Annotated in this window: 40 protein-coding genes; 19 read left to right on the forward strand and 21 right to left on the reverse strand. The window is 56.5% G+C overall.

Annotation, left to right across the window (positions count from 1 at the left end; genetic code table 11):
* Positions 1 to 219: 219 nt before the first annotated feature.
* From EDC14_RS22665 to EDC14_RS22690, 6 genes are all read left to right on the forward strand, one after another.
* Positions 220 to 1,536 (forward strand): extracellular solute-binding protein, encoded by a 1,317-nt coding sequence (locus tag EDC14_RS22665; protein WP_132016713.1) that lies wholly within the window; start codon positions 220 to 222, stop codon positions 1,534 to 1,536.
* Positions 1,537 to 1,787: 251 nt separating this feature from the next.
* Positions 1,788 to 2,702 carry a carbohydrate ABC transporter permease gene (locus EDC14_RS22670; protein ID WP_132016715.1) on the forward strand — a complete coding sequence of 305 codons (915 nt, stop codon included), beginning with the start codon at positions 1,788 to 1,790 and terminating at the stop codon, positions 2,700 to 2,702.
* 95 nt (positions 2,703 to 2,797) lie between these two features.
* The gene (locus tag EDC14_RS22675) at positions 2,798 to 3,574 is read left to right on the forward strand and encodes a carbohydrate ABC transporter permease (RefSeq protein ID WP_243663084.1); all 777 of its coding nucleotides are present in this window, start codon (positions 2,798 to 2,800) and stop codon (positions 3,572 to 3,574) included.
* A gap of 24 nt (positions 3,575 to 3,598) precedes the next feature.
* Positions 3,599 to 5,092: a sulfatase family protein gene (locus tag EDC14_RS22680; RefSeq protein ID WP_165908242.1), complete on the forward strand. Its 1,494-nt coding sequence runs from the start codon at positions 3,599 to 3,601 to the stop codon at positions 5,090 to 5,092.
* A 318-nt stretch (positions 5,093 to 5,410) separates the two neighbouring features.
* On the forward strand, positions 5,411 to 6,760 hold the full coding sequence (locus tag EDC14_RS22685) for a glycoside hydrolase family 28 protein (protein WP_132016721.1): 1,350 nt from the start codon (positions 5,411 to 5,413) through the stop codon (positions 6,758 to 6,760).
* A gap of 24 nt (positions 6,761 to 6,784) precedes the next feature.
* Positions 6,785 to 7,453, forward strand: coding sequence for a hypothetical protein (locus EDC14_RS22690; RefSeq protein WP_132016723.1), 669 nt, complete (start codon positions 6,785 to 6,787; stop codon positions 7,451 to 7,453).
* Between the two features lie 198 nt (positions 7,454 to 7,651).
* Here EDC14_RS22690 and EDC14_RS22695 read toward each other — a convergent pair whose 3' ends face one another.
* Together EDC14_RS22695 and EDC14_RS22700 are read right to left on the reverse strand one after the other, a co-directional pair.
* Positions 7,652 to 8,518, reverse strand: a complete 867-nt coding sequence (locus EDC14_RS22695; protein WP_132016725.1) for an alpha/beta hydrolase — start codon at positions 8,516 to 8,518, stop codon at positions 7,652 to 7,654.
* A gap of 938 nt (positions 8,519 to 9,456) precedes the next feature.
* Positions 9,457 to 10,218, reverse strand: coding sequence for a heparan-alpha-glucosaminide N-acetyltransferase (locus tag EDC14_RS22700; RefSeq protein ID WP_132016727.1), 762 nt, complete (start codon positions 10,216 to 10,218; stop codon positions 9,457 to 9,459).
* Between the two features lie 317 nt (positions 10,219 to 10,535).
* On the opposite strand from EDC14_RS22700, the gene EDC14_RS22705 reads away from it, so the two are divergent.
* The gene (locus tag EDC14_RS22705) at positions 10,536 to 11,441 is read left to right on the forward strand and encodes a radical SAM protein (RefSeq protein WP_132016729.1); all 906 of its coding nucleotides are present in this window, start codon (positions 10,536 to 10,538) and stop codon (positions 11,439 to 11,441) included.
* A 24-nt stretch (positions 11,442 to 11,465) separates the two neighbouring features.
* On the opposite strand, the gene EDC14_RS22710 is transcribed toward EDC14_RS22705, so the two are convergent.
* From EDC14_RS22710 to EDC14_RS22740, 7 genes are all read right to left on the reverse strand, one after another.
* Entirely contained in the window at positions 11,466 to 12,623 is a 1,158-nt protein-coding gene (locus EDC14_RS22710) for an ABC transporter permease (protein WP_165908243.1), read from the reverse strand.
* Positions 12,620 to 13,261: an ABC transporter ATP-binding protein gene (locus EDC14_RS22715; RefSeq protein WP_243663085.1), complete on the reverse strand. Its 642-nt coding sequence runs from the start codon at positions 13,259 to 13,261 to the stop codon at positions 12,620 to 12,622. The genes EDC14_RS22710 and EDC14_RS22715 overlap by 4 nt, the downstream gene beginning before the upstream one ends.
* 230 nt (positions 13,262 to 13,491) lie before the next feature.
* The gene (locus EDC14_RS22720; RefSeq protein WP_132016735.1) at positions 13,492 to 14,502 is read right to left on the reverse strand and encodes an HlyD family secretion protein; all 1,011 of its coding nucleotides are present in this window, start codon (positions 14,500 to 14,502) and stop codon (positions 13,492 to 13,494) included.
* On the reverse strand, positions 14,499 to 15,914 hold the full coding sequence (locus EDC14_RS22725) for a TolC family protein (protein WP_132016737.1): 1,416 nt from the start codon (positions 15,912 to 15,914) through the stop codon (positions 14,499 to 14,501). The genes EDC14_RS22720 and EDC14_RS22725 overlap by 4 nt, the downstream gene beginning before the upstream one ends.
* Positions 15,915 to 16,001: 87 nt before the next feature.
* On the reverse strand, positions 16,002 to 16,622 hold the full coding sequence (locus tag EDC14_RS22730; protein WP_132016739.1) for a TetR/AcrR family transcriptional regulator: 621 nt from the start codon (positions 16,620 to 16,622) through the stop codon (positions 16,002 to 16,004).
* 449 nt (positions 16,623 to 17,071) lie between these two features.
* Positions 17,072 to 19,960 carry a PAS domain-containing hybrid sensor histidine kinase/response regulator gene (locus tag EDC14_RS22735; RefSeq protein ID WP_132016741.1) on the reverse strand — a complete coding sequence of 963 codons (2,889 nt, stop codon included), beginning with the start codon at positions 19,958 to 19,960 and terminating at the stop codon, positions 17,072 to 17,074.
* A 207-nt stretch (positions 19,961 to 20,167) separates the two neighbouring features.
* Complete coding sequence (locus tag EDC14_RS22740; protein WP_165908244.1) at positions 20,168 to 21,331, reverse strand: D-alanyl-D-alanine carboxypeptidase family protein; 1,164 nt, start codon at positions 21,329 to 21,331, stop codon at positions 20,168 to 20,170.
* Positions 21,332 to 21,429: 98 nt separating this feature from the next.
* Between EDC14_RS22740 and EDC14_RS26935 the strand changes: the two genes are divergently transcribed.
* The 7 genes from EDC14_RS26935 to EDC14_RS22770 all read left to right on the forward strand — a co-directional run bounded on the left by EDC14_RS26935 (position 21,430) and on the right by EDC14_RS22770 (position 25,899).
* Entirely contained in the window at positions 21,430 to 21,603 is a 174-nt protein-coding gene (locus tag EDC14_RS26935) for a hypothetical protein (RefSeq protein ID WP_165908245.1), read from the forward strand.
* 99 nt (positions 21,604 to 21,702) lie between these two features.
* Entirely contained in the window at positions 21,703 to 22,242 is a 540-nt protein-coding gene (locus EDC14_RS22745; RefSeq protein WP_132016745.1) for a CGNR zinc finger domain-containing protein, read from the forward strand.
* A gap of 289 nt (positions 22,243 to 22,531) precedes the next feature.
* Positions 22,532 to 23,563: an ABC transporter ATP-binding protein gene (locus EDC14_RS22750; protein WP_132016747.1), complete on the forward strand. Its 1,032-nt coding sequence runs from the start codon at positions 22,532 to 22,534 to the stop codon at positions 23,561 to 23,563.
* Positions 23,556 to 24,371: an ABC transporter permease gene (locus EDC14_RS22755; RefSeq protein ID WP_132016749.1), complete on the forward strand. Its 816-nt coding sequence runs from the start codon at positions 23,556 to 23,558 to the stop codon at positions 24,369 to 24,371. The genes EDC14_RS22750 and EDC14_RS22755 overlap by 8 nt, the downstream gene beginning before the upstream one ends.
* On the forward strand, positions 24,355 to 25,188 hold the full coding sequence (locus EDC14_RS22760) for an ABC transporter permease (RefSeq protein WP_132016751.1): 834 nt from the start codon (positions 24,355 to 24,357) through the stop codon (positions 25,186 to 25,188). Before EDC14_RS22755 ends, EDC14_RS22760 begins: the two co-directional genes overlap by 17 nt.
* Before the next feature lie 67 nt (positions 25,189 to 25,255).
* Positions 25,256 to 25,537: a ferritin-like domain-containing protein gene (locus EDC14_RS22765; protein ID WP_243663082.1), complete on the forward strand. Its 282-nt coding sequence runs from the start codon at positions 25,256 to 25,258 to the stop codon at positions 25,535 to 25,537.
* An 11-nt stretch (positions 25,538 to 25,548) separates the two neighbouring features.
* On the forward strand, positions 25,549 to 25,899 hold the full coding sequence (locus tag EDC14_RS22770) for a spore coat protein (RefSeq protein WP_132016753.1): 351 nt from the start codon (positions 25,549 to 25,551) through the stop codon (positions 25,897 to 25,899).
* Between the two features lie 45 nt (positions 25,900 to 25,944).
* Here EDC14_RS22770 and EDC14_RS22775 read toward each other — a convergent pair whose 3' ends face one another.
* Together EDC14_RS22775 and lpxA are read right to left on the reverse strand one after the other, a co-directional pair.
* The gene (locus EDC14_RS22775; RefSeq protein ID WP_132016755.1) at positions 25,945 to 26,655 is read right to left on the reverse strand and encodes a class I SAM-dependent methyltransferase; all 711 of its coding nucleotides are present in this window, start codon (positions 26,653 to 26,655) and stop codon (positions 25,945 to 25,947) included.
* A 96-nt stretch (positions 26,656 to 26,751) separates the two neighbouring features.
* Positions 26,752 to 27,534, reverse strand: a complete 783-nt coding sequence (lpxA, locus tag EDC14_RS22780; RefSeq protein ID WP_132016757.1) for an acyl-ACP--UDP-N-acetylglucosamine O-acyltransferase — start codon at positions 27,532 to 27,534, stop codon at positions 26,752 to 26,754.
* Between the two features lie 509 nt (positions 27,535 to 28,043).
* On the opposite strand from lpxA, the gene EDC14_RS22785 reads away from it, so the two are divergent.
* The 3 genes from EDC14_RS22785 (at position 28,044) to EDC14_RS22795 (ending at position 32,596) form a co-directional block, all read left to right on the forward strand.
* Positions 28,044 to 28,499: a hypothetical protein gene (locus EDC14_RS22785; protein ID WP_132016759.1), complete on the forward strand. Its 456-nt coding sequence runs from the start codon at positions 28,044 to 28,046 to the stop codon at positions 28,497 to 28,499.
* Positions 28,500 to 28,945: 446 nt separating this feature from the next.
* Positions 28,946 to 30,727: an ABC transporter ATP-binding protein gene (locus EDC14_RS22790; protein WP_165908246.1), complete on the forward strand. Its 1,782-nt coding sequence runs from the start codon at positions 28,946 to 28,948 to the stop codon at positions 30,725 to 30,727.
* A 48-nt stretch (positions 30,728 to 30,775) separates the two neighbouring features.
* Complete coding sequence (locus EDC14_RS22795) at positions 30,776 to 32,596, forward strand: ABC transporter ATP-binding protein (RefSeq protein ID WP_165908247.1); 1,821 nt, start codon at positions 30,776 to 30,778, stop codon at positions 32,594 to 32,596.
* Between the two features lie 139 nt (positions 32,597 to 32,735).
* Here EDC14_RS22795 and EDC14_RS22800 read toward each other — a convergent pair whose 3' ends face one another.
* The 3 genes from EDC14_RS22800 to EDC14_RS22810 form a co-directional block, all read right to left on the reverse strand.
* On the reverse strand, positions 32,736 to 33,479 hold the full coding sequence (locus tag EDC14_RS22800; protein ID WP_132016765.1) for a hypothetical protein: 744 nt from the start codon (positions 33,477 to 33,479) through the stop codon (positions 32,736 to 32,738).
* 119 nt (positions 33,480 to 33,598) lie between these two features.
* The gene (locus EDC14_RS22805) at positions 33,599 to 34,996 is read right to left on the reverse strand and encodes a sensor histidine kinase (protein WP_132016767.1); all 1,398 of its coding nucleotides are present in this window, start codon (positions 34,994 to 34,996) and stop codon (positions 33,599 to 33,601) included.
* Entirely contained in the window at positions 34,993 to 35,661 is a 669-nt protein-coding gene (locus EDC14_RS22810) for a response regulator transcription factor (protein ID WP_132016769.1), read from the reverse strand. Before EDC14_RS22810 ends, EDC14_RS22805 begins: the two co-directional genes overlap by 4 nt.
* Positions 35,662 to 36,045: 384 nt before the next feature.
* Between EDC14_RS22810 and EDC14_RS22815 the strand changes: the two genes are divergently transcribed.
* Positions 36,046 to 36,417 carry a hypothetical protein gene (locus tag EDC14_RS22815; protein ID WP_132016771.1) on the forward strand — a complete coding sequence of 124 codons (372 nt, stop codon included), beginning with the start codon at positions 36,046 to 36,048 and terminating at the stop codon, positions 36,415 to 36,417.
* A 494-nt stretch (positions 36,418 to 36,911) separates the two neighbouring features.
* On the opposite strand, the gene EDC14_RS22820 is transcribed toward EDC14_RS22815, so the two are convergent.
* From EDC14_RS22820 to EDC14_RS22845, 7 genes are all read right to left on the reverse strand, one after another.
* The gene (locus EDC14_RS22820) at positions 36,912 to 38,510 is read right to left on the reverse strand and encodes a response regulator (RefSeq protein WP_132016773.1); all 1,599 of its coding nucleotides are present in this window, start codon (positions 38,508 to 38,510) and stop codon (positions 36,912 to 36,914) included.
* Complete coding sequence (locus EDC14_RS22825; RefSeq protein ID WP_165908248.1) at positions 38,482 to 40,344, reverse strand: cache domain-containing sensor histidine kinase; 1,863 nt, start codon at positions 40,342 to 40,344, stop codon at positions 38,482 to 38,484. The genes EDC14_RS22820 and EDC14_RS22825 overlap by 29 nt, the downstream gene beginning before the upstream one ends.
* Positions 40,345 to 40,422: 78 nt before the next feature.
* Positions 40,423 to 41,061 (reverse strand): lactate utilization protein, encoded by a 639-nt coding sequence (locus EDC14_RS22830; RefSeq protein ID WP_132016777.1) that lies wholly within the window; start codon positions 41,059 to 41,061, stop codon positions 40,423 to 40,425.
* Positions 41,062 to 41,172: 111 nt separating this feature from the next.
* Complete coding sequence (locus EDC14_RS22835; RefSeq protein ID WP_165908249.1) at positions 41,173 to 42,318, reverse strand: glycoside hydrolase family 88 protein; 1,146 nt, start codon at positions 42,316 to 42,318, stop codon at positions 41,173 to 41,175.
* Positions 42,319 to 42,344: 26 nt separating this feature from the next.
* The gene (locus tag EDC14_RS27085) at positions 42,345 to 43,169 is read right to left on the reverse strand and encodes a carbohydrate ABC transporter permease (RefSeq protein WP_207930776.1); all 825 of its coding nucleotides are present in this window, start codon (positions 43,167 to 43,169) and stop codon (positions 42,345 to 42,347) included.
* Positions 43,170 to 44,054 (reverse strand): carbohydrate ABC transporter permease, encoded by an 885-nt coding sequence (locus EDC14_RS27090; RefSeq protein WP_207930777.1) that lies wholly within the window; start codon positions 44,052 to 44,054, stop codon positions 43,170 to 43,172. It abuts the gene before it with no gap.
* Between the two features lie 81 nt (positions 44,055 to 44,135).
* Positions 44,136 to 45,419 carry an ABC transporter substrate-binding protein gene (locus EDC14_RS22845; protein WP_132016781.1) on the reverse strand — a complete coding sequence of 428 codons (1,284 nt, stop codon included), beginning with the start codon at positions 45,417 to 45,419 and terminating at the stop codon, positions 44,136 to 44,138.
* 230 nt (positions 45,420 to 45,649) lie between these two features.
* On the opposite strand from EDC14_RS22845, the gene EDC14_RS22850 reads away from it, so the two are divergent.
* The gene (locus tag EDC14_RS22850; protein WP_132016783.1) at positions 45,650 to 46,585 is read left to right on the forward strand and encodes a bifunctional helix-turn-helix transcriptional regulator/GNAT family N-acetyltransferase; all 936 of its coding nucleotides are present in this window, start codon (positions 45,650 to 45,652) and stop codon (positions 46,583 to 46,585) included.
* The last annotated feature ends 399 nt before the right edge of the window (positions 46,586 to 46,984 follow it).

A 46,984-nucleotide genomic window follows, 5' to 3' on the forward strand; every position in this document is an offset into this window, starting at 1 on the left:
TGTAAATACCCGTTTCTCTTTTGCCATTTTCACTCAGCTCCTTATGATGTATTGTACATCCTCTTCTGAGTGTCTAGCAATTCGGGGGAAAGTCACCTATCAAAAACGAAGATCCGATAGAAGGATACTTTCCCAAATTGGCCTCCCTTTATCGGACTCTTTCATGAATGGTATATTAGGATTGGTTTACAAAAAAGAAAATAAGGGAGGAAAGAGAGATTGAAAAGAAGCTTTCGGATGATCGCCATATTGTTGATGGGAATGCTTTTGCTGCTGCCCTCGCTGGCTGAGCGGCAGCCCGCCGCCGCCAAGGATGCGCCGGTTACCTTGCGCTTTTGCTGGTGGGGCAGCGATCCGCGCCATAAAGCGACCCTCAATGCCCTGAACGCGTACATGAAAAAGAATCCCCATGTCAAGATTGAAGCGGAGTATATGGGTTACGACGGATACTACAAAAAACTCCTGACTCAGCTGGCCGGGGGAACCGCTCCCGATGTCATGCAACTGGATACGCAATGGACCTCGGAATTGACGACCCAGGGCGATTTCTTCCTGGATTTAAACCGCTATAAAACCCGGATAAACACCAAAGTTTTCAGTAAAGCATTGATAAAAGATTTTTGCTTGGTCGGTAACAAAATGATCGGCGTCCCGGCGGGAGTCTCCGTAGTCACCATGCTTTGCAACAAAGAATTTTTCGATAAATATAAGATTCCGGCCAATACGGTATGGACCTGGGATAAGTTGCTGGAGTACGGCAAGAAAGTGCATGATCAAAACAAGAATGACTACTTGATCTCCGGCGATATCGATATTATCAACCGGCTGATCGTCCGCCCCTATCTGTCCCAGAAAACAGGGGATGTATGGATCCGCAATGATTATTCCATCGCTTTCGATAAAAAATTACTCGCCGAAACGTTAAAGTATCTCTCCGAACTCTATAAAACCGGCACGATGGAACCCTTCGGGGAAAGCAGCGCCTTTGTCGGAAAGACCGAGCAGAATATCCGCTGGATCGGCGGCAATATCGGCATGGCGTTTGCACTGACCTCGACCATTAGCCAGATGAAGTCCACCGCCCCGGCGGGACGTAAATTCTTTGCCGCCGCGTTACCGATGCATAAAAACGCGAAACAGTCGGGGAACCCGCAACGGCCTTCCCAATTGCTGGCCATCAATAAGTCCACCCGCAACGCGGCCGAAGCGGTGAAATTTTTAAATTGGTTTGTCAATGACCGCGAAGCGTCCTTGATTTTAGGCGACAGCCGTTCCACGCCGGCTTCGAGTGTCGCCCGGAAAGCCCTGGTGGATGGGGCTAAAATCGACCCGCTCATCGCCGACGCCTTGGATTATGCCAACAAAAAACCGGGTAAATCTTGGGGACCCCTGACTGAAAACAGCGAGATCTCCCAGATTAACAAGGATGCCATCGAAAAGATGATCTTCGACAAACTCACCCCGGATCAAGCCGCGGATGAGATTCTCAAGGGTTACAAAGCGAAACTGAATGAATTGAAATCCAGTCAACGCTAGAGCAAAACTCTTTTCCACGCGAAATAGGGAGATTGCCCGATCAAATGGATCCCAATCTCCTTATTTTTATCCAAAAGCGAGTGATCAACCCTGTCCGCAGGCCAGGGTGAACCCAAAAGCTCCGGGAAGCAAGGGATAAAGTCGCCTTCTAGCAAGTGGGTTTCCGGTTCTTCCGAAAGGCTATATCCCATGGCTTCCCGAGGCGGACCGTTTGCAACTTTGACGAAATTATCATAAGGGATTGATGATCAATGCATACTGCGCGGGGAGTATCCAAAAAGCAATTCAACCGAAGCCTTTGGGGGTTGCTATTCATTTCCCCCTGGCTCATCGGGTTTTTGGTATTTCAATTATACCCTCTGCTGGCTTCTTTGGTATATTCATTCACGGACTTCAGCATTTTAAAAAAACCGGTTTTTATCGGGTTTGACAATTACATCCGGATGTTTACCCAGGATGCCCATTTTTGGGGTTCGTTAAAAGCTACCTTAATCTATGCGCTCATCTCTGTGCCGTCCAAGCTGATTTTCGCGTTATTGATCGCCATGATCCTGAATTTGAAACTGAAACTGATCAATTTTTTCCGCACCGCTTACTATCTTCCCTCAATTATGGGAGGGAGCGTGGCCATTGCCATTTTGTGGCGGTTTCTCTTTATGAAGAGCGGGATCATCAACCGGATGTTAGCTATCGTGGGAATTCCGGCCATTGATTGGCTGGGGAGCCCGAATGTCGCCCTGATAACCATCAGTCTGCTGGTGGTATGGCAGTTTGGCTCTTCGATGGTGCTGTTTCTGGCGGGATTGAAACAAATCCCGGAAGATCTTTATGAAGCGGGCCGCATTGACGGTGCCGGCCGGATTCGCCTATTCTTCAACATCACCCTGCCCATGCTGACGCCGATCATCTTCTTTAATCTGATTATGCAATCGATCAATGCGTTGCAGGAGTTCACCGGGGCGTTTGTAATCACCAACGGCGGACCGATGTACGCAACCTATTTGTTCGGATTAAAAATCTACGACGACGGTTTTCAATTCCTAAAGATGGGCTATGCGTCGGCGCTTTCTTGGGTGCTGTTTGCGATCATGATGATCTTTACGGCGCTGCTCTTCAAGTCTTCCAACGCATGGGTGCATTATGAAGACGGAGGTGATCAGCAATGATCTTTCAATCCCTTGCCGATCGTGGGAATCATGCGCGCCATGAAGAATCTCAGGTGGTTTGGACCTATCTTTTCCTGTGCCTGGTGGGCATCATCATGGTTTATCCGTTGATTTGGCTTTTTTTCGCCTCGTTTAAGGAAAATACCGAGCTGTTCTCTTCCCTGCAACTGTTGCCCAAACATTTCGTATGGTCCTCTTACCCGGACGGATGGCAGGGCGCCGGACAGTATACCTATACGACGTTTTTCGGAAATTCCTTGTGGATGGTCGGGTGGACCGTCTTTTTCACCTTGGTCTCCAGCATCCTGGTGGCCTACGGGTTTTCCCGGTTCGACTTTCCGTGCAAAAAGTTTCTGTTCATGCTGATGATTTCCACCTTGATGCTTCCCAATGCCGTGATCATTATTCCGCGTTATATTTTGTTTAAAAATTTCGGTTGGCTGGACGGCTACTTGCCGTTCATTATTCCGGCGGCGTTTGCGTGTTATCCCTTCTTTATTTTTATGCTGATTCAGTTCTTTCGGGGGCTCCCCAAAGAATTGGATGAATCGGCGGAATTGGATGGTTGCAACCCGCTGATGACGCTCACCCATATTCTCATGCCGCTTTCCAAGCCGGCGCTGTTTTCAGCGGGGATTTTCCAGTTTATGTGGACTTGGAATGACTTTTTGAACTCCCTGATCTATATCAACAGCATCCGTAAATTCACCGTATCGCTGGCATTACGGATGGCGATCGATACCACGGGCGGCGTAACCTGGAACCAGATCTTCGCGATGTCGGTCGTAGCGGTGATGCCGCTGGTGCTGATCTTCTTTTTTGCGCAGAAGTATTTCGTCGAGGGCATTGCGACGACCGGATTAAAAGGCTAGCCGCAGGAAGGGATGGTGAGAGCGATGAAGCCGAATATCCTGTTTATCATGTGCGATCAGATGCGCTATGACGCCATCGGCGCCAACGGCAATTCCAAGATCCGGACGCCCCATTTGGACGCCTTGGCGCGGGAAAGCGTCCATTTTACCAACGCCTACACTCCCAACCCCATCTGCGTCCCGGCGCGGGCCAGTTTGACGACGGGTTGCTACCCGCATCAATGTACGGGGTTCAAAGGCAATGACGGAGTTATTCAGCCGGGATTTCCGCTGTTGGGGACGGAGATGCAAAAACGCGGCTATAAGACGTATTGCATGGGAAAATTGCATTATCTGCCCTATATGGCCGCGCCCGAAGCACGCGTGACCCATGGCATCGAAACGGTCGAGCTCTATGAGTCCGGCCGGGTGCTGCAAAAATTTGACCCCAATTTGGAACGGGAGGGGTTGGAGGATTATTACGATTATTTGAAGGAGGTCGGGTGGCATGGTTACACCCGGGCCAACGGGATGGGCAACAACGATGTCTATGCCGCCAGCTCGGTGATTCCGGCCGAACATTACGTGGATACCTGGGTGGCGGACCGGGCGCTCCACCATATGCAAACCCATCTGGAGACGGCCCCGGATCAACCCTTTTTGATGTGGGCCTCCTTTCCCAAACCCCATTCGGCGTTCGACCCGCCGCATCCCTATGACCAGCTGTACGACCCGCGGGAGCTCGACGAACCGGCCGGGGACATCCAAGACTTGCTGAAGCTGGGGATTGACCATTCGTATCAGGAATATATCCGGTTTATGTGGGATAAGTTATCGCCCCAGGCCAAAAGGAAGATCAAAGCCAATTATTACGGGTTAATCACCCTGCAGGACCAACAGATCGGCCGGCTGCTGCAATTTTTGAAAGACAACGGGTTGGAGGAAGACACCATTGTGGTTTACACCACCGATCATGGTGAAATGCTGGGCGATAAAGGGATCTATTTCAAGCGGATTCTTTATGACCCTGCAGTCCGTATCCCGTTGATGATCAAGTATCCGAAAAAGCTGCCCGACAGTTTTCGTACCGCATGCCTGGCGGGATTGCAGGATCTGTTGCCGACCCTGTGCAGTTTGACCGGAGAACCGCTGGAGGCGGCGGTCGACGGGAAAGATCTGACCCCGGTATTGACCCGCGCTGAAAAGGTCCGGGATTACTATGTATCGCAGTGCAATACGGCCGACCCGGACCGGCCCGACAGCCAGATTGCCATGATCACCGACGGCCGGTTCAAATATATCTATACCGTATACGGCGGAGTGGAAGAGCTTTACGACCTGGAAAACGACCCGCATGAACTGCGCAACCTGGCGCCGGAATGCCGGAGCCGGGCGGCCCAATATCGGAAGTTGTTATGGCAATGGTGTGTGGAAAACAACGATCGGGAGATGGTGGACGGCGCCGACTTGGTAAAGGCGGCGAAAGCCCCCCTTGATATCAAACCTCCCGCCAATCCGTTCGGACGAAGATTTTATTAAGCCGTTCACTATATATGTCGCACTAAAAGCGTTGTGATAAACCCCGTCCGAAGGTCGGGGCGTTCACAAAAGCTCAGAGAAGCAAGTGATAAAGTCGTTTTTTAGTCCATTGAAAGGATGATTTCCGAATTTGAGGACTTTATCACATGGCTTCTAAATATTCCAAACAAAAAACTTGGCGACATATTTTCCTTGCTGGATAAGATGAAATAAATTCCACGCTTTACCCTTTTCCAGCCATGCTTTAAGGCTGGAAAAGCTGGTTCGGATTATTTAATTCATCTTATCTATCGTATCCGCTATGACTAGGAGGAAGAAATGGCAACCGTATATGATATTCGGGAGTATGGCGCCGTCGGCGACGGAAAGTTCAATAACGCCGGCGCAATTCAAAATGCGATTGACCTCTGCCATGAAAATGGCGGAGGACAAGTGGTCATCCCCGCCGGGATTTACTTGAGCGGATCCATCCGGCTGAGAAGCCATATCGATCTTCATTTGAAGCAAGGCGCGGTGCTGCGTTGCAGCTTAAAACGGGAAGATATTCATGCCTTTGATAACGGGGCCCTGAAGGCCGCCCGGCCGGATGGTTGGAACGATGGCTGCTTCATCGGGGCATGGCACGAGGAGAACATCACCATCTCCGGCGCGGGAACCATCGACGGGCAGGGACGCGAAATCATGTACGACGATGACGCCGACGGGGGATTTCACGAAGCGCCGCTGATGATCAAGGGATTCCGGCCGCGCCTGATGCTGCTGGAGGATATCCAAAATCTGACGGTAAAAGAGGTCACCCTGTTGGACGCGGCCTTCTGGACCCTTCATCTGGCAGGCTGCCGCCGGGTACGCATCCACAACCTCCAGATCCTCAATAACACCCGGGGCGCCAATAATGACGGGATCGACCCCGATTGCTGCCAGGATGTCCTGATCAGCAACTGCATTGTGAAGACCGGAGATGACGCGATCGTCATTAAATCGACCCGGCCCATGGCGGAGCAGTATGGCAATTGCGAAAACATCATCATTACGGGGTGTATATTAAAGTCTCAGGATTCGGCGCTCAAGATCGGAACCGAAACCCATGGCACCATCCGCAATGTCGTATTCAGTGACTGCATCATTGAGGACTGCTCCCGGGCGGTCGGGATCTGGGTCCGGGATGGGGGAACCGTCGAAGACATCCAAGTTCATCATCTCACGGGAGCGGTGCGCCGGTATGCCGATGCCCCGCAGCGGGAATTCGCCCCCCGATGGTGGGGCAAAGGCGAGCCGCTCTTTATTTCGGCAACGCACCGCACCCGGGAAAAGCGTTTTCCGGGGGTCATCCGGAATATCCAATTCGACCACATCCATCTGAAATCGGAATCCGGCGTCTTTATCGCCGCTGAAGCGGATTGTCCGATTGAGAATGTATCCGTCAGCGAACTGGATCTGACGCTGGCGAAGCAAGGCAGCCAGCCGGGCGGCCTCTTTGACGAGCAACCCTCCGTCAAAAATGTCTATCCCCATGCGATCCCCGCGGTCTATGCCCGGTATGTGAACGGCCTGCGGCTAAAAGAATGCCGGGTCCGGAAAGTGAAACCGCCTATGGAGCATTGGAGCGGTCTGACCGAAACCGAAAACTGCCGGGATCTGGCACTGGACATCCAAGAAGTGGAATAAACCGTATCCGGGAGGACGAGGATTATGGAAGACGCAGACGCAGTATACCGTTTTCATTACCGGAGCAGCCTGAAAAAAGAGTATGGCGCGGCGGAAATAAAGGTTGCATTGGAAGAATGCCAAGCGATCCTCGGCAGGTTCATTGCAGAGGGTAAAATCATGACTGCCGCACTGTACCATCACCGACAGCTACTTTTTTTCTATTACGAATGCATCGGAGATGAGCTAAAGCCGGAACAACTGCTAAAATCGCTTTCGCCCCATCTGGAACTCTGGCCGGGACAGGAGGAATTACGGGAATGGGTCGATATGTACCCCATCTTTTATCACGCGCTTCCCCAGGGAAAGCAGGATTGGGCCAGGCCCAAAGCTCCCGAACTGCGCCGGGGAAGGATCGCTTTTCTAAAACCGGAGAAACTTTTCAGTTATGTTTACCATCATCAGGCCCTGGTCGATGAGGGCCTGTGGTATGGCGACAAGTATCAGTTCATCGCGCTCCATGAAAATATTCTGTTCTCCTATTTTGAGGAACCGAAGACCATCACCAATCTTCAAGGAGATTTGGCGAAACCGTCCCAGGCGATTCAAGAATGGCTAAAGGCCGGGCCGGAGGATCACTTTATTCACCTGCCGGAGGGAAAGGGCGAAAATTTCATGTTTATCCCCGCCTATTTCGCACTGGGCCAAAGTTAAGGAACGGCGAAAAGGATTTCTTCCGCGAAGTATAGCGAAGGAAGCTGGACCGTCTTGATCATGTACTCAAAGTGTCGTGATAAACCCCGCGGGTCGAGGTTTATCACAAAAGCCCGAAGAAGCTGGCGTGAGTGAATATTGAATCAGCCTGAGCTATTTACGCTTCGCTATCCGCGCCCATTAGCGAGAGGCGCCGTGTTATGGCCATAAGCCTCGAAGCCAATTTTCACAAAGTTTTGGCCAGATTGCTACCGCAGGTTCATCCTTGCCCAATCCCAAACCATGCTGACCTTTGGAGAATATATGGAATTCAAATGAAAGATTTTGCTCACTTAGCGCTTGGGCGAAAAGTAAGTTTTGGCGCTGAAAATTAAAGTCATCGTTCGCTGTAACCCATAGAAAAGTCGGCGGCGTTTTCGCAGTAACATGTTTATGATTTGAAGTGAAATCTATCAATTCATCCATTGCAATATCTTTTGGTAATAGCGAACCTGCTGGCAGTTTTTCCTTAGAAAAGGGGGATGTCTCAGCATAACATAAAATGAGCGCATTCAGTTTAGAGCTCGTTTGATCAATCGGATCGTTACAATTTAGTTCTCCAAAAAGTATCGACATCATTTGCGCGTTGCGACTTTCCGGTTCTATCATTTCATTATCAAAATGAGTTCCTAGAAAAGCGGCGAGATATCCACCAGCTGAAAATCCTATCATGCCGATTCGTTCTGGATCAATATTGAATTTTAGGGCATTATAACGAAGATACCTAACCGCGCGTACTGCATCTTTCGTTGCAGTAAATGGAGTATAAGGAGCGACCCGATAATTCAAAACAAAAGCATTCATGCCCATTTGATTTAGCCATTTGGCAATGGGTTCTCCTTCATGAGACGCTCTATATTGAAATGCTCCACCCGGGCAGACAATAATTGCTGGATGAAGTTTCTCTTCTTTTAATAAATAAGGGGTCAGGGTAGGTAACCCTCGGTTATTCAAGTCCGCGATAGAGGAACCTAAGTCGGCATCAGGAAGATTTTTTTCCCAAAGTTTAATATCGTTTAATCCCATCGATATTCTCCTCCCATTTTAATTGACGGTCCTGATGGCCGCGGCTTTCGCGGTATGTTACATAACGAGTAGTATTTGGCTACTCAGTCGGAGTATTATTTGATACTACCGATACTCTGACTGTTGTTGTATTTTTATTCCTGAATTTTTCCATTTAAATTAAAATTTACATATATTTTATTATACTATTTTACTCTACCTATGTTGCAATAAGTTTTTCTAAATTGCCCTTGGTTTCGGAGCAGGAGTCGCTCCGTCGACATCCGAGTGAAAGCCATTCCATCTTTACCCCCCCATTTTACCCGGTTTTAGCTTCACTTCCCCGACTTATCCACAGCCAAAATTCATTAACCCTATTCAACGATCCCGTTTATCCACAGGAATAGATCGTTTATTCACAAAAAGAACTCTTTTATTCACAAAATGAGCTTGCTCAGCGACTGAAAGAGCTCATTCTTCCGAAAAAGAGCTCGTTCAGTCACAAAATGAGCTCACTTATCCACAAAAAGAGCTTGTTCAACGACTGAAAGAGCTCGTTTATTCACAAAATGAGCTCGTTCAACGACTGAAAGAACTCTTTTTCCACAAAAAGAGCTTACCCGGCGACTGAAAGAGCTCTTTCAGTTACCCAAAGAGATCCGTCACTCGCAAAATGAGCTCTTTCGGCTCCTCAACCCGGTCACGGATCCGCAAAACGACGCCAAAAGAAAAGAGAGCCCATCCATTTGAGCTCTCTGCAATCACACGACCATAGCAGCTTGGAAACTTTCATCGTTTTGAACGGCGCGGGTCAAAAGCCGCCGATGCTCGATCGGTTCGTAGAGCATTCGTAATGAAACCGTATCCGTAGGGATGGACATTCCGCTCGATCCCGCAATTTCCCATTTAACCCGTCACCGAAAAGGTTGCCCCGTCTCCTCCCGAAACCAGCCGGCGCATCATCCGCGTCCGCTGAGCCAGCCGTACAGATAGAGCAATCCGATCAATAACGGCTGGTGGATCAGGTAAATGAGCAGCGAATGCTCTCCCAAGCGGCAGCCCCAGCGGATCACCGGCAAGTGGCGGCGGTCTTGCAAGCGAAACCGCCGGCGGTAGCCGGCATACAGGGTATTGCCCAGGAACAGGCCCCACAGGATCAAGCCAAACCAGGGAAAGAGCGGAAAATAATCGGCCGCGAAAAAATCCTCAGGCTTAATCCCCAGCCAGAGCAGCCAGGGCCCGGCCGTTCGCTGCTTGGCGAGGTACGATCCGAGGGCGATGCTGAGCGCGCCGAAACCCAGATTCCAATACCGCAGCCGCAAGAAGGGATAACTCACCAAGACGGCCAGTCCGATGAGATGCAGCACCCCGAAGCGGACAAAACCCTCCCGCAGGAAAAGCCTGGTCACCAAAGTGACCAGCATCCCCCATAAAAAGATCTTGCCGCCCCGCCGGCAGTTTTTCCAAAACAGCTGGCCGCGTTCCTCCGGCCCGGCTCGCGCGCTACCGAGCGCCAGGGACACCCCCGCCAGGGTCAAAAAAAGGGCCGCGGTGAGCCGCTGCCAGATGATTCCGGCCCGCCAGGGAAAGCTCCGGATGAAGCCAAGGAAATAAAGATCGTCCAGCAGGTGAATGAGAATCATCGACACCACCGCCGCGCCCCGCAAAAAATCGATCTCCCAGAACCGCCCGGCCGGCCGCTCCGCGACATTCCGCCCCATCCGCCGTCTCCATTCTCTGAACTCATGCACAGCGGCTGTATTTTTTCCCTTCCCCAAAAGGGGTATACCCTCAACAGATCCCGGCGGGAGCGCCATATCCGTTGAAATCAATTCTGAGTATTCTTTCCCACCCCATGGCCAACGGCTGGAAATACGGACCTTGCGGTGGATATTTGAACTTATGATCAAAGAAATAAGTTGCAAAGATTCCGGGCCCTCAAGAAACTGATGCAACCGATATAACGGATAAATCGATAAAAAAATGGGAGATTAATCTTTGATCCAAGATCAAGCTGATTAAAGGAAGGGAATCGTCTTTGCCTTACCAAGCCTCCTACGTACGGCTGCTGAAAGACGGCGGGCTGGCGGAGCGAAAAGCCAAGGCTTACCGGAGGCTCTCCTGTTGCGACCTCTGCGCCCATGCCTGTCAAGCGGACCGGCTGCGGGGGCGGACCGGTATCTGCCGGGCCGGCCAGTCGGTAACAGTCGCGGATTACGGCCCCCATTTCGGCGAGGAAGATGTACTGGTGGGCCAGGGCGGCTCCGGTACAATCTTCTTCACCGGCTGCAATTTACAGTGCGTTTTCTGTCAGAATTGGGAGATTAGCCAGCTCCGGGAGGGCGAGACCGTATCCGTTGAGACGCTGGCCGGGATGATGCTGGAGTTGGAGGAGAAGGGCTGCCATAACATCAACCTGGTCACCCCCACTCCCTACCTGCCCCCGATCCTCGCCGCCCTGGAAGTGGCGGCTGCCCGCGGCCTGAGCCTGCCGCTCGTTTATAACTGCGGCGGTTACGAATCCCTTGCCGCGCTGGAACTGCTGGACGGGGTGGTCGACATTTATCTGCCGGATGTCAAGTTCGGCGACGACGCGACTGGTCTCAAGCTCGCCGGGGCGCCGGATTATTTCGCCGCGGTGAAATCGAGCTTAACAGAGATGCACCGCCAGGTCGGAGATTTACAACTCGACGAGCGGGGCATCGCCTGTCGCGGCCTGATCGTCCGCCACCTGGTCCTCCCCGGCGGTCTGACGGGCACGGTCGAGATCGTCCGTTTCATCGCCGCCGCGATCTCGCCCGATACCTATATCAACCTCATGAACCAATATTACCCGGCCTACCGGGCCAAGGATTATCCGCCGCTCCATCGCGGCCTCTCGGCTCGCGAATACCAAGCGGCGCTGCAGATCGCCAGGGAGGCCGGGCTGCATCATTTCGCCTGAATCCCGTTGCTCCCCCGTACGTCTTCAGGCCCGGGTCATCGTCCGCCGGACCATCCAATAGGTCAGGGGCAGGCTGATCAGGGCGAAGACGGCCAGGATCGCCAGCTTGGGCCAGACCACGTTCCAGCCGGCGCCCATGATGGCGATGGCCCGGACCGCCTCCACGAAATGGCTGAGCGGCAGGAGCCGCGACAAGACCTGGATCACCGGCGGCATGCTGAGATACGGCCAAGTATAGCCGGAGATCAGGAAGGAAGGCACCGCGATCAGCATGGAAATCTCAATGGCCTGCGGCATGTTCTGGGCCAGGACCGAGATGGCCATGCCCACCGCCACCAGGACCACGATGAAAAGGGCCACCGTCAGCAGGAGCAGCCAGGGGTCGCCGCGCAGCGGCACTTGGAAATACCCGAAACAAAGGCCGTACATGATCAGCGCGTCCAACGCGTAAATCATGAAGTAGACCAGCAGCTTGCCTCCGATCAGCTCGCCCACCCGCAGCTTGGAGAGGGAGAGCTGCCGCCAGGTCCCCTGCTCTTTTTCCTTGACGAACGAGAGCGCCACCCCGAGGAAAGTCACCTGCTGCAGCACGGTCCCGATCAGCCCGGCCAGCATGAAGACGAGATAGCTCAGGGTCGGGTTGTACCAGTTGCGGGTCCGGAAACTCAGCGCCGTCACCGCCTGGTATGCCTTGGGCGGACTCATCCCCAGGCCCTGGATAACCTTCATAGTGACTCCGGCGCCGATGGTCGCCACCACCGAGCTGGCGGCGGAGGCCACCGTATTCATGGTCAGAATGTTCGAACTGTTGATGACCAGTCCGACTTCGGCGCCGCGGACGTTTTTGAGGTCCGATTGCAGATGCGGCGGGATCACGACGCCCATGATCGCCCGTTCGCTCTGGAGCGCCTGCTCCAGCTGGGCGTAGGTATCGACCGCGCCCACGATCTTCAGCCGCTCCGAATCGCCGAAAGCCCGGGTGATCATCCGGCTCATCTCCGATTGATCCTGGTCGAAGATGACCACCGGCAGATTCGTCACTTTCTGCTGGATATAGAGGAAGCCGCATAAAAGCGTCAGCGCCAGCGGCGCCACAAAGGCGATCATGAAAAGAATATTGTCCCGGGTGATGTGCAGAAACTCTTTTTTCATCACACCGGCCAGCCGTTGCAGGGTGTTCATCGGGTCGCCTCCTTCGCCGCCGGCGGCGGGGCGGGGGTCTCTTCCAGGCGGCTCAGGGTCCGCCGGTTCAGGTGATAGACCGTCTCGCACCGCGCGGCCAGCGCTTCGTCGCTGGTGCAGACCAGCACCGCCGTTCCGGCCAGCCGCCATTGGTCCAGGATCGCGCCGAGTTTCCCCCGGAGCGGCTTATCCAGGCCCCGGCTCGGATCGTCCAGCACCACCAGATCAGCGCCGCCCACCAGCGCGCAGGCGACCTGCAGCATCGGCCGGAGCCCCGCCGGGAGCCGGGAGGCCCGCGTCCCCTCCCAACCGTCCAGGCCGGCGGCGGCCACAATCCGCGGCAGTCTGGCCCCGTCGTCGCCGTGAATCAAGCGGCAGAACTCCAGGTTCTCTCCGACCGTCAGATCTTGATACCAGGAGAACTCCTGGGTGACCAGGAGCGCCGTCCCGGAATGTTCCACCGTCCCCCGGTCCGGCCGGCGCAACCCGCTGGCCAGCTCAGCCAGGACGGTCTTGCCCGCACCGCTGATTCCAAAGACGCCGGCCCGCTCTCCGGCGGCGACGGTCAATTCGACCCCGTCGAGCAGCCATTCTTTCCGCCATCCCCGGCGGCAGCCGGCGTTTTTCATCTCCAGCACATTGCCCAAGGCAGATCCCTTCTTCCCGTGTCGCTCTATAAGTTAAATTAAATACCTTTGATAATCATGTCCCTAAAGCCGGCCATGATCAAAAATTGAAAGGATTTAATTCAACTTATTACCGCTGTAATAGGATGAAATAAATTCCGATTTAATACCATTTGCATTCGGCTTTAGGAATGCAAATCTTCGATAGATATTTATTTCATCCTATAATAGTATACTTTCCGTCACTTCCGGGGCGCCAGCGATATCAGGGCGGTCATCCCCGGGCGGAGCTTCAGGTCGGAATTATCGAGCTTGATCTTGACCCCGAAGGCGACCAGGTCCTTCTCGCCTTTCTCCTGGTAGGCCCGTTCCGTGGCGTAACTGGGCTTGGCGCCGATATTATAGACCTTGCCCCGGTAGACCTTGCCCGGAACGCCCAAAACCTTCACCGGCACGATCTGCCCCAGGCGAAACTGCCCCAGAGCGGTCTCGCGCACCTTGACCTCGACGTGGATGTCGCGCAAATCGCTGATGGTCACGATGGGCATGCCGGTGGAGACCAATTCGCCGCCGGTCACCGCCTTCATGGTGACGGTTCCGCCGATCGGCGCTTTGACTTTGGCGTCGTTCAGGTAGGTCTGGACTTCGTCCGAAGCCGCCTGGGCCTGCCGGACCAGGGCCGCGGCGGACTCGACGTCCTCTTTCTGCGCGCCCTCCCGGACCAGATCGTATTGTTCCTTGGCCGCGTTGTAACGGGCCCGCGCCACTTCCAGCTCGGTGCCGGCCACATCCAGCTTCTGCTGGGCCAGGACCCCTTCCTTATATAATAAGGAGAGCCGGTTGTAAGTGCTCTGCGCCAGGTCGAAGCCTGCTTTGGCCTGCGCCATCATCTCCCGGGCCTGTTCAAGCTGCTGCGGCCGGGCGCCGTTCCGCGCCTTTTCGTACTGAAAGGTGGCCGCCGCCAGGGCCGCTTTGGCCAGGTTCGCCTTGGCCTCGATATTGTCCGCTTCCATGACCGCGATGACCTGGCCGGCGGTCACCTCGTCGCCCTCATCCACCAGCATCTGGGCCACCCGGCCGGGGATCTTGACATTCACATCGGTCTCTTCCGCTTCCAGGCTGCCGCTGATCTCGACCGGCTGCGCCTCGTCCCCGGCCACCGTGGCCCGGGAACGGTGCAGCGTCACGAAGAGCAGCGCCGCGCCCACCAGTACGATGAATAATCCCACCAACACTTTCCCGGCAATCTTCATTTGGAATCCTCCTTACCCTTTCCCATGGCCCGGTCCAACTGGGCCAATGCGATGTTATACATGCTCAGGGCCTGGCTGTAATTGTTCTTGGCCTGGGTCAGGCCGACCTCGGCGTCGATCCGCTCCAGCGAGGTGCTGAGCCCCGCCTGGTAACTGATCTCCACCATCCGCAGCGTCTCCTGGGCCTGGGCCAGGCTCTTTTCGGCGACCTGGATCGCAGCCAGGGCGGCCTCAGCATTGCGGTAGGCCTGCTCCACTTCGAGTTTGACGCCGCGTTCGAGCAGCTCCCGGCCGGTGTTCGCCTGCTGCAAGACGCTCTCGGCCTCCGCCACCTGTTGATCCACCAGGCCGTGGTCGTATAGTTTCATGGTGGCGACCACTCCGACCGTCAATGACGGCGCTTCGTTGTTGGGCTCGATCTTATGGCCGTCGACCACCAGGGCCACGGTCGGCTTTTTGCCGCTCTTGGCGATGGCCACCGCCTGCCGGGCCATCTCCACCTTGGCATGGGCCGCTGCCAGCTCCGGCCGGTTCTGCAAGGCCCGCGCCTGGCAAGAAGACAGATCCTGCGGCAAGGGGGCGGAACTCATCTGGTCGTTTAACACGTAAACCGTGCTCAGGTCGACTCCCAACACGAAGTTGAAGGCGCTCCGGGCCAGGTTCAAGTTGTTCTGGGCCAGCAGCTGCTTTTGCTTCAGGTCGGCCAGCTTCACCTCGGCCCGCATCACATCGAGTTTGGGCACCATGCCCGCCTTGTAATAGGAATTGGCCTCGGCCAGGTGATGCTCCATGCTGGCCACCGCTTCCTCCATCGTCACCTCCAGCCGCTGGGTGAAGAGGACGGTATAGTAGGCTTTTTTGACCTCCATTACCAGGCCGTTTTCGGCCGCGGCCAGATTGGCCCGGGCGTTGGACTCGTTGGCCTGGGCCTGCTTATTGGCAGCCGTCAGTTTATTCCCGGTATAGAGCGGCTGGGCCAGATGAATCTGGAGCCCGTAGTAATTCAGCCCGTCATCGGGAAGCTCTTCTTCAGACATTTGGGAGGCAATATATTGGTAATAGCTACTATCCGACTTCGCAAAAATTTGTTTCAGGCTATTATTCAATTGCGCCAACCCCCGGCCCACCGTCACAATGTCCGGCGGGTCGTTCAGGTGGTTGTACGCCCCGCTCAAAGTGACCTGCGGGCCGTAGGCCGAAGCCGCCTGCCCCGCTTTGGCCCGGGCCGTCCGGACATCGCCTTGGGCCAGCTGGCGTTGTAAGCTGTTCGCCATGGCGATCTGGACCGCTTGGTCCACCGTCAGGTTTTGAGCCGGCTTGCTCTCGGCCAGGCAAACCGGGCCGAGTCCCAAAATGGCAATCGCCACCGCCAATCCGGCAACCATCGGCCATTGCCGCGCCTTTACTTTCATTCGTTTCACTCCTTTGCTATACTCAGGGACGATAATTGACTGACAGTCGAGATAGCCAAAAAAAATTATCTTTCCGTTTGCGGGACCTTAACCCTTTTGCTGATGAATCCCATACATGGCCAATTGAAAGATGGACTCCCGGTAATGGTCGAGGTCGTCGCCGATCCGGCCCATTTCATACTGGATAATGATGCCCAGGATCAGGCCGATGATCGTCTTGGCCATCTTATCCACGTCGAAATCGACAAACTCGCCGGCGGCGATCCCTTCCCGCAGCACCCGGCTGACCATCTCCACCCATTCCGAGGATTTATTCTTCAATCCCCGCACCAGGTCGCCGAGATGGAGAAAGATCTGCTCATCCACCTGCACGAAGAGGGTCTCGATCAGGCCGCGCCGTTCCCGGTGGTACTGGATGAAGGTGTCATAGAGGCCATATAAAGTTTCGGTAGCCGACTTCCCCTCGGCGATGACTCCGTTCATCCGTTCCCGCAAAAGGTCCAGACCTTTTTCGAGAATGGCGATGTAAATCTCATCCTTGCTTTTAAAGTAAGAATAGATCGTCCCCTTGCCCAATTCGGCCTCGCCGGCAATCTCATCCACCGTGGTAAGTTCAAAGCCTTTTTGGGAGAATAGTTTTTGGGCAGCAGTCATAATCACTTCCCTGCGCATCTGCTGCTCGCGTTCTCTGCGGTTGGCTACTGTCAAGCGGCCACCTCCCTCGATAATCGAATTTAAGTCTTAATCCGACCGACGGTCGATAATTTATTCTACCCCCCCTTTCCGAAGGGAGCAAATTGCGATTTGCCGTGATAAAGGCCATCAACTGGGTTGAATAGACGTTTTTGCTATCTATACCAGATTTTCTCCTAAATTCGCTGATTTTAATGCGCTACGGCATTTTTCGCGGGATGGCCCCTTCGCTTGGCCCACCGGAGGATTTTCCCGCGAGCATTTGCCTGGACAGACCTTTCTTTGGCCGTTCGCTTCTTATTCCTATTGTATGCTCTACCGGCATTCGTAAAATACGGCCCATAAAAAAACCGGACGCTTTGAACGCCCGGATGCCATCCGACCTGCGGGTGATGTCCCGCTGAATGATTCCATGCATCGCTTTCGGAGAAACTCCCGTTTGCGCCGCCCCATCGGAACCGACGTTACGAAGCGGTCGTGAGACGGGTTGGCGTTGCGCGCAGAACCCTTTGCAATACTTCGCTCAGTTCTTCGATGGTGTACGGTTTGATAATTTTGTCGCAAAACCCGTAGTCGCTGTAATGAAGCAGCACCGGGTCGTCCGGATAGCCGCTGGTGACGACGGCCCGGGCCCGGGGATCGATCTTCAGCAGGCCGGCCATTGTTTCTTTGCCGCCCATGCCGCCGGGGATGGTCAGGTCCAGCAACACCAGATCGAATGGCGCTCCCTCCCGCAGCTTCCGGCCATACTTTTCGAGCGCCATTTGGCCGTTCTCCGCATACTCCACTTCATAACCGATCTCTTGCAGCATCTCGCCGGCGGCCTGGCTGAGGACCAATTCATCCTCCATCAGCAGGATCCTGCCGCGCCCCCGGGTGAGCACCGCTTCTTCCCGGACTCCTTCGACCCGTTCGCCACGGACCGCCGGCAGATAAATGGTGAAACTAGTGCCCACCCCTACCGTGGAAGCGACGCTGATGTGGCCGCCATGATTGGAGATAATAAAATAAGAGGTGGCCAATCCCAGGCCGTTCCCCTCCGGCTTGGTGGTGAAGTACGGATCGAAAATTCGCGGCAGATTTTCCGAAGCGATCCCCATGCCTTGATCGGTCACGACGATCCTGAGATAGTTTCCGGGCTTGACCGGCAGGTACTCATCCATCCCGACCCCGATATTATCGGCTTCGACGCTTAACTGTCCACCATCGGGCATGGCCTGGAGGGCATTGATCGTCAGATTGCTCAAGACCTGGCTGATCTGACCGGAGTCAACATTGACCGTCCAAAGATCCGGGGTGATCCGGAAACGGCATTTGACATTGGAGCCGCGTAGCGCGAACTCCACCGTATCGTGCAACAGATCGTTCACCGCGGTATTCCGTTTCACGGGCGCGCCGCCTTTGGAGAACGTCAACAGCTGCCGGGTCAAGGCGCTGGCCTGAAAGATGGTCTCTTCCATGTTTTGCAGCGCCTTGGCGACATCCAACCCCTTGGTCAGCTTCAACCGGGCCAACTGCAGGTTCGCCAGGATCGCCGTCAGGAAATTATTGAAATCATGGGCGATTCCGCCGGCCAGGAGGCCCAGGGACTCGATCTTCTGGGCTTTGAGCGACTCTTCTTCCATCTCTTGTTGCCGGGTGATATCCCGGATAGTCTGGATCGCCCCGATAATCTGTTCTTGATCATTCTTGAGCGGCGTCGCCCGGGCCTCGAGATAGATGCCTTTCGCTCCGCCGCCGGCCGGGGCCAGCGCGAGCCGGGCAATGAAGGTATCCCCTTCGCGGCTGAAGGAACGGAACGCTTCGGGCTGCCGATACCCGTCCCAGATAGAATCGACCAGAACCGGGCGGTTTTCAAAGAGCGCGATGCCTTGATAATAATCGGCGCGGCCGCTGACCGCCTCCCGGCTGATGCCGGTCAGCCGCTCCATCGCCCGGTTCCAAGCGATCACCCTGCGTTCCCCATCCAATACGAAGACCCCGTCAGGTATCGACTCGATGATCTGCTGCAGTTGATTGGCCAGCCGCAGTTTTTCGGCGGCCTCTTTCCGCTCGGTGACATCGGAAAGAACCGCCACCCCGGCGATGATGGCTCCGTCCCGGTCGCGAATGGGCGCCGCGCTGATCTCGACGACGCCGCTGGTACCATCGCCGCGCCGGAGCGTCAGTTCTGCCATGGGGACGGTCTCCCCCTCCATGATGGCCCGCGTCAGCGGCCATTCCTGGGGCAAAAGCGCGGATCCGTCGCGCCGCAGCCACTGGAAAGCTCCGTTCTCCGCCAAAGATGCGCCACTATCGACAGGCTGCCGAAAGATGGCGGCCACTTGGTTATTGGCCAGGGTCAACCGGCCGGATGGCGCTTCGGCGATGAGCACTCCGGAAGGCATCTGTTCCAAGACCGAAGCCAAGCGGGCCCGTTCGTGCTCCAACTGGTTGAAGAGCGTTTCTCTTTCAGTGATGTCATGCCAGGTGACGATCGCTCCGCCGATATGGTTCCGCAGCCGGAGCGGGGCCGCAGCCACCTGGAGAGTAAGCTCCCGGCCATCCTGATGGAGATAACGAAAATAACGTTCCCGCACTCTAGCGCCTTGTAACGCCTGATAAGGCGGGAACTCCCCGGGATTCAGCGGGTTCCCGTCGAGCCGGCGCAGGGCTGACCGCAACCCCTCGATGGCATTGGGCTCCGCATCCAAACCGAACAGGGCCGCTGCCACCGGATTGGTCCGGGACATCCGTTCGTCGACATCGAAGATGGTCACCGCATCATTCATGGCCTCAAAAACCGCATCCAGCTCCGCCGCCCGCTCTTCTGCGCGCCGCCTGGCCGCCATCAACTGTTCATTCAGCTGCTGAAGCTTGTTGAGCGCCTCCTCCAAACGCTGTTTCGCTTTGACCTGCTCGGTCACTTCCATCAATGAGAGAACGAAGCCCTGGACCACGCCCCGTCCGTCGCCGACCGGGACCAGGCTCCAATCCCAGTAAGTCGTCCCCCGCCAGGGCTGATACTCGTAACAAAAGGGTTTGGCATAGTACTGGGCGGGCTGGCCGGTGTCCCGGACCCGCTCAAAAATGGCGCGGTTCTCGGCATTGGGAAACAACTCAAAATGATTCCTTCCGATCAGCTCGGCCCTGGAATGGCCCGAGCCGTCGACGTAAGCCGAATTGACCTTCACAAAGTTGAACCCCCGGTCCAGAAACGCCAATTGCGTCCGGGTATTCTCCATGATGGCGTCATAAATCGCTCTTTCGTTATCCATGGTTGGAGCCGATGCGGCGGCGGCGGGGGGAGTGGTCCGGATTCCGGCGGGGCCCGCGGCGGGCTGCGGGAATAGTGGCTTGGATGGTTTTTTCATGCGACGGTCATCCCCTTGTCAGACTTGACCGATCTCTCATGTCGTTTTACAAAATTCGCCATTTATTGCCAGATTCCTCTTCCCTCAGGGCAGGATAACCGATAAAAAAAGCAACTCTACGCCTGGATACCACGATGAGTTGCATTGGGATGAATAAAACTACAGATCCCCGTATTATCGGGCCGTACGGCTATTCCCGAAAGAGGGCTACCGGGCGCTCTTCCGGAACAGCCCCGTAAAGAAATCCCTCAACCCGCGCCAGAGGCGGGTCAGAAAGTTGGCCTGTTCCACCCGTTCCACCGCATAAACCGGCGCCCGGGCCACCGTTTTTCCGTTTAAGGTCGCCGTCATGGTTCCAATCCTCCCTCCGGCAGCCACCGGCAGTTTCAGCTTGGGGTCGACCGCGATCCTGGTCTCGATCAGCTGGTCTTTGCCCCGCTCGACCACGGTGCCTAAATCCCCTTTGAGTTTCACCGGCACCAGCTGTTTCTGGGCCGCGCTGATCGATACCTGTCCGGCCGTTCCCTTGCTTTCTTTGATGGTCTTCCACTGAAAGTTACGGTAGCCGTAATCCAATAAGCGGCGGCTCTCCGCCAACCGTTTGGCATTGGTCTCCGCTCCCAGCACCACGCTGAGCAGCCGAAAATCGCCCCGCTTGGCTGTGGCCGACAAGCAAAACTTGGCTTCATCGGTATGGCCGGTCTTCAATCCGTCGCAGCCCCGATAGACCTGGATCAATTCGTTGGTATTGCGCAACATGAACTGCCCGTCCCTGAATTTATCCAGCCAAATCGAGGTGAACTCGAAGATCTCCGGATACTGAACCAGTTCGCGGGAGATGACCGCCAGATCGTAGGCGCTGCTGTAATGCCCGGGATCGGGCAGCCCCGTTTCATTGGCAAAATGCGTGTTCTTTAACCCGAGCTCCCTGGCCTTCTCGTTCATGGCTTCCACGAAATCCTGGACCGACCCGTAAAGGTGTTCGGCAATGGCGGCGCTGGAATCATTGGCCGATACTACGGCGACGGTTTTAAACAATTCCTTTAACGGAAAGGTTTCACCTTCTTTCAAGTATACCTGGGAACCGCCCATTGTGGCGGCCACCGCCGAAGTCGTAATCGGATCATTCCAATGGGCCCGGCCGGAATGGATATCCTCCAGGATCAGGAGCATCGTCATGACCTTGGTCACGCTGGCCGGAGGCAACCGTTGGTGTTCGTCCTGCGCGAATAAAACCCGGCCGCTGACCGGATCCATCAGGATCGCCGCCCGGGCGTCGATGTTAAACGCGGCGCGGGCCGGTAGAGTCCAGCCGACCATCAACCCCAGCAACGCCGCAACCGCAAGAATTACCGTTTTTTTAAAACGCAAACCGCTTCCCCCTTTTCGGCAGATGTCCATCATGGGACGCCGCTCCGAACCATCCTGGTTCGTCCTCTCCCAAAGCATTCCCAAAAGGGGAAAACGCTATGAATCATCTCATTCGGGGAATTGCTTATCCGGGATTGCGTTCCGTTTCGGCGGCAGGTTATACTATAGAGGATAAAAAGCCATGGGATAAAGTCTCTTTCCAACCGATTCGGCCTGTAAAAGTAAAAATCGACTTTATCCCTTGCTTCTCCGAGCTTTTGTGTTCGCCCTGACCTTCAGACAGGGCTTATCACAACGCTTTAAACGGAAGGTTTAACCTTCCGGGCTTGGGTTTCCTTCGGCGATACGTTCGTTTTTCGGGAGGCTGAAATTTGGATTTTCTCTGCATTGAGCTGGTCAACAGCGGCTGGTACATTACCCATAAGCCGTTTCGGGATCCGTTGCGGGATCCGGTTTGGCTGGCCGAATTCCTCCGACGCTGGGATCTGACAGAAGTGGCGGCCCCGTCCGCCGTCGAGCTGGACCAGTTGATCGCCTTGCGCGGTTTGCTGGCGGAATGGATTGATTCGATCTGCCGCGCCAAAGCACTGACTCCGGAGCAACTGGCAGCAGCCAATCGCTACCTGGAAGCGGCGCCTTTCCACTACCGGGCAGAGCTATCGGAAGGCCGGTTCCAATTGGTTTTGAAACCCGCCCGAACGGATTGGGATTTTGTGCTGGCGAAGAGCACCGCCTCCCTATTTGAGCTGCTCTCCCAGTATCCCCTCGACCGGATCCGGCAATGCGGGAATCCCGAATGCCGCTGGGTGTTTTATGACGAGAGCAAGAGCAGCACCCGCAAATGGTGCGGCAACACCTGCGCTTCCCTGATCAAGGTACGGAAGTTTCGGGAGCGGCAAAAAGGCGGCTGATTTTTTGGAAATATTTTCTTGACATTTTATCCTCCTTGTTGTTAATATAGTAAAAAAACAATGTATACAAAATACGTTTGGGAGTGCATCTAGGGTTCCACCGTCGGAACGGGTCGGTCCGAGCGATGCAAGACGGCGCAATCGTCACACCCTTGGGAAAAAAGCCCGGGGAAGGAGTCTCAACTCTTTCTCCGGGTTTTTATATAGGCCAATGGTCTTTTTGGATAATTGAAATGATTGCTGCTATATAAGTGCGGTAAGTCAAAAATTAGACGGGGAGCTGATGATGATGCCCGTTGTGACCGTCTCCGGGCTGACCAAAAGGTTTCAGACCAAGGTAAAGCAACCGGGGTTATCCGGCAGCGTCCGCTCTTTGCTCCGCCCCGAATACCAGACCATCGACGCGGTCCGGGGGATCTCCTTTACCGTGGAGCGCGGCGAAATCCTCGGCTTTATCGGTCCCAATGGCGCCGGAAAATCGACCACCATCAAGATGTTGACCGGTATTCTCCGCCCGACCGCCGGGCAGCTCCGGGTGCTCGGCTTAAACCCGGGCCGCGACCGGGTGCGGCTCGCCTTTCATATTGGGAGCGTCTTCGGGCAGAAATCACAACTCTGGTTCCATCTGCCCCCGGCGGATAGTTTTCAGTTGCTGGCCGGGATCTATGAGATCCCCGCGCCGGATTATCAAAAACGCTTGGACTTCTTGGTCGACCTCTTCGAGTTGGGAGAGCTGCTGTCCATCCCGGTCCGCCGGCTCTCCCTGGGGCAACGGGTCCGTTGTGAGATCGCCGCTTCCCTGCTGCATCAGCCGGAGATCATCTTTCTGGACGAACCGACCATCGGTCTGGATGTAGTGGTCAAACAGAGGATTCGCGACCTCATCGTCAAGCTCAATCGCGAAGAAAAAACCACCATCTTTCTGACCAGCCATGACGTGGGAGATATTGAGCAGCTCTGCCACAGGGTGATGATCATCAACCATGGCGCGATCGTCCTGGATGAACCGATCCAACACCTGAAATCCCATTATTTAAACAAAAAAGTGATCAGCGTGCGATATAGCCAAACGGTCCGGATCGATCTGCCGGGACTGGTCCAATGGAAGGAGGACGGGACCAGCGAGGGGCACGGTTATGCGGCACGGATCGAAGTCGATACGCTCACCCAGAATCTGAGTCAGGTCATCGCCCAGCTGCTCTCCTACGGCGAGGTGGCCGACATCACCATCTCCGATCAGCCGCTGGAACAGATCATTGCCGCCATTTATACGGGCGGGCCCGAATTGCCGCCGGAAAGGGGCCGTGTTGCCGATGCCTGAAGTGATCGCTTTGACGCTCCGGAAAGCCCGGAAATATGGGCTGGTCGCCCGGACCAGCCTCCAGAACAGTCTGGCCTACCGCGCCAACTTCATTTTTGACAGCTTCTTCTACGCCTTTATCGTCTTTATCTTCATGCAGCTCTGGCGATCCATCTTCCATCGGGGCGGCTCCATCGCCGGATATTCGTACTCCCAGATCCTTTGGTATCTGATCATCACCGAGATGCTCACTTTTTCCCAAAGCAATGTATTTGAGGACCTGAACCAGGATATCAAGAGCGGCAACATTGCTTACCTGCTGAATAAGCCCTTTCATTACCTGCTCTATCAGTGCGCCAACGGAACTGGCCCGATCCTTGTGAAATGGCTGATTAACGGGCTGACCGGACTGGCTTTGGGCTCGCTCTGGATTGGGCCGTTGGCGGGCTTTTCCCCGATCCGCCTCCCCTTGCTCCTCCTCGCGATGGCCAATGGCTTGCTCTTGAACTTTCTGGCAATGGCTTGCCTGGGGTTGAGCGCTTTTTGGCTGGAGGAGAACACCGCCTTTTACTGGATCTATCAAAAACTCACCTTCATTGTGGGCTTGTTTCTCCCGCTCGAGTTTCTGCCCGCCTGGGCGCAACGGATCGCGCTGTGGCTGCCCTTTTCTTACGTCAATTACGGCCCGGCCAAATTGGTGGTGGCTTTCTCCGGCCCAGCCTTCATCCGGATCGTTACGGTCCAATTCCTCTATATCCTGGGGCTGGCGGCCTTGGCCGGATGGATTTTTCGGAGAGGAGTGAAGCGAATCAATGTCAACGGCGGATAATCCCAAGGAGAAAGAGCACGGCAGCGCGAGCCTCGGGAAGCATTTGCAATTATTCGGGGCTTACCTCCGGTTCAACCTGGCGGCGGCCATGGAGTACCGGGGCAGCTTTCTGTTGCAAGTCTTCGGGATGATCGTAAACAACGCCGCTTTCATCATTTTCTGGGCGGCGCTCTTCAGCAAGGTTCCGCGGATCGGGAACTACGGTTTCCGGGAGGTGATGTTCCTGTGGGCGCTGGTCTCCGCCTCCTTCGGGCTGGCCCATATCTGCTTCGGCAACATCGGCCAGGTCTCCCGGATGATCCTCCAGGGCGAGCTCGACACCTATCTGCTCCAGCCGAAGGACGTCTGTCTCAATCTGATCGCTTCCCGCAGCATCGTCTCGGCCTGGGGGGACCTGGCTTACGGGATCCTCCTCTTCGTGACGGTCTTTGGCTTTGAACCGCTGCGGCTGGGGTTGTTCTTCGCTTTCACCGTCGGCAGCGGACTGTTGATGGGGAGCGTCATCTTTTCCGCCCAGGTATTGACCTTTTTTGTCGGAAACTCCTCCGCCATTTCCCGCCTGGTCACGGAATTTGTGATCAGTTTCACCCTCTATCCGGAGTGCATTTATCGCGGCCCGGTCCGTTGGGTGCTCTATAGTTTGATACCCGCGGGGTTCATCGTCTTTGTACCGCTCCGGATCATGCAGGCCTTCTCCTGGCCGGCCCTGGGGCTGCTCGTCGGCGTGGATCTGGCTTATGTCTGCTTGAGTTACTGGCTATTCCGGATCGGCCTCCGGCGCTATGAATCGGGCAATCTGATCGGAACGCGGATGTAAAATACATATTCCCTCCGCCCTTGGGGAATTTTTACTCCCAGGAAAGTTTTCCAAAGGAGCGAAACCGATGAACCAGCCGTCCAACAATCAACAAAATACCGGGACCTATGAGCCGGCCAACCGGATGAGCCAGCCGCCCCCGGTGATCACCGCCAAGGATCTGGCCTATTTGAAGGACGCCATGTCCTGGGAGCTGCTGGCGACCAAGAAGTGCCGGATGTACGCGGCATTTGCCAACGATCCGGCCATCCGGAACCAGCTCGACCAGACCGGCCAATTGCACCAGAACCATTACGAGCAGCTGTTGCAGTTGGTGATGGCCAATCCCAATCAACATTATCCGCAGTAAGGAGGCGCGCCATGAATCAACCGAACCAACCCAATCCCAATGTCATCAAAAATCCCCAAACCGGGCAGTTGCCCCAGGTTAAAGGGCCGGAGATGAACGAGCGGGATTTCCTCAACGATATGCTGGCCACTGAGAAATATCTGACCGACAACTTCAATATCCTGGCCCGCGAGGCCAGCCATCAATCCTTGAACGGGGAGGCTTTGCGGATCCTCAACGAAACGCATCAGGCCGCCCGGACTCTTTTTAACCTGATGTTTGAGAAAGGCTGGTACCAGCTGACGGCCGCCTCACCGCAGGAGATCAGCCAGACTGGAACCCAATTTCAAAACTACCGTTCCCAGGAACCCTATCATTCGTAAAAAAGCGGGGGCGGCCGCCGGCCGTCCCCGCCATGATTGCCATCGCTACAGAGTGCCAACCGCCACATAGGCGAAGCTGTCCGGGCTCCAAGGCGCGCGGTCGAAATCGCCGAATTCATCGGTCAGCATCAGCCCCGCGGTTCGCAACAGCTCCTGGAGCCCGGCCCGGGTCAATGGATAGAGCGGCACCTGATTCTGATAGCTCCGGCCCTCGCAGGTCAGACGGGTCTTAAACAGAATCTCGCGGTTGGACCGGAATTCATACTCGCGGACCAAGGAGACTCCGTCCGCTCTTTCGATCGTCGGCAAGGCGGTGATCCGCTTGGCGAGAATCCGGTCATAATTCAGGATCTGAATGACCCAGCGGCCTCCCGGCGCCAGCAGTTTCCGCCATTCGGCCAGCGCCGCTCCGATGGCGGCCGGACCGTCCAGATGGACCAGGGAATTGCCAATGCAATACCAGCCCTTGAAGTCCGTCCCGATGGCCGGCCGGCTCATGTCCTGAACCAGCAAGCGCGGGTTGGAGCGGCCCCCCGCTTTTTCGGACCCCGTCCGGACCATCCCGTCCGCGAGATCGATCCCCGTGACTTCGTAACCGGACCCGGCCAGGGCCAGGGCGTAACCTCCGGTGCCGCAGGCCAGATCGGCGAGGCGCCCCGGCGGCGGGCCGAAGCTCTCCTGCAAAAACCGGACCGTCTCCGGATCGGCCGGAAAAATCCGGTCGTAACAAAAGGCGAAATCTTCATAAAATCCCATGGGGCGACACTCCTTACCACGTCGGCGCGATCAAATGCTGCACCGTGACTCATATTATCTTTCCCCGCGCCGCCCGGATAATCCTTTTTCCCGGCGTCAGTGAACGATTCCCCGCGCGGCGCCGCGCAGAAACTCCAACAAATGGTCAATTTCACGATCATGCGGTATCTCCCGATCGATCTGGCGGATGGCTTCGGCGAGCGGCTGGCCGGCGCGGAACAGCATCCGGTAAGCGCACTTCAGGGCCGAAGCCGCCTGCTGCGTCATTCCGTAACGTTCCAGGCCCACCTTATTCAGTCCGTAGGCCGTCGCCGGATTCCCATCCACCAGCACAAACGGCGGGACATCATGGAAGACCGCCGAATTGTGGCCGATCATCGCCAGCTCCCCCACGCGGCAGCCGCCGGCCACCGTCGACAGCCCGCCGATCCGCGAGCGGTCTTCCATGATCACTCCCGCGCCCAACTGGACATGACTGGTGATGATCACGCCGTCGCCGATGACGCAGTCCGGTCCGACCTGGGCATAGGCCATGATCAGGTTCCCCCGGCCGATGGTCGTCGCCCGCCCGCCGCTGCCGCCGCAGATCCGGACCTGTTCCCTAAAGGTATTCCGCTCGCCGATCCGCAGAACCGGACCGTCCGTATCGCTGGCGAACTCGTCCAAAGCGCCTCCGATAAAGCTGCCTTGTCCGACCCGGGTTCCCCGGCCGATGGAAGTATGTCCCGCGATAATGGCATGAGGCCCAATAACGCAATCGTCGCCGATGGTTACATGCTCATGGATCTCCGAATACGGTCCGATGGTGACGTTTTTGCCGATACGGGCATTCGGATGAAGGATCGCCCGCGGCGATACGGGTTCGGTTGCAATATTCATGAAGTGTTACCCCCAAAACGGAATGATCATATTATCCGCCGAGCGGGCGGAAAATTGGCGGATGAAAACCGGGCGCCTGAGCCGGTTTCCCGGATGCCAGCCCAATTAGCGCCATTTTCAAGCATAAGACGGCGTATTTTTTAATTCTTATTTATAAAGGTTGCAATCAGTTTCCGATACATCCGGAACGAATTGCGACCGATTCCTTGATTCATGCGATGAGCTATATCCGCTCGAGGCCAAGATGGATCGGAGCCAGGGGGTAGCGGTTAATATCCCCTTGTCACTAAAAGTTCGGCATCGATAAATACCGGCAGAAATCAGATGATTCCCGCTATGATCCCGCTTCTCAGCCGCTCCTCCGGCTCCTTCCCCGGCGAGGCAGGCGATTCCTTTCAGGCCTTTTCCATCCGCCGCGTTAGGAATGAATATGGCCAAAAAAAGCATAATAGAATTGCTTTTTGATTGGCCGGCAATCAAGCAATCCTTTGCAAAAGGAAGTATTCAGATTGATTCGCGATAAAATTGTCTTGGGAGGATTGGTTGGGGTTTTCGGCAAGCTTGCCATGGACATCTTTCAGCTTCCCATGTGGAAGATGAAGCTCGTTAAACATCCGTTGGCGCATTACGCGGGGAGCTTGCTCTTGGACGTTGGCACCATCCATCATACTTTGTTCGGGTCGGCCGTCAGCTTCATGGCGGATTATATTTATGGGATATTTTTGGGGATCATCTTTGTTTATTTCGTTTACTGCACCGGCAAACGCCATTTGATCTTCAAAGGGTTGATTTTCGGGGCTTTTCTATGGCTTTTCTCCTTCGGGGTGATCCGTTCCCTGCCCATCGTGAAACTGCGGGAAGCCGTTCCCGGCAGCGCACTCTATCAGCTTTTTTTCCATTTGGTATTCGGCCTGGGTTTGGGGATCTCCGTTAAGCTCCTGAGTCAACGCCGCTGGATAGAATGACTGAGGGAAAGAGCGAGATGGGGGATGCCGTCGCTTCCGCAGAACGAAAATTTCCGGTTTCAATCTCCGCGCCGCCGCCACGGCCTCCCGATGCAACCACCAATGGGAAGTTTCGCAACTGGTAAAAGCGAAATGGCCGCCAAATTGTCGTTAGTGGTGATCAGCCCGAGACTGGGCCGATCCCGATCCGCTGGATGAAGCTTGCAAGGAGCACGATTTCGCATGGCGTCGCGGATATCGTATAAAACTACGCTCAGCCGGCCGCCGCTCCGCTTCGCCAATCAGGATCTCGTTCCTTAATCACCAAATTGTTACTTCATGACGAAAGGGATGCTTCCCGGAGCTTTCCGCAACTGTGAATATTTAACAATTCCGTAAACAGGATTTAGGCGAATCCCGGCATATCTTTTATACCAGAGTCTGCTCGCCAGGGGATGGATTGGGTTTTGATCAAGACCTTCAAACGCTTGTATCCGTATTTTCGCCCGTACCGGTGGTTGTTCTGGACGGGCTTTGTCTTTATGGTCATTCAGAACAGCCTGATGTATGTGATCCCCTGGGGCGTCGGCTATATCTGGGACCACGTACTGCCGGTCCTCGGCAAGCGTCCCGGCGGCTTCCGGCTCCTCGCCGTCTGGTGCGGCCTGTTGCTGCTGGCCGGGATCCTGCGGGCGGTCTTTGTGTTTCTGATGATCTACCAGTTCTGGTCCACCGGCACCAAGGTTGTCCGCGACCTGCGCAATCAGCTCTACCACAAGCTGCAGACGCTGCCGTTCCGCTTCTACAACGCGGCCCGCACCGGCGATTTGATGTCCCGCTTGACCCTCGATATTGAGCTGATCCGCAATTTTTTCGCCTTCAATCTGGAACACCGCTTCCAGATCATCATGTACTTCAGCATCGTGACGGTGCTGCTGCTGCTCACCGACTGGCAGCTGGCCCTCCTCTGCCTGGGCATTACCGCCCTGATCGTGCCGGTGCTGCTCAATTTCAGCGGCAAGATGCGGACCGCCGTCATGGAACGGCAGGTTCAGGCGGGGATCTTGAATGCCAGGGTCCAGGAGAATGTCACCGGAATCCGGGTGGTCAAAGCCTTCGCCATGGAAGCGGCCGAGATTCTCAAGTTCCAACGCGAAAACCGCGCCATGCTGGCCAAGAATCTCAGGGTCACCGGGCTCCAGGCGCAGCTGTTTCCGTTTTTGTTCCTCTGCAATAGCCTGGGCGCGGCGGCGGTTCTGTGGTACGGCGGAACCCGGGTGATGGCGGGCCAAATGTCCCTGGGGCAGCTGGTGAGTTTCGTTTTTTACCTGGGGATGCTGGGCTGGCCGCTGATGCTGTTGGCGCCCAACACCAATCAGCTCCGCCAGGCCGAAGGGGCGGTCCGGCGGCTCTCCGAACTGTTCGAGCAAACAGCGGAGATCGCCTCGCCGGAGGACGGCGGCATCATCCTGCCGCAACTCCAGGGCCGACTGGAACTGGAGGGGATTTCGTTCGGCTATGGCGCGCCGGATTCCGGGGAATGGTCGCCGATCCTGAAAGATCTCCACCTGACGGTGCTCCCCGGCGAGAAGGCGGCGATCATCGGCTTGACCGGCTCCGGCAAGACCACTCTGGTGAACCTGATTCCGCGCTTCTACGATCCGCAGGCCGGGACGATCCGGGTGGACGGCGTGGAACTGAAACAGTTGAACCTGGAATGGTGGCGCCGGCAGATCGGCCTGGTGCTTCAGGAGACCTTTTTATTCTCGGCCACCATCTACGATAACATCGCCTTCGGCCGGCCCGAGGCCACCCTGGCCGAGGTGCGGGAGGCGGCGCGCGCCGCCCGGATCGACGACTTCATCGCCGGGCTCCCCGAGGGTTACCAGACCGTCGTCGGCGAACGGGGGGTCGGCCTGTCGGGCGGACAGCGGCAACGGGTGGCCATTGCCCGGGCGATCCTGTTGGACCCGAAACTGCTGATCCTCGATGATTCCACCTCCAGCGTCGATGTAGAGACCGAGCGGGAGATCCAGGCGTCGCTGGGACAATTGATGTCCGGCCGGACCACCATCATCATCACCCAGCGGCTCACTACCGCCCAACTGGCCGACCGGGTCATCATCCTCGACCGCGGCGGAATCCGGGCCCAGGGCAGCCACGAGGATCTGTTGAACCAGGACCCGCTCTACCAGGATCTCTACCGGATTCAATCCCTGGCCGAAGATCTGCCGCAGGAGAGTGCCTGAGCCGTTGTCAATTTTGAACCATTTGAACGTGACAAAAGAGGGATGACCGTGCCAACCCCCAACCCAACCGCCCCGGAACCCATCAAGCGGGGCTTGATCGTGCTCTCCGAGGAAGAGGAGCGCGACGACAGGCGGCCGTTTGACCGGCGGCTGTTAGCGCGAACCCTCGTCTATCTGAAGCCGTACCGTTGGAAAATCTTCGGAATGGCCGCGGCGGCGCTGGTGGCCATCGGCGCCGCCCTGCTCCTGCCGTACCTTTTGGGACTGGGCATCGACCATTCTATCGCCAAACACGATCCGGCGGGATTGGCCCGGATCGCGCTGCTCTATATCGGAGTATCGCTCCTGCAATACGGCGGGCTGCTCTGCCAGGGCAAACTGATCAATAGCATCGGGCAACGGGCGATCTTCGATATCCGCCGCGACCTGTTCGAGCGGATTCAGAGTCTCTCGGCCAGCTTCTTCGACCGGCAGAAAGCGGGCCGGATCATGATCCGGGTCACCAACGACGTCAGCTCGCTGGAGGAGTTATTGACCTCCGGGGTCAGCACGGCCTTTGCCGATTCCATCACCCTGGTGGGCCTACTGGGAATGATGCTCTGGGTCGACTGGCGGATGGCGCTGATCGTGCTGTTCATCCTGCCGCCCACCCTCTGGGTGGTGGTCTTGGTGCGCAACCGGATGCTGGCGGTGGCGCGGCGGATGCGCCGCAAGCTGTCGGCGGTCAATTCCAATTTGAACGAGTCGTTGATGGGGATCCGGGTCACCCAGGCCTTCTCCAGGGAGCGGGAGAATATGCGGCTGTTCGGCCTCATCAACCAGGAAAACTACCGGGCCGGGATGGATTTTGTGCCCTTGAACGCTTTTTTCTGGCCGGCCATGGGATTTCTGAATGTGGTCGGCACCATCGCCGTCCTCGGCCTGGGCGGACTGCTCTTCCAACAGGGCTGGGTCACCCTGGGGGTGATCGCCGCCTTTACCAATTACATCAACCGCTTCTTCCAACCGATCCAGAATATCAGCAATCTCTTCAATGTGGTCAGCAACGCGATGGCCTCCTGCGAACGCATCTTTGAACTCATGGATTACCAGGCGGAGGTGGGGGACCCGGCCCAACCGCTGGCCCTGGGGAAGCTTCGCGGCCAAGTCCAGTTCAAACAGGTCGACTTCGGATATCAGGGCGGGGAACTGGTGTTGGAGAAATTCAATCTGGACGTCGCGCCGGGCGAGGTGATCGCGGTCGTCGGGCCGACCGGGGCCGGGAAGAGCACCATCATCAATCTGTTGACCCGGTTTTACGACCCGCTCTCCGGCGCGGTCTGCGTGGACGGAATCGATCTGCGCCGGGTCTGCCAGGCCGACTACAGGCGCCAGATCGCGGCGGTGCTCCAGGATACGTTCATCTTTTCGGGAACCATCGCCGAAAACATCCGCTACGGGAAACCCGAGGCGAAGATGGCGGAGGTCATCGCGGCCGCCCGGGCGGTGGGGGTGCATGAGTATATCCTGTCCTTGCCGCAAGGGTATGACAGTGAAGTCCAGGAGCGCGGCAGCAGCCTGTCGGTGGGCCAGCGCCAGCTGATCTCCTTCGCCCGGGCGCTGATCCGCGACCCCCGGATCCTCATTCTGGACGAGGCCACTTCCAGCATTGACACCCAGACCGAGCGGGAACTGCAAGCCGCCCTGGCCACGCTGCTGCGGGGCAGGACCGCTTTTGTCATCGCCCACCGCTTGTCGACCATTCAAAACGCCGACCGGATCATCGTCATCCAGGACGGGCGGCTGGTCGAGGCGGGGCCCCACGCCGAACTGCTCCGGCTGGGCGGCATCTACGCCCGGCTCTGCGAGGAACAGTACCGGGCCGGCTAAGCCGCCGCATAACGGGGCCGCGCTTCGCTCCGTCCCCAACGCGGCTCCGCTGGTCCTTCATCCGGATTCGACAGCACGGCAAGCAGCGCATTACCACGAGGATGCAGCCCGCCGCCTTCCGTTTCGTGCCAATCATCGGCTATCCTTCGGCTTCCGAGTACTTCACCCGGGTCTCGCTGGTGAGTTTGGCGGCGGCCGCGCGCTTGGTCTTCAGCGCGGCTTCGCTGTGAATCAGCGCCGGCAGATAATAGCCCTTGAGGCTTTTTTGAAAATCGATGGTCATTTTGAAACTCTGGACTCTTTCGTTCGGTTTGCCGTGGACTTGCACCCGGACGAAATCATACTCGGCCTGGTCGATATATAAGTAGGCCTCGTTGAACTTGCTGGAACCGCTGGGGGTGTATTTCAGCTTAAAGACCGGAATGCCGCGGATCTCCTCCGTTCCTTCCCAGGAGAGCCGATTGCCGGCGGCGTCTCCCTGCGCCCCCGCCAAACTCCGGTCGATCAATTCCGCCGCTTCGGCATGGTCACTGCCGCCGCTCATCCGATCTTTGAACCGGTTGTATTGGGACTCCGAGATGGTCCTGCCGTTGACGCTGCCTTTGACAAACTGTTCCGCCGTCTTTCGGTGGCCTTCATAGGTCACCCGCCGCTCGACGGCGAGCTTGAAATCCCGCCGGCCCGAGCCTTGGGTGGTGGTCATCATATTGGCCTGGTACTTGCCCAGCTGTTCCCCTTTGGCTTGGACCCTCCGGACCAGCGACTCGATGAGGGCCTCCTTGGACGGGACATTCCCGGCCGCGAGGATGAGGCCCGGCGCCAAACTGACCAACAAGCATAAGGCCAGTGTCCAAAGGTGTTTCTTCTCATTCCGCATCCGCATCGTAATACCTCCGCTTTTTTGAATTGGAGGAATTGGACCGTCCAATCCCTTCCGCATCTCCGAGTCTAACTCATCTTTGTGGCACCAATATGTCAAACCCGCCGGCCATGGCATCTTTCTCATTCGACAGCCGGAAGCCGCAGCATAAAAACGCTTCCTTTGCCTTTGGCGCTTTGAACGTTGACGGAGCCGCCCATCGCCTCCACCAGGCCGCGGCAGATGAACAGCCCCAAGCCGCTGCCCCCCGTATCGCTGCCGCGCGATTTGTCGGTACGGTAAAACCGCTCCCAGATCAGGGGCAGTTCCGCCTCGGCGATCCCTTCGCCATGGTCGCGAATGTTGATCTGGACCATGGGCTCATCCTCCAGCACCGCGATCTCGATGGGCGCCCCCGGCGGCGAATAACGAATGGCGTTGCTCAACAAGTTGTCCAAGACTTGCTCCAGCCGGGACGGGTCGGCCAGAACCCGGCGTCGGGCGGCGCCAATCCGGATCGTAAGCGCCAGTTGTTTCTCCTTGATCAGGGCTTCGAGCTTCTCCGCCTCCCGCTTCAGCAGCGCTTCCAGATCGACCGGTTCGGCCCGGACCGCGATCTGTCCCGCCTCCAGCCGCGCCGTCTCCAGCAACTCGTGGACCAGCCGCGACATATGGTCGGATTCCCGCAGAATATTCTGGAGGTAACGCTGCAGCTCCCGCGGCGTGGCGGCGATCCCGTCCAGGAGGGCTTCGGTGGTCGCCTTGATACAACTCAACGGAGTCTTCAAGTCATGCGAGACATGGGTGAAAAACTCGCTCTGGCTCTTCTGATGGTGAACGATGGCCTCGGCCATCGCGTTGAAGTTCCTGCCCAATTGGCCCAACTCGTCAGGGCCCGTGGTCCGGGTGCGGCGCTGATAGTCGCCGGCCGCAAAGCCCGCCGCCGCCGCGGCGATATCCGCGATCGAGCGCGTAATCTTCCGCGCCAGGAGCACCCCCAAAAGGAGCGCGACGGTCAGCCCCACCCCGAACTGGAAGATATAAAACCGGAAGAGCCATTTCAAGACCCCCCGCCGCAACGAGGGGAGGGAATAATAGGCGATCAGCTTCCCGCGGCCGTTCCGCAACGCCACCGGCGTGGCCACCGTCAGCCCGTCGCCCTGGGAAGTTGCGGCAAAGTACAGCCGCTGGCGAATCTTCCGCCACGGCCGGGTCGCCTGAGGAAGGCGGACCTCCTGGGGGGGCCTCGTTCCGCCGATCACCCGGCCGGCGAAGTCTTCCAGCCACAGTCTTCCGCCCAGGGCCTGGCTGGCCAATTGCCACTCGCGGCCCGGCGGGATCGCCCCGGCCTTCAGCCGCGGCTCAAAAAGGTCGGCCAGCCTGACAATGCGCGCCCGCAATTCGACCTGCCGCTGCTGCAAGTTGCCGTGATAGACATGGTATAGGAAGTAAAAGACCATCCCCGCCAGCGACAATGCCATGAAAAGAATGATCGTCAGATGGCTGAACAGCTGCTGATAAAAGATGGAGCGCCGCTTCATTCCGGTTCCGCCTCAAATTTATAGCCCTTGCCCCGGACCGTCACGATATAATGGCCGGCGGCGCCCAGCTTGTGCCGGACCCGTTTGATGGTGGTATCCACCGTGCGATCATCTCCTTCAAAATCATAACCCCAGATATTGGCGACCAGTTTCTCCCGGGTGAAGATGGTCCGGGGATAGCGCGCCATCAAATGGAGCAGCGCGAACTCCTTGGCCGAAAGCTCCACCGCTTCCCCCCGGACGGTGATGGTTTGCGCCCCCGGCTCGATCGTCAGCTCCGGGAAACGCATGACCCCGGATGACGCCAGTTTGCCGGTTCGCCGCAGCGCCACCAGCACCCTGGCGACCAGTTCCTTGGGGCTGAAGGGCTTGGTCACGTAGTCGTCCGCGCCGAGGTTGAATCCGGTCAGTTTCTCATGCTCCTGCCCCAAGGCGGTCAGAAAAATCACGGGCACAATGCGGGCCATTGCCTTGGCCACTTCCCAGCCGGAAAGGCCCGGCATCATGACGTCCAGGATCAGCAGGTCCGGCGTGTGCAGGGTCTCCATCTCCAGTGCCTGATCGCCATCGGCGGCTTCGAGGACCTGGAACCCCTCCCGCGCCAGATACCAGCCCACAATCTCGCGGATGTCCCTTTGGTCGTCGGCGATTAAGATTTTGATCATCCGGTTCTCCCCTTCGCGGCTTGGCCTTATTGGTATTGTAAGCACTAAAACTTGATGATATCACGGGTTTATGGCATGAATATGGCACGGGTTTCCGCTGCCCTAAAGTCTCCGCCCGGCTCCCGGGCGAGGAACCGTCGCGCCAGGCCGTCGACCCATTACCCTTTTGATGATATAGGGGATTTTTTGAGGCATAGCAATGGCTCAATATGGAAGGCCCCCAGAGTTATTCGCTGATGACCGCCCAGCGTGGAAGTCCGGTCCGGCCCCCGCAGATAAAACAATGTTTGATCCACTTCAAAGCCTTGTGGTTTCCCCTTTAAGGGGCAAGGGGTCGCGCTTCGCCTTTTTCAGCCTTTCGTTTGTCCCAACTTTGTTGGGGGGGTGGCTTATTCCCAAAAAGAGCTTGCCGAGCGACTGAGCAAGCTCTCTCATTCACAAAACCAGCTTGCTTATCCACAAAAAGAGCTTGCCGAGCGACTGAGCAAGCTCGCTTATTCACAAAACCAGCTTGCTTATCCACAAAAAGAGCTTGCCGAACGACTGAGCAAGCTCTCTCATTCACAAAACCAGCTTACTTATCCACAAAAAGAGCTTGCCGAACGACTGAGCAAGCTCTCTCATTCACAAAACCAGCTTGCTCATCCACAAAAAGAGCTTGCCGAACGACTGAGCAAGCTCGCTCATTCACAAAAAGAGCTTATTGAGCGATTGAAAGAACTCTTTTTCCACAAAGAGCGCTCGCCCAACGACTGAGCGAGCTCTCTTAATCACAAAACAAGCTCTCTAATGATTATCAAGTTCGCTCCGCTCACTCACGGAAGGGATTGAAGGAAAGTCACGATGCCGATGGTCCTAACTCTCGGCTTTGCGGCTGATGTCCATCCATGGACGCCGCAAGCTTAAGCCTTCCTGGCTCCGGCTTCCTGAATCGGGCAATGTCATCAAACAATAATCCCATATCTTGGGATTCAGTTTCAACGGTGCCTACGATGTAGACGATATGCGAGCCAACCGGGGCATGAATGCCCCGGCTACAAGATGGAAGTCCGAGCCAGGACGGCTAAAAGCAAGCACCCAGGGATGGCAGTACGCGCAGCCACTTCCCTGGCTAATTTTCAGCAGAATATTTTATCCCGTTTTTTAGGGCCTTTCAAGGTCCTTTCGTCTTGTAGCCGGGTGATTTATCGCCCGGTCGGCGTTCAATTTCGTCAGCTAAATTTTTCTACGATAGCTTGTGACATTGCCCCTTACCCCCGGTTCAAGTCCCGCTTATATTCCAGCGGGTTCTTGCCGTAATATTTCTTGAACATCTCGCTGAAATGCTTGGCGTCGTTGAAGCCGACCTCGGCGGCGATCTCGTAGGTCTTGGCCCCGGAGGTCAGCAAAATCCGCAAGGCCTGCTCCATCCGGACCCGCAATAGAAAATCTTTGAAATTCTCCCCAGTGTGCTTCTTAAAGAACGCGCTGAAATAATTGGGGTTCATGAAAGCGATGGCGGCGGCGGTCTCCAGGGTGATATTTTCCCGATAATGGGCGGCGATATAGTCCTTCACTTTTCTGAGGTCAGCGGTTTCCCAGCTTTTCAGCGCCGCCGCCAGCTGCCCGGGGAGGCCCTGAATATACCCGGCCGCCCGCGCGGCCAGTTGGGCAAAGGTTTCCGAGTCGCCCAACTCTTTTAAAATGTCAGGGCCGTCAGGAGCGAGCGGGCCGGCAGCCAGACCGAACCGGGACAACTCCAGCTGGACCTGGCCGACGAGCGACAGGTAATAGCCGATGGCCGCCGCGCGGTCGCCGGCGGCCAGGGAACGGATGATCGTCTGCAGCCGGGCCAGGCAGCCGGCGCCAGCCTCCGTTTCATGGGACAGCAAACTGTCGATGAGCTTCTTTTGTTCCGGATACAGATCGTCGCTCCGATGGCGGGCCGGTTCGCTTGCTTCCGGGAGCGTGGGGTCCGCGCCAAAGAAAATTTTTTGCGCCAGATCCGCCAGCGCCGTTTGGCAGGAATGGGCGATCCCCGCCAGTTCCGGGACGCTTTCTCCGCGGCCCACGACGATCCCGGCGGCGGTCCGGCCGTAGACCGCGTCTTTCAGCGCAGCGGCGGTCCCTAGGGCCGCCGCCTGGCCCAATCCCGGCGCGTGATGGAATAGAATCACCGCCAGCTGGTTGCCGCGTTCCAGGGTCACCCCGCTGTTTGCCGCGCTCACTTGTTGCTCGATGAGGTTGAAAACCGCGTATTTGAGCAGCTGCTCCTCCGGAGTCAAAGCGGCCTGGCGCCCCAAGCGTTCGATGGCGATGACCAGAACGGTGTAACCCGGACAATCGGCCGCAATGCCGCAGACCTGATAATCAGCGGCCGGCGCGGGAGGCTGGCCGTCGAGCAGCCCTTCCACCAGGCTCCGTTGGAGCAGCTTCCGCCGTTCCGATTCATAACTCAACAGCCGGTCGCGGTTGGCCGCGGCCTCGCTCTCCCGGTCGATCAGGGCGATGGCCTTGCGCAGCGTCCGTTCCAGCTGCTCTTTGGCGATCGGTTTCAAGATATAGTCCAGGGCGCCAAAGGCCAAGGCATCCTTGGCATAGCTGAAGTCCTGGTAGCCACTGAGGAAGATGACCTTGGTGCGCAGCCGGCGCTCGGTGATCAGCTTCAGGAGTTCGATCCCGGTCTTGCCGGGCATGCAGATATCCGAGATAAAGATATCGGGTTCTTCCGCCAGCAGCAGCCGCTCCGCCCCGTTGCCGTCGGAAGCCTCGCCCGCCAGCTCCATACCCAGGCTCCCCCAGTCCACCAACTTGCGCAAGCCGCGGACGATCAGCGGCTCATCATCGGCCAGCAATACTTTGACCGGCATCTTCCGTCACCTCGCTGATAATCGGCATGACCAACCGGACCACCGTTCCGATCCGTTCCTGGCTGGCGACGGTCAGGCCATAGCCGGCGCCGAAATTCAACCGCAAACGGTCATGGACATTCTTGAGGCCAATCTGCTTCCAGCCTTCGGCGGTGCGTTCGCCCATCCGTTCGCTGGCGAGCAACTCATGGAGCCGGGCCAGCTGGGCCGGGCTCATGCCGACCCCGTCGTCAAATACGCTGATGGTCAGCGTCTCATCGCGAATCTCCCCGCTAATCAGCACCTTGCCCGGCCCGTCCTTGGGCTTGATCCCGTGCAGCACCGCGTTCTCGACCACCGGCTGCAGGCTCAGTTTTAAGATCCCCAACTCCAGCAATTCCGGAGGCAGGTTCAGTTCCAGGCCGATCTTGTCTTCATAACGGATCTTGATCAGCCGGAAGTAATTTTGGATCATCGCGACCTCCTGCCGCAAGGTGACCATCTCCCGGTTAAACCCGATGGTGTATTGCAACTGGACCGAGAGCGAGTGGATCATCTCCCCGACGGTTGCGGCGCCGTTGTCGATGGCGCACATCCGGATCACTTCCAGGGTGTTGTATAAGAAGTGCGGCCGGATCTGGGTCTTCAAAGCTTCCAGCTCGGCCTCTTTCTGTTTGATCTGCGCCAGGTAGGATTTGCCGATGTAATCCTGCAACTCCCCGACCATCTGGTTAAAGCCCGCCGCCAACTGGCCGATCTCATCTTCCGAACGGACGGCCACCCGGGCGGTCAGATCGCCTTTTTCCACCCGGCGCATCTGCCCCATCAATTTGCGGACCGGAACCGCGAAACCCTTGGAGAAGGCCAGGGAGAGCAGGACCAACGCGGCGCTGCAAGCCAGGATCATCAGGCCGATCGAATTGCGGACCGCATTGACTCTTTTAAAAACATCCTTCCGGGACAACCGGCCGATCACCGTCCAGTTGCCCAGCGGGACCTGTTGGAAAATGAAATAAGCGTCCCGGTCACGGATGATGCCGGCCGCTTCCTCGCCGGTAAAGAGCCGGCGCTTCTTGAGGAACCAGTTCAACTGGAGGCCGATCTGCCGTTGATCGTTGCTATAGATGCAATAGCCCTGATCGTCCACCACGGCCACCGGGCTGTTCTCGCCCAGGTTCAGGCGGCGAAAGACCGCTTCGAAGCCGTCCAAATCGACATCGAGCAGCAGGGTCCCCAGGATCCGGGGGTGGTTGAAGTCGGTCAGTTCGTAATAATTCCGGGCAAAGGTGATCACCCGGTTGCGGGAACGGACGAAGTACGCCTCCGGGTGCGGCGGGAGAATCTTCAGCCGCTTGCCGCTGGCGAGGATCGCCTGCAGCTGGTCCCGGGTATTGAAGTTGTAATCGCTGTCAAACTGTTTCGAAGACTTGGAGGTATAGTAGGTCCGCAGGTTGGCGTCGATAAAGATTACATTTTGGATATGGGCGTCGGTATCCAGCACATACCGGACGAAGTCGTTCATCAGCTGGGTGGATTGAAAAGAGAGCATGGCACCCGGCCGGGCGTTGACGGCCGTCTGCAACAACTTCTCCAGCCCGCCGTTCCGCCCGGAATTATAGGAGTAAAGCAGTTTGGTGATGTTATTGTAATCGGCCACCATCTTCTCCAGGCTCTGGCCGGCGAACCCCAGCAGCTGCCGGCTGTCGTCCATGGTGGATTGCTCGATGTGCCGGGAGAAGGCCCCGATCGCGATATAACTGAAACAAAGCAGCGGAATCAGGCCCACCGCGATAAAGGCCAGGGTGAACTTTAAAAAGATGCTCTTGATGAACAACGGATTCCTTTGCAGTCTCATCCCGGCCATCCCCTTTTGCCTTTCCAGTCGGCAATGCGAAAGGCCTTTGCTTGGCCCCGGGAGTTTATCCCGGGGCTTTTAAAAACCGACCTCTTCCGCCACCATGATCACGGAGATCCGGCCCGCGAATTTCATGCCGTGGTTGATAATACCGATCGCATTGCAAACCCGGGCCGGGATCTGGCAGTCCATGCAGACACCCGTCTCGACGCAGGGCGTCTGGTGGCCATTGCGCAAGGCGTTCATCGGCGCGATCTGCTTCAGCCGTTTGAAGGCCCCGGCCAGATCGTCCACCACTTTATTGGCGCCGGCCACCACGATCACCCGGCGCGGCCCGAAGATCATGCCGGCCACCCGGTTGCCGGAACTGTCCACGTTGACCAGTTCGCCCTGCCGGGTGAGGGCATTGGTCCCGGTCACCAGAAAGTCCGCCAGCAGCGACTGGCGGTAGATCTCGACAATCTCCTCGAAAGGGCGGTCCTGGTAACGGTCGAAGAAGCGGTAATTGCCGTGGCGCAAGATATCGACCAAGCCCATGGCGCTCAAGGTCTCCGAGCCGCCCACCGCGACGCTGGACCCCTCCGGGATCATCGCCAGCACCATTTTTAAAGCTTCATCCAAGTCTTCGGCGTAATGGGCGTCGTAACATTTCTGCCGCAATACTTCGACCATCGCCTCGGCGGTGCGGCGGCATTGCCATTTGCGAAATTTGTTCATCATAGTCCTCACGCGCTACTTTTATTTTTCTCCGAGTCCCATCTTCGCCAAATCGCCGGTTTTACCTTCGAAAATTTGTAAAAGAAAAGGCAGATTTGCTTTCCAGCCCGATCACCAGTAACCTTTCACGCCATGAACCTTCCTGGCCAGCGCTTCCATGAAAAAGTAATCCCCCCAGCTGGTATAGGCGTAGCGGCCTTTCCCGCTGCCGTCGCCGATCTGGCCCCGCTTCAACAGGCCGGGACAGCTCGCGTCGCTATCTAAGTATTCCGGGGCGCATAGTCTGGTCAGGATCTGCTCCGCCGGCCGCGCCAAGGAGGTATCGGCCGGATCGTGCTTCAATAATTCATAAAAAGCGCAGACGGCGACCGCCGCGGCCGAGGAATCGCGCAGCGGCGGTTCTCCCGGCCGAAGCCGGAAATCCCACACCGGAACCCATTCGGCATCGAGACATCCCAAGAATTTGGCCGCCAGTTTCCGGGCAGTTTCCAGGTAACGGAGGTCCCCGGTATATCCGTAGGCCAATGCGAAACCGTAGATCGCCCAGGCGGTGCCGCGCGCCCAATGGGATTCTACTCCATACCCGCAATAATTGGCGCCGCCCACCGCCGCTCCGGTCCGGGGGTCGAAGCGGTAAGCATGGTAAACGGAGGCGTCATCCCGGATCAAAAAACGCAAGGCGGTATCGGCATGCTTTACCGCGATATCGCGATAAAAGCGGTATCCGGTCGCAGCCGCGGCCCAGAAAAGCAACGGCAGGTTCATCAGGCAATCGATGATGGCCAGCCCGGCGTATTCGCCGTCTTCCTCGTCCATCCGGCCCCAGGCCCGGATGTATCCACCGGCCAGATCGAAGCGCCTGGCCAGTTCATCGGCTGCCCGCAATGCGGTGTGACGGTGGCGCCGATCGCCGGTCAGCCGGAACAGCGCCACCGAATACAGCACGTATAGAAAACCCAGATCGTGCATGGTATCCATGCCGTGCTCAGCGAGTTTCCTTTCGTAGCTTTCGGCCAACCGGTACAGCTGTTGCAGGAAAAAGGGGTCGCGCGAAGTCTCAAAGGCCAAGGCCGCCATTCCCGTGAAGAAGGAGGTCGTCCAGTTGCCAATCTCGTAAAACCCCTCCGGATTTTGGAAATAGTCTCCGTCCACCGCCCAGGCGAAGGACTTAACCGCATCCGCCATCCGGGGCAGATTGGCCCGGATCTTGGCCACACAAAGTTCATAGGCCTGCTGGTAGGATAGTGTTTGCTCCATCGGCTTCCCTCCCAAGTAAAATTGAGTCATCCTTTGACCGTCCCGGCGGTGATCCCTTTGACGAAATACTGCTGCAGCGCGACGAAGGCGATCAGCACCGGGATGATCGAACAGAACGTCCCGGCGAAGACTACGTCCCAGCGGCTGGCATACTGATCCACGAAGGCGAAGATCTCCACATTCACCGTCTTGGCCTGGCTGGAGGGCAGTACCAGCATCGGCATTAAGAAATCATTCCAGATGCTCATCCCGTTTAAGATGATCAGACTGGCCGTACACGGCGTAAGCAGCGGAAAGACGATCTTCCAAAAGGTCTGCAAGGTATTGCAGCCGTCGATCACCGCCGCTTCCTCCACCTCTTTGGGGATCCCCTTGATAAAGCTGGCATAGAGCAAGGTGCCGAAGGGAATCGAACCCGCCACATAGATGACGATCGGCCCGGCCATGTTCCCGAAGAGTCCCAAAACTTTCAACTGCCGGAAGAGCGGAATCATATAGGCTTGAAACGGGATCATCATCCCGGCGATGAAATAGATGTAAATCAAGCCGCTGAAGCGCACTTTCTTCCTTTCCAAGACATACGCGGCGATCGGGATGACCAGGATGATCAGGGCGATCGAAGTCAGGGTCAGGAAGGAGCTGCGCAAAAAGGCCGCCGGATAGCGCGTGTGTTCCCACAGATAAACAAAATTGTCCCATCGTAACCCTGTCGGCAGGGCGACCGGGTCCCGCATGATCTCGCCGTTGCTTTTAAACGCCGAAATCAGGCTGAAATACACCGGGAAGAAGGATAGGACCGCCAGCAATAAGCCGACGACCGTTAAACCCAGTCCTGATTCGCTTTTTTTCATTTATAGCTCAATCTCCCTCTTGCGCAGGATGTTGATCTGGATCGTGGCCAGGATCAGGATCAGGACGAAGAGGACGATGGCGATGGCAGTGCCATAGCCCTGTTTGAAATCGGCGAAGGCCACTTTGTAAATGATGTAGGTCAGCGTCTCGCTGGCGAAGCCGGGCCCGCCGTCGGTCATCACGGCGATCTGGTCGAACACCTTCAGTCCTTGGATCAGCGCCAGCGTAAGGTTGATGGTCACCGCGCCCGCCAGCATCGGATAGGTAATCCGCCAGAACTGCTGGAAGCGGTTGGCTCCGTCGATCCTGGCCGCCTCCGTCAACTCCTGGGGCACTCCCTGGAGCGCCGCCAGATAGATCACCATGTAGTAGCCGGCCCATTGCCAGGTCAGGGTGAGCATGATCGAGAACAGGGCGGATTCGGGCCGCCCCAGCCAGTCGACTTTCAAAAACTCCAAGTGCCAGGCGGCAAGCAGGCTATTGATCACCCCAAAGTTGTAGTTGTACATGATCGTCCAGATAAAACCGACGATAATCCCGCTCAACAGCACCGGGATGTAGAACGCGCTCCGCAGCAAACTCTTGAAGTACTTAACCCGGTCCACCAGCACCGCCAGCAGCAGGGCCAGCAGATTCTCAGCGACGGTGACCACCGCGGTCAGCAGCAAGGTGTTTTTCAAAGCATTGAAGAAACGGGGATCTTGAAACATCATCGCGAAGTTGTCCAGGCCGATGAATTTCATTTGGGGACTCAGCCCGTCCCAGGAGGTCAGGCTGTAATAGATGCTGGACAGCGCCGGGCAGATTAAAAAGCCGGTATAGAGGAGCAAAGCCGGTAAGATCACCAGATAAGCCATTGTATCGAAACGCATTTTTTCTTTCATGGGCCACCTCTGAATCGGAACCTCCCGGCGGATTGGGCCGGGAGGTTCGTTTGCCTTTGATTGGGTTGACGTTCAAAAAAGTTATTTCTTGGCGGGGTTGAAGTCCTTGACTTCATTGGCCCACTCGGCATCCATCTTCTTGAGCCCTTCCTCGACGCTGTACATGTTCAGGGACATCTCCTGAATCAGCTTGTAAGTGTAGTTCCGGAAAGCCGGCGGCAGTTCGTTCATGCCGGTGCCGTTATTCCAGTTCAATCCCTTGGGATATTTGGAGCCGGTGTAGTATTGGAAGACCTCTTTCATGTTCGGAGTCATCTTCCAGGTGACTTTGGCCTTGGTGGTCGGGAAGGCGTTCATGTTCTTCAGGAAATAAGCGTATTGCCTTTTGGAGAAGAAGAACTTAATAAACTGGGCGCCTGCCTTGTATTTGGCTGGCTCCTTGGCGCATTCGGCCGAGAGCGCCCAGCCTTGCGAGGTCGGCCCGCCCATGATGTTGAATTTGCCCTTGGCATCGGGGATGAAGAACCAGCCGTATTCGAAGCTGGGATCGGCATCCTGCAGCTGCTTGAATACGTTGGTGCCAAAATAATACATCGCCGCCTTGCCGCTGATCAGGATCGCCGGGCACTGGCTCTCCGAAGTGCTCATGTAACCGGGCTCGACATAGCCTTTTTTGAAGAGGTCGATCAAGCCGTTCATGGCCTTGGCGAAATCCGGGTCGGTGAATTTGACTTTCCCGGCGTAACGGTCGGCGATCCAGTTGGGATTCTTGATCCCGATCTCATCCAGCCAGTACTTGCTGAACCAAAAACCGATGTGCCAGATGTCTTTCATGCCGATCACCAACGGCGCGACGCCCTTGGCCTTGATCTTCTCGCACAACTGCAGAAACTCGCCATAGGTCTTGGGTTCGGTGAAACCGTTTTGCTTGAAGAACTTCTTGTTATACATGATCCCCGAGGTATTAAGGCCGACCATCGGCGCGGTATAAACCGTTCCATATACCGGGATCGTGGTCGTGAAGAGGTTCGCGATATCCCGGGGCAGCGGCGCCAATTTGCCGGCCCGGACAAACAACGCGGTATCCCGCATCTCGACCACGTCGGGAAACTCGCCTACCGAATCCTTCACCTTCAGAAAATCGGTGTACGCTCCGGAACCGGAAGGGAACTCCTCGATCTTGATATGGGGGTTGGCTTTCATGAAAGCGGTCACAATATCATGAATCAACTGTTTGGTTAAGGGATCGCCTCCGGCGTAAGACATGGTGAGTTTGACTTCTTTCGGCGCCGCCAGCGTCCACCCGGCGGCGAGACTCAGCGCCAGCGCGCAAACAATCAACAGCGACATGAGTTTCCTGACCATACGATCTCCTCCCTTAATTCGATTTTTTAATGGATTGTAATCCGATTGTAACAAAGGCCCCTCAATAGATGAAGGGAGATTCTTCAGGAAATGGTCGGCTTTTTACAGGAGTCGCTTATACCGGCATCGGCGGTTTAAAATTTTAGTTGACTTTGTCAAATAAATTAGTTGATTTTGTCAATTAAATGAATTATAATCAGCTTACGATACCGTTGGAAGGAGCGATGAGGATGGACTCCATCGGCCAACCGTTGATCCGGGCCGTCCGCCGGTTTAACCGGTTCTATACCAATATTCTCGGTCTTTTGGATCAGCATTTGCCGGACAGCGAATTTTCGCTGCCCGAAGCCCGTGTCTTATATGAAATTGGGCATACCGAGAACTGCACCGCCAAAAACTTAAGCGAGGAACTCCGGATTGACCCCGGCTATTTGAGCAGGATGGTCAAACACTTTGAAAAGCGGGGCCTTACATACAGGGTCCAGTCGGCCAAGGACGGCCGGCAATATTATCTCTACCTGACGGAACAAGGCCAGGATATCCTGGCCAAACTGGGCCGGCTGTCCGACGGGCAGATCGACCGGATGCTCAACCGCTTGCCTGACCACGACCGGAAAAGACTGGTTGAGGGGATGCAAACCATCGAAGACTTGCTATCAACGGGACCGGAACTTCCCAGGGACCGGGTGATCATCCGCAGTGAACTGAAACCGGGAGACATCGGTGCTCTGATTCACCTCCATGGCTGGATTTACGCTGAGGAATGCGGATACAACCATGTGTTTGAGGGCTATGTCTGCAAGACTTTCTATCATTTTCTGGAGAACTATCATCCGGAGCGGGACCGGGTGTGGTTTGCCGAAGCCGATGGAACCATGATCGGGGCTATCGCCATCGTCGGGCATTCGGCGGAGAAGGCCCAGTTGCGATGGTTTATCCTACATCCGCAATACCGGGGCATCGGCCTGGGCGGCAAGCTGCTGCAGGAAGCCCTCCAATATTGCAGGGAGAAGGGGTTTCGGACCGTATTCCTGGAGACCACCGCGGATCAACAGACCGCGATCCGCATGTACCGGAAAGCGGGATTCCAAAAAGTGGCCGAGCATCCCAACCATAGCTGGGGAAAAGAACTGGTCGAGCAGACCTTCGAGTTGGTTTTGCCCTGATGATGAGAAATGGCGGCTTGGCCGGGAGATAAGCGGATAAGAAGCGTTGCACTGGAGCCGTTAAACCCTGAAAGCCCGGCTGATCCGGTATGCTATTATTATTCTCCCGCAGCGGCGCAGAGACGCAGTGAAAAGATTCAAGCGACGATTGATTTTATATCGAAACTCTGCGCCTTTGCGTCTCCGCGGGAGGTATTCTTTTGGTTCTCAATCTTTATGAAACGACCGGCGCCTGGGAATGAAGGACTGTTTTAATAATGGCTGTTTCGGCATGCCATTTTGATTCTCCCGCAGCGGCGCGGAGGCGCAGTGAAAAGATTCAAGCGACGATTGATTTTATATCGAAACTCTGCGCCTTTGCGCCTCCGCGGGAGGTATTCTTTTGGTTCTCAATCTTTT

Source organism: Hydrogenispora ethanolica (genome assembly GCF_004340685.1).
GTDB lineage: Bacteria > Bacillota > UBA4882 > UBA8346 > UBA8346 > Hydrogenispora > Hydrogenispora ethanolica.

Bases quoted from the DNA above. Each gene is read 5' to 3' on its own strand.
- EDC14_RS22670 (WP_132016715.1), top strand. From the start codon at position 1,788: ATGCATACTGCGCGGGGAGTATCCAAAAAGCAATTCAACCGAAGCCTT.
- EDC14_RS22675 (WP_243663084.1), top strand. From the start codon at position 2,798: ATGGTTTATCCGTTGATTTGGCTTTTTTTCGCCTCGTTTAAGGAAAAT.
- EDC14_RS22680 (WP_165908242.1), top strand. From the start codon at position 3,599: ATGAAGCCGAATATCCTGTTTATCATGTGCGATCAGATGCGCTATGAC.
- EDC14_RS22685 (WP_132016721.1), top strand. From the start codon at position 5,411: ATGGCAACCGTATATGATATTCGGGAGTATGGCGCCGTCGGCGACGGA.
- EDC14_RS22690 (WP_132016723.1), top strand. From the start codon at position 6,785: ATGGAAGACGCAGACGCAGTATACCGTTTTCATTACCGGAGCAGCCTG.
- EDC14_RS22695 (WP_132016725.1), bottom strand. From the start codon at position 8,518: ATGGGATTAAACGATATTAAACTTTGGGAAAAAAATCTTCCTGATGCC.
- EDC14_RS22700 (WP_132016727.1), bottom strand. From the start codon at position 10,218: ATGGGGCGGAATGTCGCGGAGCGGCCGGCCGGGCGGTTCTGGGAGATC.
- EDC14_RS22710 (WP_165908243.1), bottom strand. From the start codon at position 12,623: ATGAACACCCTGCAACGGCTGGCCGGTGTGATGAAAAAAGAGTTTCTG.
- EDC14_RS22720 (WP_132016735.1), bottom strand. From the start codon at position 14,502: ATGAAGATTGCCGGGAAAGTGTTGGTGGGATTATTCATCGTACTGGTG.
- EDC14_RS22725 (WP_132016737.1), bottom strand. From the start codon at position 15,914: ATGAAAGTAAAGGCGCGGCAATGGCCGATGGTTGCCGGATTGGCGGTG.
- EDC14_RS22735 (WP_132016741.1), bottom strand. From the start codon at position 19,960: ATGAAAAAACCATCCAAGCCACTATTCCCGCAGCCCGCCGCGGGCCCC.
- EDC14_RS26935 (WP_165908245.1), top strand. From the start codon at position 21,430: ATGAATCATCTCATTCGGGGAATTGCTTATCCGGGATTGCGTTCCGTT.
- EDC14_RS22750 (WP_132016747.1), top strand. From the start codon at position 22,532: ATGCCCGTTGTGACCGTCTCCGGGCTGACCAAAAGGTTTCAGACCAAG.
- EDC14_RS22755 (WP_132016749.1), top strand. From the start codon at position 23,556: ATGCCTGAAGTGATCGCTTTGACGCTCCGGAAAGCCCGGAAATATGGG.
- EDC14_RS22760 (WP_132016751.1), top strand. From the start codon at position 24,355: ATGTCAACGGCGGATAATCCCAAGGAGAAAGAGCACGGCAGCGCGAGC.
- EDC14_RS22765 (WP_243663082.1), top strand. From the start codon at position 25,256: ATGAACCAGCCGTCCAACAATCAACAAAATACCGGGACCTATGAGCCG.
- EDC14_RS22770 (WP_132016753.1), top strand. From the start codon at position 25,549: ATGAATCAACCGAACCAACCCAATCCCAATGTCATCAAAAATCCCCAA.
- EDC14_RS22775 (WP_132016755.1), bottom strand. From the start codon at position 26,655: ATGGGATTTTATGAAGATTTCGCCTTTTGTTACGACCGGATTTTTCCG.
- lpxA (WP_132016757.1), bottom strand. From the start codon at position 27,534: ATGAATATTGCAACCGAACCCGTATCGCCGCGGGCGATCCTTCATCCG.
- EDC14_RS22800 (WP_132016765.1), bottom strand. From the start codon at position 33,479: ATGCGGATGCGGAATGAGAAGAAACACCTTTGGACACTGGCCTTATGC.
- EDC14_RS22805 (WP_132016767.1), bottom strand. From the start codon at position 34,996: ATGAAGCGGCGCTCCATCTTTTATCAGCAGCTGTTCAGCCATCTGACG.
- EDC14_RS22810 (WP_132016769.1), bottom strand. From the start codon at position 35,661: ATGATCAAAATCTTAATCGCCGACGACCAAAGGGACATCCGCGAGATT.
- EDC14_RS22820 (WP_132016773.1), bottom strand. From the start codon at position 38,510: ATGCCGGTCAAAGTATTGCTGGCCGATGATGAGCCGCTGATCGTCCGC.
- EDC14_RS22825 (WP_165908248.1), bottom strand. From the start codon at position 40,344: ATGAGACTGCAAAGGAATCCGTTGTTCATCAAGAGCATCTTTTTAAAG.
- EDC14_RS22830 (WP_132016777.1), bottom strand. From the start codon at position 41,061: ATGAACAAATTTCGCAAATGGCAATGCCGCCGCACCGCCGAGGCGATG.
- EDC14_RS22835 (WP_165908249.1), bottom strand. From the start codon at position 42,318: ATGGAGCAAACACTATCCTACCAGCAGGCCTATGAACTTTGTGTGGCC.
- EDC14_RS27085 (WP_207930776.1), bottom strand. From the start codon at position 43,169: ATGAAAAAAAGCGAATCAGGACTGGGTTTAACGGTCGTCGGCTTATTG.
- EDC14_RS27090 (WP_207930777.1), bottom strand. From the start codon at position 44,054: ATGAAAGAAAAAATGCGTTTCGATACAATGGCTTATCTGGTGATCTTA.
- EDC14_RS22845 (WP_132016781.1), bottom strand. From the start codon at position 45,419: ATGGTCAGGAAACTCATGTCGCTGTTGATTGTTTGCGCGCTGGCGCTG.
- EDC14_RS22850 (WP_132016783.1), top strand. From the start codon at position 45,650: ATGGACTCCATCGGCCAACCGTTGATCCGGGCCGTCCGCCGGTTTAAC.